Raw genomic sequence first — 57,390 nt, 5'->3', positions numbered from 1 at the left:
CGGTGGTCACGATCAACGTCTCGTCGAGCAGCGAGGCCGGCACCGGTTCCGGCGTCGTCTTCAGCAAGGACGGCTACATCGTCACCAACACCCACGTGGTGACCCTCGACGGCGACAGCTCCAACGGCACCATCACCGTGACGACCTCGGACGGCAAGATCTACCCGGCGAAGCTCGTCGGCACGGACCCGACGGTCGACCTCGCGGTCATCAAGATCGACGCGACGGACATGAAGCCGATCAGCTTCGCGGACTCCTCCGACCTCAACGTCGGCGACACCGCAGTTGCCATCGGTGCGCCGCTCGGCCTGTCGAACACGGTGACGGACGGCATCGTCTCGACCCTGAGCCGCAGCATCCAGGTCACCTCGAGCGCTCCCACCGAGGGCGGCGACTCGAACGAGGGCGGGAACGGCTCGAGCGGCGGTCCCTTCGACTTCTGGGGCAACGGCGGCAACGGCAGCAACTCGTCGACGAACAGCACCGTGTCGCTCCCGGTCATCCAGACCGATGCGTCGATCAACCCCGGCAACTCGGGTGGTGCGCTGCTCGACTCCAAGGGCAAGCTCATCGGCATCAACGTGGCCATCGCCAGCGCGGGCAGCTCGTCCGACTCGTCGTCGAGCCAGTCCGGCAGCATCGGCGTCGGCTTCTCGATCCCGTCGAACCTCGTCAAGCGGGTCGCGAACGAGATCAAGGACAACGGCTCCGCCACGCACGGGCTGCTCGGTGCGACCGTGGGCGACGCCGCCGAGGACGCGAACGCCACGCAGATGGGCGGCCTCATCAAGTCGGTGTCGTCCGGTGGCGCGGCGGCCAAGGCCGGCCTGCAGAAGGGCGACGTCGTCACGAAGATCGGCTCGGCGACGGTGTCCGACGCGACCGACCTCACGGCACAGGTGCGGTACTTCGCCGGCGGCGCGAAGACCACGATCACCTTCATCCGCGGCGGTCAGACGCGCGAGGCGGACGTCACGCTCGGCACCTACAAGGGCTGACGCGACCAGCGACGGACGGGAGGCGCGGTGCCAGCTGGCACCGTCCCTCCCGTCTCGGCCGTCACGACGCTCCGCAGGCTCCGCGTCGCGCCGGTACCGGCCGGGTGGGGCCCACCTCCCGTCCGTCTGCCGGTCGCCCCGACGACCCGCGGCGACTTGATAGGCTCAGGGTCGCTCTTGCGGGGCGGCACCGTCCGCGGTGCGTCCCGTGCACCCAGGTGAGGACCCCGAGGTACCGATGCAGACAGACGGACAGCCCCTGCCGGGCGTCTCGTACGTGATGCCCGTCCTCAACGAGGTCACCGAGGTCCGGGCAGCCGTCCAGAGTCTGCTCGAGCAGGACTACTCCGGTCCGTTCGAGGTCATCCTCGCCCTCGGCCCGTCGATCGACGGCACGAACGAACTCGTCGCCGAGATGAGCGCGGCCGACCCCCGGATCCGCGCGATCGAGAACCCGGCCGGCTCGACGCCCGCCGGGCTGAACGTGGCGATCCGCGCGTCCGTGCACCCCGTCGTGGTCCGTGTCGACGCGCACTCGGTGCTGCCGCAGGACTACACGCGGATCGCCGTGCGCGTGCTGCAGGAGTCGGGCGCGGACAACGTCGGCGGGATCATGCGCGCCGAGGGGCGGACCCCGTTCGAACGCGCCGTGGCGCTCGCGTACGGCAGCCGCGTCGGGCTCGGTGGCACGCCGCACCACGTCGGCGGCCAGGCCGGTCCGGCCGAGACGGCGTACCTCGGCGTGTTCCGGCGTGAGCGACTGTTCGCGGTCGGGCTGTTCGATGAGGGCATCAAGCGCGGCCAGGACTGGGAGCTCAACCGGCGGCTCCGGCAGACCGGTGGCACGGTGTGGTTCACCCCGGAGCTCGTCGTCACGTACCGCCCGCGGCCGAGCCTGAAGCGTCTGGTCCGGCAGTTCGTCGCCACGGGGCTGTGGCGCGGCGAGCTCGCCCGCCGGTTCCCCGCCAACAACGGGCTGCGCTACTTCGTGCCTCCGGCCATGGTCGCCGCGATGGCGCTCGGCATCGTCGCCGGCATCGTCGGGATCATCGGTGCCGCACTCGGCACCGGGGCGGCGTGGGCGCTGCTCGGCTTCGTGGTGCCCGCCGTCTACATCGTCTTCGTCGTGCTGGGGGCCGTCGCGGTCGCCCGGCGGTCGGGGCTGCCGACGCTCCTCTGGCTCGTCGTGGTGCTGCCGTGCATCCACGTCGGGTGGGGACTCGGCTTCATCATCGGCTTCCTGACCCGGACGTCCGAGCTGACCACGCACACGGGACGGTGACCTGACCTCTTGACCGATGACACGACCGGCCGCGGGAACGCCCGCCCCACCTCGATCGCCGAACTCCGTGCCGTCGCCCAACCGGACGAGGTCCGTTCGCGGGCGAACGCCGAGCACTGGACGGCGTCGCTGTACCTGCGGGACGTCTCGCCGTACCTGACGTGGGTGCTGCTGAAGACCCGCGTGACGGCGAACCAGGTGACCGGCCTGATGATCCTCGTCGGGTGGAGCGTCGCGGCCGCCCTGCTCATCCCGGGCATCTGGGGCGCGGCGCTCGCGCTCGTGCTCGGGCAGCTGCAGATGCTCGTCGACTGCTGCGACGGCGAGGTCGCCCGGTGGCGGGGGACCCGCTCGCCCGCCGGCGTGTTCCTCGACAAGGTCGGGCACTACACGACCGAGGGGCTCATCCCCATCGCACTCGGCGTCCGTGCGGCCACGTGGCCGATCCACGGCGCGGACTGGATGTGGACCACGATCGGTTGCGCGCTGGGGCTCGTGATCGTCCTCAACAAGGCGCTCAACGACATGGTGCACGTCGCACGGGCGAACGCCGGGCTCGACAAGCTCGTCGACCGTCGCGACGCCGGCACCGCCCCGTCCGGACGACGGCTCGCCACGCTGCGCCGTGCCGCCCGGTTCCTGCCGTTCCACCGCCTGTACCACTCGGTCGAGCTGAGCATCCTCGCGTTCGTCTTCGCGCTGCTGGCGCTCGTGATCGGTCATCCCCTGGCCGACCGGATCCTGGTGGGCGCGCTCCTGCCGCTGGCGGTGCTGGCGACGTTCGGGCACTTCGTCGCGATCATCTCGTCGAAGCGGGTCCGCGGGTGACCCCGGGCACGCTCCGTCGTCACGCCGTCCCGCACCGCGAGCGGCCCCGTGTCGCCGTGGTGAGCCTGTCGCAGGGGACCCGCCCGGACGACCTGCGTCGTGGACTCGAGAGCGTGCTCGCGCAGCAGGAGGTCGACCTCGACGTGGTGTGCGTCGGCAACGGCTGGGAGCCGACCGGCCTGCCCGAGGGCGTCCGCGCGCTGGCCCTGCCCGAGAACGTGGGCATCCCCGCCGGGCGGAACGCCGGGGCCGAGGTGGTCGACGGCGACTACGTGTTCTTCCTCGACGACGACGCCTCGGTGCCGTCGGAGGCGTTCCTGCGTGACGCGATCGGCCTGTTCGAGCGCGATCCGTCGCTCGGTCTCGTGCAACCCCGGGTCGTCGACCCCACCGGCGCCGCGAACCCGACGCGCTGGATCCCGCGGATCCGCAAGGGCGAGCCCGACCACTCGTCGCCGGTGTTCTCGGTGTGGGAAGGCGCGGTCGTCCTGCCGATGGACGTGTACCGCGCGACCGGCGGCTGGGGCGCGGAGTACTTCTACGCGCACGAGGGCATCGAGCTCGCGTGGCGCGTGTGGGATGCCGGCCGACGGACCTGGTACGCCGGGGACCTCGTCGCGCACCACCCCGCGATCGACCCGGCACGCCACACCGAGTACTACCGGCTGAACGCCCGGAACCGGGTCTGGCTGGCTCGGCGCAACCTGCCGGCGGTGCTCCGACCGCTGTACGTCGGGTCGTGGGCGGCGATCCAGGTCGCGCGCTGGTGGCGACACCCGCAGCGGCTCGCCACCTGGTTCGGTGGCGTCCGTGAAGGCTGGCGGAGCGACTGCGGCCCCGTGCACGTGATGGGCTGGCTCACGATCGGCCGCATGACGCTCGCCGGCCGTCCGCCCGTCGTCTGACCCGCCCGCACCGAACCGTCCCCGGACCCAGGAAGAGAGACCATGCCGATCATCAGTGACGCGCGCACGGCCCTGCGGCTCGCCGACCGCCTGCTCAAGTCGCGACGCAGCCGTCGTGAACTCGCACGCCGACTGCCGTCGGTGGCGGCCCCTGCTCCGGGCACTGTGGAGATCGCCGTCTACTTCGCCGACGGCCCCGTGAACATGTACCAGGTGCGGCAGTGGTACGCCCCCCTCGCCGAACTCGCGGCGACCCACCCGGTCGCGATCATCGCGCGGAGCCCCGGCACCATGCTCACCCTGCTCGACGAGTCCCCGGTGCCCGTGGTCTACGCGCGCCAGGTCGTCGACCTCGAGCAGTTCGTCGAGGAGCAGGCCCCGAAGATCGTCTTCTACGTCAACCAGAACGCCCGCAACTTCCAGATGATGCGGTACGGGCGCATGTGGCACGTCTTCGTGAACCACGGCGAGAGCGACAAGATGTACATGACGACGAACCAGTTCAAGGCGTACGATTACGCCCTCATCGCCGGTGACGCCGCTCGTGGACGGCTGTCGGACGCCCTGTGGGACTACGACCTGGATGCCCGGACGATCTCGATCGGTCGCCCGCAGGCCGACCACTTCGCCGGCGCCGCGCCGTACCCGGCCGACGACCGCACGGTCGTGCTCTACGCGCCGACGTGGGAGGGGGACCGCGCAGCGGCCGCCTACGGGTCGATCGCGAGCCACGGCACCACGATCGCCGAACGGGTGCTCGCGTCGCCGACGCACCGGCTCGTGTACCGGCCGCACCCCCGCAGCGGTGTGCGCGACGCCGCGTACAAGGCGGCGCACGAGCGGATCGTCGCTGCCATCGCGAGCGCCAACGCCGCTGACCCGGGCGCCCACCACGTGTACGACGACGGTGCCGAGCTGGGGTGGCAGCTCGCCGGAGCGGACGTGGCGATCACGGACATCAGCGCGATGATCTACGACCGGCTGGCCGTGGGCAAGCCGCTCATCGTGACCCGGCCGGTCTCGCCCGAGGCGGACGTCGACGAGCGCGGGTACCTGAGCGACGCCAACTGGTTGACGGCGTCCGATGCGCAGGACGTCGTCGCGCGGGTCGACGCCGCGGCGAACGACGCCGCCGAGCTCGCGAAGCTGCAGCACTGGGTCGAGCGGTACTTCGGGGACACGACGCCGGGTGCGGCGACGAAGCGGCTGCACGACGCGGTCGAACGGCTGCTCGCCCGTTGGCAGACCGTCGCGGCGGCGCGCGGCGAGGACTGAGGGACCGACCCGGACCCACCGGTCGGCGGTGGCACGACGAGGACGGTCAGGCAGCACGGGCGTCACCCACGAGGGACATCCGCCAGAGGTACTCGGAGCGGTCCGGTCGACGCCAGCGGACGATCACCACGCCCGTGTCGTCGGTGGTGGCGCCGAACACGGCGATCGAGAGCGACCGACCCGGTTCGAGCCGGTGCACGGCGAGCGGCGGGCAGTAGCCGGTGCCGAGGTGGGTGAGCGTGATGCCGTCGACGGGTTCGTCGCCGGTGTTCAGCAGGTCGTAGCGGCGCGGGGCACGGGAACGGTCGATCGAGAACGGGACGGGGTAGGCCGGTGTCGGGTGGTGCATGCCGTCACCGTAGGGTGAGGGTCTGACGTCCGGCGGCCGGTTCGACTCGGGGGAGCGGTGGCTGTGGAGAGCGGCCCGGGGGACCCTGGTTGTGGACGGGTCTCGGTGGTCAGACGGCGTAGTCGGACGAGTACCGCTGCAGTGCTTCCTCGATCGTGCCGTCGAGCTGCAGGCGACCCTTGTCGAGGTACAGCCCACGCTCGCAGAAGCGGCGGAGGTCCTTGTCGCTGTGCGAGACGAAGAACAGCGTGCGGCCGCCGGCGAGGAGCTCCTCGATCCGCTTGTAGCACTTCTCGCGGAACCCCTTGTCGCCGACCGCCAGGACCTCGTCCACCAGGATCACCGGTTCGTCGAGGCGCGAGATGACCGCGAACGCGATGCGCACCTTCATGCCGCTCGACAGGTGCTTGTACGGGGTGTCGACGAAGTCGCCGATCTCGGCGAACTCGATGATCTCGTCGAAGGCGTCGCGGATCTCCGCCCGGGACATGCCGTGCAGTCCCGCCGTGAGGTAGACGTTGTCGCGGACCGAGAGGTCTCCGACGAAGCCACCGGTGATCTCGATCAGGGGTGCGACCCCGGCGCCGACGTGGATGCGTCCCTCGTCGGGGAGCATGACCTGGGCCACGAGCTTCAGCAGCGTCGACTTGCCCTGACCGTTGCGGCCGACGACCCCGATCGCCTCGCCCGGGCGGACGTCGAACGACACACCCCGGAGCGCCCAGAACTCGTCCGCGCGCTTGCGGCGGTTGCTGCCGGCGAAGAGGTCCTTGAAGCTCCGGCTCGCCCGACGGTTGCGCTTGAACCGGATGCCGGCGTCGCGGACCGAGATCACGGGGGCGACCGTCGCGCTGCGGCTGGTCTGCTCGGTGGCGGTCATCACAGCTCCTTCAGGACACGGTGCTCGCTGCGGCGGAACACGACGAGTCCGATCGCGAGGACGACGACGGTGACGACGACGGAGACCCCGACCTCGAACCAGTTCAGCTGCGACGGGAAGAACGCCGCGCGGTAGATGCCGAAGATGCCGCTGAGCGGGTTGAACGCCGCGAGGTCGTGCAGCTTGTCGGGCAGTGCCGACGTGCCGTAGATGATCGGCGAGGCGTAGAAGAGGAACCGGAGCACGAGCTTCACCGCACGCTCGAGGTCACGGAAGAAGACCACGAGCGGCGCGACGATCAGGCCGAGCCCGTACACGAGCGCGCACTGCAGCACGATCGCGAGCGGGTAGAGCGCGATCTCCCAGTGCCAGTGCGCCCCCGTCGCGATCGCGAACACGGCGAGCACCGGCAGGCTGAGGAGGAACTCGATGCCCTTCGACGCCGTGACCCGGGCGACCCAGATGCTGCGCGGGATCGTCGTCGACCGGATGAGCTTGGTCTCCTTGATGAACGCCCGCGTGGAGTCCGAGACGGCACCGGTGAACCACATCCACGGCAGCAGCGCCGACAGCAGGAACACGATGTACGGCTCTTCGCCGACCGACCCGCGGTGGAACACCTGCGTGAAGACGAACCAGTAGATCGCCGACATCACGAGCGGGTCGAGGATCGACCAGAAGTAGCCGAGCGCCGAGGTCGAGTAGCGGACGCGGAGGTCTCGGATCGTCAGCAGCCAGAGGGCATGACGATAGCGCCGACCGGCGCTCCGGGACGCCGCTGGTGCGGCAGCCGCGGGCGCGGTCGGCGCACTCGCTGTGGTCACGGTTTCCCTTCGGGCGGAACCGCCGAGGGGGTCCTGACGCTGGTTCAGGCGAACAGGTTGTTCGCGCGCTCGAGGTCCTCGGCGAAGTCGATCTCGACCGCGTAGAGGTCGGAGATGTCGATCGGGCTCCAGAGTAGCCCGTCCTCGGCGATGGCAGCCTCGATGCCGCCCTCGAAGTACTCCTGGTCGTCGACGCGACCGAGCTGGCGGATGAGCGCCTGCTTGTCCTTCGAGGACACGTAGTTGATGCCGACGGCTTCGCCGAGGCCACCGACGACCTGCTTCGACAGCTTGTGGATGAAGCCCTCGACGTCGACGGTGTACTTGACCTCTTCGTCGGAGACCTTGTCGGTGTTGACGCTGACGAACGAGCGGTCCTCGTCGATCATGTCGGCCGCACGCACCAGGGCACGAGGGTCGAAGACGACATCGCCGTTCATCCAGAGCACGCCGCCCTTGCCCGTCGCCTTGAGGGCGCGGAGCAGGCTCTTCGAGGTGTTCGTGGAGTCGTAGGACTCGTTGTAGACGAAGTTCGCCTCGGGGAAGGCCTCGACGATGTACTCCGACTTGTAGCCGACGACGATGGTGACGCGTGCGCTCGAACCGAACGCCGCACGGATGTTGTCGAACTGCTGCTGCATGATGGTGCGGCCGTCGCTCAGTTCGGTCAGCGGCTTCGGCAGGCTGCGCCCGAGGCGGCTGCCCATCCCCGCTGCGAGGATGACGATCTGCGTGGTCATGCTGGTCCCTTCTGGTGTCCGCCCGCGCGCCCTGGGGCACGGGCGGGCCTCGTCGAGTGTGCTCCCGGAAGATCCGATCTGCCCGGGAAGACCGCCGTCTCTGCGCGCATTCGCAGGGAGGGATCGTCACGGGGACACCGGCCGGGGCAGGTTTCCAAGTGGTGAACACTTCGTCGTGCCTCGGTGAATGATACGGAACGACCCTCCGCCGGGGTACGGTCTCGGCCGCTTCGTGCTCAATTCGTGACACAGCGCCGGGGATTCGGGACACCGCGCCCGAGGCGTCCCCCGCTGTCCGGTGAGCGTTGGTACGGTGGGGCGGTGGCCGCAGCAGCAGGGGACGATGACGACGTGTACGCCACGTCGGACGCTGCCTGGTTGACCGAGGAAGCGGACGCCGACACCGAGGCCGAAGCGGCCGCCGACGGCGACGACGACACCTCGGACGACGCTACCACCGAGGACGACGACGCCACTGCGGCGGGAGACGCCGCTGACGACGACATGGGGGACGGGGATGCACACGACGCCTCCGCTGAGGACACGATGACCGACGACACGACGGCCACCGAGACGACGGAGACGGAGACAGGGGCGGACCGCGTCGCCGCGCAGGCGGTGGCGCCGACGACCACCGGTCGCCGCCCTGCCAAGGCGCGCGGCGGCAAGGGACGTGCCACCCGCCCGACGCAGACGGCGGGGACGACCGGCACCGTGCCTCCTGGACCGCGCGACGGGGCGGATGAGACGGACGCGACCGATGAGACGGACGCGCCCGCCGCTACGGACGCGACCGACCGCGCGACCCCGACCGACCGCGCGACCCCGACGGACACCGCAACCGGAACGGACACCGCAGCGGACACCGCGGCGCCCGACACCAAGTCCGCGAAGAAGCGCCCGAGCGGCACGAAGCGCCCCGCGCCCACGGCCAAGCAGCCCCAGCAGCCCGTCGTCCTCCGTGCCGACGGCCTCGTGAAGCGCTACGGCCAGACCCTCGCCGTCGACGAGGTCGACCTCGAGATCCGCCAGGGCTCGATCTTCGGCGTCGTCGGCCCGAACGGCGCCGGCAAGACGACCACCCTGTCGATGGTCACCGGACTCCTGCGCCCCGACGCCGGCAGCGTGACCGTGCTCGACCACGACGTGTGGGCCGACCCGACAGCCGCCAAGCGGGACCTCGGCGTGCTGCCGGACCGGCTCCGGCTGTTCGACCGGCTGACCGGCGCGCAGCTGTTGTACTACTCGGCGACCCTCCGCGGGCTCGACGGTGCCACCGCGCGCAAGCGCAGCAGTGACCTGGCCGAGGCGTTCGGTCTCGGCGAGGCGCTCGGCCGTCAGGTCGCCGACTACTCCGTGGGCATGGCGAAGAAGATCGCCCTCGCGGCGACGCTCATCCACTCGCCCCGGGTGCTCGTGCTCGACGAACCGTTCGAGTCCGTCGACCCGGTGAGCGCAGCGACCATCACCGAGATCCTCCGTCGCTACACGCGCGGGGGCGGCACGGTGGTGCTCTCCAGCCACTCCATGGAGCTCGTGCAGCGCACGTGTGACTCCGTCGCCATCATCGTCGGCGGCAAGGTCCTCGCCTCCGGCACGATGGCGCAGGTCCGCGGGCGCAAGAGCCTCGAGGACAAGTTCGTCGAACTCGCGGGCGGCCGCGTCGTGGCAGAGAGCATGGAATGGTTGCACAGCTTCTCCGGCTGAGGGCGGACCTGCTCGCGGGCGAGGTCCGCGGGAGCGCCCGTCGGTCGGTCCTCGTCGTGCTCGGCAGCCTCGCGGGACTCGTCGCCGCGGTGCTCGTGGCGATCGAGGTCGTCGGGCTCCGTGACGCCGCACCCGAGGTCGCACGTTCGGTCGTCGTCCCGGTCGGCACGCTCATCGCCTTCGCGTTCACGGTCGTCCCGCTCGTCGTCGGGCGCGGCGACCAGTTCGATCCGCGGCGCTTCACCGTGTTCGGCATCGGCCGACGTGACCTGGCGGTCGGGCTCGGCGTCGCCGGACTCATCGGGGTCCCGGTCGTCGCGGTCGCCGTCGTGGCCGTCGCGCAGTCGGTCGCGTGGATGCGCGGTGCGGGTGTCGGCGTCCTCGGCGTCGTCGCCGCCCTCCTCGCCATCGCCACGTGCGCGCTGCTCATCCGCGTCGGCAGCGCCATCGGTGCGTCCCTGATCGGTCCGCACCGGTCGCGGGACGCCGGCTGGTTGGTCGCGCTGGTCATCGTCGTGCTGGCGATCCCGGCCGTCTCGCTCCTGCTCCGCGTCGACTGGCTCGACCCGGCCGGCGCCGAGATGCAGCGCGTCGCCGACATCGCCGGGTGGACGCCGTGGGGCGCCGCCTGGGCCGTCCCGGCCGACGTCGCGAGCGGCCGTGTGGGCGAGGGCATCGTCAAGCTCGTCATCGCGGTGGTCGTCGTGGCCCTGCTCGGCCTCGCCTGGTGGGCCGTGGTCGGCCGGGCGCTCGAGACCGTCGACGGCCGTGCGCGGACCCGTCGGTACCGGGGCCTCGGATGGTTCGACACGCTCGGCTCCGCGCCCGTCGGCGCGGTGGCGGCACGGGCACTCACCTACTGGGGACGCGACCCGCGGTACCGCGCGTCCTACCTGATCATCGTGTTCGTCCCGCTCGTCGTCATCCCGCTCGGGGTGGCCGGCGTGCCGTGGCACTGGACCGCCCTGGTGCCGCTGCCGCTGATGGCGCTCATCGCGGGCTTCCTGCCGCACAACGACGTCTCGTACGACAACACCGCGGTGTGGCTGCACGTCGCCTCGGGAGCCCCGGGCTGGAGCGACCGACTCGGTCGCCTCGTGCCGGTGCTCACCGTGGGCATCCCCGCACTCGTCGCCGGCTCGTGGGTCTCCGCGTGGCTGTTCGGCGACTGGACGGCCTTCCCGCTGCTGGTCGGCGTGAGCACGAGTGCGCTCCTGTCCGGCCTCGGGCTGTCGAGCGTCGTGTCCGTCCTGCTGCCGTACCCGACCGTCCGACCGGGCGACCACCCCTTCCAGCAGCCGCAGGCCGCCGGCGTCCTCGCCTCGGTCGCGCAGTCGTCGATGGTGGTCGGGATCCTGGTCTGCTCCGTCCCCGCGGCGTGGCTCGCGGTGCTCGCCTTCGTCGACGGCCCGGAGCCGTGGGGGATCCTGACCCTCGTCGTCGGGGTCCTGGTCGGCGTGGTCGTGCTGGCGGCGGGCGTCGCGATCGGCGGTCGCCTCTTCGACCGCCACGGGCCGGACCTGCTGGCCGCAGCGCAGCGCAACTGAGCCGGGTCGCCTCCCGGGGTGACCACCTGACGGCCTGGAGGCGCGGGTCGACCCCGCCCCGCGCCTCCAGGCCGTCACGGGTCGGCCACGCCCCCCGCGCGTCGCGGACCGTCGCGGCGCGCGCCCGGTCGTCGTACCCTGGACGCATGAGCATGACGGAACCCGGTGGCGGCCTCGACGTGATGGACCGCGAGCTCGAGAAGCTCCTCGAGGAAGAGGCGATCGAGCCCGGCGACCACGAGCGCTTCTCGCACTACGTCAAGAAGGACAAGATCCTGCAGTCGGCCCTGACCGGCAAGCCCGTCAAGGCGCTGTGCGGGAAGAAGTGGATCCCCGGGCGCGACCCCGAGAAGTTCCCGGTCTGCCCCGACTGCAAGGCGATCTACGAGAAGATGAAGGCGGAGTGACGCCGACGCTCAGATGACGAGCGTCGGGATGGCCGGGTCGCCCCGACCGATGCGTGACGCGTCGGCGGGCAGCTCGGCCTTCGCCATCTTGTGGTGCGCGCGGGCAGCTTCGACGCCCTGCACGCCGAGGAACGCCGGGTCCACCACGCCGTTCGTCACCACGGGGACGAGCAGCGGGCGCTCGTCCGGCCCGACCTGACCCGTGGTCAGCACGACCTCGGCGGTGGCGATGCCGTTGCGGAGGCGGCGGCCGGCCTGCTTGCGTCCGCCGACGGTGGCCTTCTCGGCCGACTTCTTCGCGACCGGGACCCAGCCGGCGTCGTTCGCACCGCCGTCGGCTGCGTCGCGCTGGCTCGCCTCGCGGTGGCTCGCGTCGCGGTGGCTCGCGTCGCGGTGTGCGACGAGCTTGAAGACCATGCCCGCGGCCGGGTGGCCCGATCCGGAGACCACCGAGGTCCCGACGCCGTAGGAGTCGACCGGCGCCGCGCGGAGTGCCGCGATCGTGTACTCGTCGAGGTCGTTCGTGACCGTGATCTTCGTGTCGGTCGCCCCGAGCCGGTCGAGCTGTGCGCGGACCGACGCCACGACGGACGGCAGGTCACCGCTGTCGATGCGGACGGCGCCGAGCTTGCCGTCGGTGAGCCGGACCGCGGTGTCGACCGCGGCCTCGATGTCGTAGGTGTCGACGAGCAGCGTCGTGCCGGTCCCGAGGGCGTCGATCTGCGATCGGAAGGCGTCCTCCTCCGAGTCGTGCAGGAGCGTGAACGCGTGCGCCGCGGTGCCCATCGTCGGGATGCCCCAGGTGCGCCCGGCCTCGAGGTTGCTCGTCGCCCCGAAGCCCGCGATGTACGCGGCCCGGGCGGCGGCGACGGCGTTCCACTCACCCGTGCGCCGGGAGCCCATCTCGGCGAGCGGACGACCGTCGGCAGCGGAGACCATGCGTGCGGCGGCGCTCGCGATCGCGCTGTCGGCGTTGAAGATGCTCAGCGCGAGGGTCTCGAGCACGACGGCCTCGGCGAAGGTGCCCTCGATCTGGAGGACGGGGGAGTTCGGGAAGAAGACCTCGCCCTCGCGGTAGGCGCGGATGTCCCCGGTGAACCGGTAGTCGGCGAGGTACGAGGCCGTCCCGGCATCGATGACGCCGCGGTCGCGCAGGAACGCGATCTCCTCGTCGCCGAACCGGAAGTCCGTCAGCGCGGTCAGGAACCGGCCGAGGCCCGCGGCGACACCGTAGCGGCGTCCGTCCGGCAGCCGGCGGGCGAAGACCTCGAACACGCACCGGCGGTCGGCCGTGCCGTCCTTGAGGGCCGCGTCGACCATGGTGAGTTCGTACTGGTCCGTGAGGAGCGCGCTGGTCACCTCTCCGACACTAGTGTCGCCCGGACCCGGAGGTACGGATCCGCCGGCCGGCGCGCGCGAGCGGGCGGTACGTGCCGGGTCGGCGCGCGCGAGCGGGCGGTACGTGCCGGGTCGGCGCGGCGGGCGGTGCGTGTTCCGCCCGCTCGCGGGTGGGGGTGGCCGCCTGGAGGCGCGGGGCGGCCTGGCGGGGTCGGCTCGCGCCTCCCGGGCGGGACGTGGACGCGAGCGGGCGGATTCCGTCGTGTGCGCGCGGCGAGGGGTGCGTATTTCGCCCGCCCGCGGGGCGGGCGGACCCGCGCGGTCGCGAGCGGGCGGTACGTGCTGCGTCGGTGCGGCGAGCGGTGCGTGTTTCGCCCGCTCGCGGGTTAGGTGGCCGCCTGGAGGCGCGGGGCGGCCTGGCGGGGTCGGCTCGCGCCTCCTGGGCGGGACGTGGACGCGAGCGGGCGGTACCTGCCGTGTCGGCGCGGCGAGCGGTGCGTGTTCGCCCGCTCGCGGGGCGGGCGGGCCCGCACGCTCGGTACGCTGGTGTCGTGACGGATGCACCGATCGGAGTCTTCGACAGCGGGGTCGGCGGACTCACGGTGGCCCGCGCCATCATCGACCAGCTGCCACGCGAGAGCATCCGGTACGTGGGCGACACCGTGCACTCGCCGTACGGCCCGAAGCCCATCGCGGACGTCCGTCGCTACGCGCTCGAGGTGATGGACGACCTCGTCGAACAGGGTGTGAAGGCCCTCGTGATCGCGTGCAACACCGCTTCGTCGGCGGTGCTCCGGGACGCCCGCGAACGGTACGAGCAGGCGTACGGCATCCCCGTCGTCGAGGTCATCCAGCCCGCTGCACGCGCCGCCGTCAAGCAGACCCGCACCGGACGCATCGGCGTGATCGGCACGGTCGGCACCATCGCGTCGCGCTCGTACGAGGACGCCTTCGCGGTCGCGTCGGACATCAGTCTGAGCCTCGCGGCATGCCCGCGCTTCGTCGAGTTCGTCGAGGCGGGGGACACCTCCTCCCCAGCGCTTCGCGAGGTCGCTGCGGGCTACCTCGCACCGATCCGCGCAGCCGACGTCGACACGCTCGTCCTCGGGTGCACCCACTACCCCCTCATGTCCGCCGCGATCCAGTACGTGATGGGTCCGGACGTGACGCTCGTCTCCAGCGCCGAGGAGACCGCCAACGACGTGTACCGACGACTCGTCGAGCACGGGCTCGAACGCACTGCCACCGAGCCGCCGACCTACTCGTTCGAGGCGACCGGCGACGACAAGAACGGCTTCATCCGACTCGCCCGACGCTTCCTCGGCCCCGAGGTCTCCAGCGTCGGCCACCTCCAGACCGGGGCCATCACGCTGCCCCGCATCGAAAGGACCCCATGAGCGACACGCTCCGCATCGACGGCCGCACCACGACCGAGCACCGTCCCGTCACGATCGAGCGGGGGTGGAGCACGCAGGCCGAGGGCAGCGCGCTCATCTCGTTCGGCAACACCAAGGTGCTCTGCACCGCGTCCTTCACGAACGGCGTCCCGCGGTGGCTCGCCGGCAAGGGCACCGGCTGGGTCACCGCCGAGTACTCGATGCTGCCCCGCTCGACGAACGAGCGCATGCAGCGTGAGTCGATCAAGGGCAAGGTCGGCGGGCGCACGCACGAGATCTCCCGCCTGATCGGCCGGTCGCTCCGCGCGGTCGTCGACACGAAGGGTCTCGGCGAGAACACGCTCGTCATCGACTGCGACGTGCTCCAGGCCGACGGCGGCACCCGCACGGCGTCGATCACCGGCGCGTACGTCGCGATGGTGGACGCGATCGAGTGGGGGCGCGACCGCGGGTTCGTGGCGAAGAAGGCGACCCCGCTGCTCGACAGCGTGCAGGCCATCTCCGTCGGGATCGTCAAGGGCGAGCCGATGCTCGACCTCGCGTACACCGAGGACTCCGCCGCCGACACCGACATGAACATCGTCACGACCGGCTCGGGCAAGTTCATCGAGGTGCAGGGGACCGCCGAGCACGCACCCTTCGACCGCGACGAGCTCAACGTGCTGCTGGACCTCGGGCTCGCGGGCAACCAGTCCCTCGCGGCGATCCAGAAGTCAGTGCTGGGGCTCGCGTGACCTCCCGCACGGTGGTCCTGGCGACGCACAACAAGGGCAAGGTCGTCGAGCTGCGCGAGATCCTCGGGTCGGCGCTGGGCGACGGCGTCGAGCTCGTCGGGTACGACGGCCCGGAGCCCGTCGAGGACGGGGACACCTACGCCGCGAACGCCCTCATCAAGGCCCGGGCGGCGGTCGCGCACACGGGGCTCCCGGCGCTCGCCGACGACTCGGGCATCGCGGTGGACGCGTTGGACGGTGCTCCCGGCATCCACTCGGCGCGGTACGCCGGCACACGGGTCGACGCGGACAACATCGCGCTGCTGCTGCGGAACCTCGACGGGGTCGTCGAGCGCACGGCGGCGTTCGTGTGCGCCGCGGCGTTCGTCACGCCAGACGGCACCGAGCACGTGGTCGAGGCGGTCTGGAACGGCGAGGTCACGACCGAGCCCATCGGCGACGGTGGGCACGGGTACGACCCGGTCTTCCGGCCGGACGACGCCGATCGGACGTCGGCGGAGCTGACGCGCGAGGAGAAGAACGCGCTGTCGCACCGGAGCAAGGCGTTCCGTGGGATCGCGCCGGTGGTGCGGGAGTACTTCGGCGTCTGACGCGGGGCTGAGCGTCTGCACGCGGCTGCGCGTCCGCACAACCAAAGACAACCCGAGCCACGTCGCGACGTGGCTCGGGTTGTCTTTGGTTGTGCGAGGGCCCGGCGCAGCCGCGGCCCCGCGGCGAGCGGGCGGAACGGGCCGCGCGGGGGCGTCGAGGGCGACGTATTTCGCCCGCTCGGCGACGCGAGCGGCGGCTGGCCGCCGCGGGCGCGCGGCGAGTGGGCGAAATGGGCCGCGCGGGGGCGCCGAGCGGGGCGTACTTCGCCCGCTCGGCGGAGCGGGCGGCGGCTGGGCGGTGCTGGCCGCCGCGGTTGTGCGGCGAGCGGGCGGAATGTGCGGCGCGGGGGCGCCGAGCGGTGCGTACTTCGCCCGCTCGGCGGCGCGAGCGGACCGGGCGGCGGCCCGGCCCGGGCCGGCACGGCCCGCGACGGACAGGAGGCGCGGCGCCAGCCGGCACCGCGCCTCCTGTCCGGCAGGACGGACCGTCAGCGCTGCGGCTCGGTCCCCGCCTCGGCCGCGGCTTCGTCGCGCTTCGCCTTGCGCGCGTTCCGGAAGTACGTCAGCGCCATCGGCACGACCGTCACGACGACGGCCGCGAGCAGGATGATGTCGATGTACTCGCGGACGATGTGCGCGACGAACGGGATGTGCCCGATGAAGTACCCGAGGAACGTCACCCCGACGCCCCACACGACGGCGCCGATCGCGTTGTACAGCGAGTACTTCTTGTAGTTCATCCGGCCGACACCGGCGGCGATCGGCAGGAACGTCCGCACGACGGGGACGAACCGGGCCAGGATCACCGCGAGGGGCCCGAACCGGTGGAAGAACGCGTTCGTGCGGTCGACGTTCGCCTTGGAGAACAGCCCGCTCTCCTTGCGCTCGAAGATGGGCGGGCCGGCCTTCTTGCCGATGTAGTAGCCGAGCTCGCCGCCGAGGAACGCGGACGCGGCGATCATCAGCGCGGCGATCCAGACGGGGATGCCGCCGATCTCGCCGCCGCGGTCGAACGCGAAGAGGCCGGTGATCACGAGCAGGCTGTCGCCCGGGAAGATGAAGCCGACGAGCAGCCCGGTCTCGGCGAAGATGATGGCGCACACCACGAACACGGCGATGGCCCCGAAGTTGTCGAGGATGTACTGCGGATCCAGCCAGGGGATCAGGGCGAGTGCGACGGAGTGCATGGTTCTTCCGGTCGTGGAGGCGGGGACACGGGGAGGCGTCCCGCAGGACGAGGGTACCGTCCGCCGATGACGGCAACGTCCCTCGGTGGTATGAGATGCGTGAGGACGCAAACTCTGGTGCGGAAGGAGGGACTCGAACCCTCACGCCAGGGGCACAGGAACCTAAATCCTGCGTGTCTACCGATTCCACCACTCCCGCGAGCAGCGGCAGTCTACCGAGCGCCGCCCGCGCGCCGGACGTGATCCGCGCCTCCTGGGCCGCCCCGACCGGCCGTTCGGCGGACGGTCAGCGCAGCTTCCGCGGGAGGTACCGCGGCACGTACCGCAAGAGGATGCCCGCGCCGACCAGGCCGAGCACCCCCATCACCCCGCTCGCGACCGCGATCGACGCGACGGCGGTCACGCCGGAGATGAGGAGCGGTGCAGCGGCTTGCCCGAAGTCGCCGGTGAACCTCCAGGCGCCCAGGAACGGCGCCGGGTGGTCCCGCGGCGCGAGGTCCGCGCCGAGCGTCATGAGGATGCCCGACCCGACCCCGTTCGCGAGCGACATCCCCATCGCGATCGCGACGAACCAGCCCACCCGGGCGTCGAAGTGCCCGGACCACGCGAGCAGGAAGTAGCTGATGCTGAGCCCGACCATGCAGGGGAGTGCGCTCGCCAGGCGGCCCCACCGGTCCATGATCTGCCCGCTCGTGTAGAAGAGCGCGAAGTCGACCGCACCGGCGATGCCGATGACGAGCGCCGCGGTCGAGTCGTCGAGCCCGACGCTGACCGCCCAGAGCGGCAGGATGACCTGGCGGCCGGCGCGGAGCGCGCCGATCAGGCCGGCACCGCTGCCGAGCCGGAGGAGCACGGCCCGGTTCGCGCGGATGGTGCGGAAGAGGCCGTGCGCTTCCTCTTGCACGAACTGCGCACCGGTGTCGGTGGGCGGCTCCGTCGTGGTCGCGCCCGTCGCGTTCGTCGCGTCGTCCGTCGTGAGCCGGGAGGCGCGGCTCGGCCTGCGGAAGCCGCGTGCGCCCGTCGCGGGGTCGCGCAGGACGAGGAGCGTCACCGCCGCCAGGAGGCAGCAGACGATGTGGATCCAGAACGCGCTCTGCGTGGTGCCCGTCAGGTGCACGACACCGGCGGCGATGAACGGACCGACGAAGTAGCCGAAGCGGAACACGCCGCCGAGGCTCGACAGCGCCCGTGCCCGGATGTGCAGGGGGATCGCGGTCGTCATGTAGGCGTGCCGGGCGAGCGCGAAGACGGCGGTGGAGACACCGACGAGGAACACCCCGAGCGCGAGGACCCAGGCGTTCGGGGCGGCCGTGCACACCAGGAGCCCGACGACCGAGACGACCGCCGCGCCGATCATCGCGTTGCGCTCTCCGATGCGGGCGACCACCACCCCGGACGGCACGTCCCCGATGAGCTCGCCAACGAGGATGAGCGCCGCGACGAAGCCCGCGAACGCCAGGCTCGCGCCGAGGGAGCTCGCCGCGATCGGGATGATCGGGATGATGGCGCCCTCGCCGATCGCGAAGAGCGCTGCGGGCAGGAACCCGGACAGCAGGACCGACCGGAAGTCGAAGGCAGGGGTCTCGGAGGTCATCGCTCGGACAACGGTACGCCCGCGGTACCGCTTCGTCGGCGGGTTACCCTGGAGCCATGCGAGTTCTGGCGGCGATGAGCGGTGGTGTCGACTCGGCGGTGGCCGCAGCCCGGGCGGTCGACGCCGGGCACGACGTGGTCGGTGTGCACCTGGCGCTGAGCCGCATGCCCGGGACCCTGCGCACCGGCAGCCGCGGCTGCTGCACGATCGAGGACTCGATGGACGCCCAGCGCGCCGCGTCCGCGCTCGGCATCCCCTACTACGTGTGGGACTTCTCGGCCCGGTTCAAGGAGGACGTCGTCGACGACTTCGTGGCCGAGTACCAGGCCGGCCGCACGCCGAACCCCTGCATGCGCTGCAACGAGCGGATCAAGTTCGCGGCGCTGCTCGAGAAGGCGCTCGCCCTCGGGTTCGACGCCGTCTGCACCGGGCACTACGCCTCGATCGTCACCGGTCCGGACGGGTCGCGCGAGCTGCACCGCTCGGCGGCGTGGGCGAAGGACCAGTCGTACGTCCTCGGCGTCCTGACCGCCGAGCAGCTCCAGCACGCGATGTTCCCGCTCGGAGCGACGCCCTCGAAGGACGAGGTCCGGGCCGAGGCAGCAGCGCGAGGCCTCACCGTGGCGCAGAAGCCCGACTCCTACGACATCTGCTTCATCCCGGACGGCGACACCCGGGGCTGGCTGGCGGACCGCGTCGGCACGGCCCCCGGCGAGGTCGTCGAGCGGGACGGCACGGTCGTCGGTGCGCACGACGGGGCGACCGGGTACACGGTCGGACAGCGGCGCGGACTGCACCTCGGTCGACCGGCCCCGGACGGCAAGCCGCGGTTCGTGCTCGAGATCCGCCCGAAGGAGAACACCGTCGTCGTCGGCCCGAAGGAGGCGCTCGACGTGACGTCGATGTCCGGGTCGCGCTTCACCTGGGCCGGCACCGCGCCCGCCGACCCGTCCACGCCGTTCGCGTGCGACGTGCAGATCCGGGCGCACGCCGACCCGGTGCCCGCGACCGCACGGGTCACCGACGGCCAGCTGGTCATCGACGTCGACGAGCCGCTCTCGGGCGTCGCGCCGGGGCAGACCGCGGTCGTGTACGTCGGCACCCGGGTGCTCGGGCAGTGCACGATCGACGCGACGGTGTCGGCGGTACCCGCCTCCGTCTGACCGCGCGGCGCTCCCGGGTTGCCCGTCGGCTGCGCGTCCGGTCGGTGGTTGCCGGTAGAACTGAGGGCATGAGCGACACGACGCCCGCGGACTCGACGTTCGAGACGATCGACCCCGCCGCACTCGACGCGGCGCAGGCGCAGCGTGAGGTCGACCGGCTCCGGGCGCTGATCACCGAGCTGCGCAGCGCCTACTACTTCGGCGAGAACGGATCGACGGTCACCGACGCGGACTACGACGTCATGGCCCGACGTCTCGACGCCATCGAGCAGCGCTTCCCCGAGCTCGTCACCGAGGACAGCCCGACGCAGACCGTCGGCGCGCAGGTTCAGACGATCCAGTTCGCGCCGGTCGAGCACGCCGAGCGGATGCTCAGCCTCGACAACGTCTTCAGCCCGGACGAACTCGTCGACTGGGCGGTCAAGGTGCAGCGCGATGCCGGTGCCGAGCGCGTCCGGTTCCTCACCGAGCTGAAGATCGACGGGCTCGCGATCAACCTCCGCTACGAGAACGGTCGGCTCGTGTCGGCGGCGACGCGCGGTGACGGCGTCGTCGGCGAGGACGTCACCGGCAACGTCCGCACGATGGGCACGATCCCGGACCGCCTGTCCGGTTCCGGGCACCCGCCCCTCGTCGAGGTCCGTGGCGAGATCTTCTTCCCGGTCGAGCAGTTCGACGAACTGAACGCCAAGCAGCGCGACGCGGGGGAGCGGGTCTTCGCGAACCCGCGCAACGCGGCAGCCGGATCCCTCCGCCAGAAGGAAGAGGGCAAGTCCGAGGCGAAGCGCGAGCTCATGGTGGACCGGCTCCGTCGGCTGCGCATGCTCGTGCACGGCATCGGTGCGTGGCCCGTCCGCGAACTCGAACGGGACACCGACGTCCGCGCGCAGTCCGAGGTGTACGAGCTCCTGCAGACGTGGGGCCTGCCGACGAGTTCGCACTACCGGGTCTTCGACTCCATCGACGAGGTGCTGGCCTTCGTCAAGGACTACGGCGAGCGACGGGCCTCGGTCGAGCACCAGATCGACGGCATCGTGATCAAGGTCGACGACCTCGCCCTGCACGAGGAACTCGGGTCGACGTCGCGCGCCCCGCGATGGGCGATCGCGTACAAGTACCCGCCGGAAGAGGTCCACACGACGCTCCTCGACGTGGTCGTCAGCGTTGGTCGGACCGGTCGCGCCACGCCCTTCGCGGTGATGGCCCCGGCCGAGGTCGCCGGGTCGGTCGTGCGCCAGGCGACCCTGCACAACCAGCAGGTCGTCAAGGCGAAGGGCGTCCTCATCGGGGACACCGTCGTGCTCCGGAAGGCCGGCGACGTCATCCCCGAGGTGCTCGGTCCGGTCGTCGAACTCCGCGACGGCACCGAGCGCGAGTTCGTCATGCCGACGAACTGCCCCGAGTGCGGCACGCCCCTCGCCCCCGCGAAGGAAGGCGACATCGACCTCCGCTGCCCGAACGCGAAGAGCTGCCCGGCGCAGGTGCGCGGCCGGGTCGAGCACATCGCCTCCCGTGGCTCGCTCGACATCGAGGGGCTGGGCGAGGTCGCTGCCGCGGCCCTGACGCAGCCGCTCCACCCCGAGCAGCCCCCGCTCGAGACCGAGGCCGGCCTATTCGACCTGACGATGGAGGACATCGTCCCGATCGAGGTCATCGTCCGTGACGCCGAGACCGGCATGGAGAAGACCACCGACGACGGTGCGCCGAAGCGGGTGACGCCGTTCAGTCGGGCGCGCAAGAAGACCGACCCGCCGTTCGACCCCGACGCACGGGGAGCGGATTACACGGGCGAACCGAGCCGGTACCCGTCGAAGAACGCGTTCGAGATGCTCGCGAACATCGACGCCGCGAAGACGAAGCCGCTCTGGCGGATCATGGTCGGCCTGAGCATCCGGCACGTCGGGCCGGTGGCAGCCCGCGCGCTCGCGAACCACTTCGGGTCGCTCGACGCGATCCGGGCCGCCTCGCGCGAGGAACTCGCCGCGGTGGACGGTGTCGGCGGGATCATCGCCGACGCCCTGCTCGACTGGTTCGAGGTCGACTGGCACCGCGACATCATCGACCGCTGGACGGCGGCGGGCGTGCAGTTCACCACTCCCGGGCACCCCGGACCGGGCGCCGCGGACGAGGAAGGCGGCGTGCTCAGCGGGCTGACCGTCGTGGCGACCGGCTCCCTCGAGGGGTACAGCCGCGAGGGCGCGCAGGAGGCGATCATCGCCGCGGGCGGCAAGGCGGCCTCGAGCGTGAGCAAGAAGACGGACTTCGTCGCGGCCGGTCCCGGTGCCGGTTCGAAGCTCACGAAGGCCGAACAGCTCGGGGTCCGGATCATCGACGCCGAGCAGTTCCGCCTGCTGGTGACCGAGGGGCCGTCGGCGCTCGGCGACGCTGCCGGGGACGAGCCCGAGGGCTGAGTCCGACTCAGGAGCACGTCCGGCCTCGGTCTGCGAGGTACGGCGCGCCTGAGTGTGCACCCAGTTCGGGGGACAAGTTGCAGCGCGCACATCGTCGGGAAGGCTATTCTCCTTACACTCGCTAGAGCATCACCCGTCGTCTGCAGGGGGACGACGGGACGGCCTTCCCGGGGGAGACCCGATTGCTGCTCATCGCCGCGGCTCTGCTCACCGCCTCGATGCACTCGCTCGGAGTGGTCGAGGCCCCAGTCGCGCCCGCCACCCACTCCGCGGCCGTCGCGCATGCTTCCGCACAGGTCCCTGAGGGGACCTCAGGAGCCGCACCGGTCCTGACCGGGGTACACCTGACCGCGTCAGTGTCCGTGTCCGGGCCGTCGTCCGCGTCGGGTGGGGTCACCGTCGAGCACGGGCGGGCGTTCCTCACCGACCTGTCGTCGCTCAGCGGCGCGGACCTCCTCCGTGCCGGTCAGGACCGTCACGTGCTCGCGACCGCCGAGGACGACCCGCCGACCGCCGCCGAGGTCACCGCCTGGTGGTCCGGACTCTCGGACGACGAGCGCGACACGCTGACGACCCTCGCGCCGTCCGTCGTCGGGAACCTCGAGGGCGTGCCCTACGCGGTCCGCGACCGTGCGAACCGGGCGGTCCTCGCCACGGGTCTCGCCGACCACTCGGCCGCGGCCGCCGTGACCGCGATGCTCGGCCAGGTCCGCGACGCGCTCGTGCACGAGGTCGGTGCACCGGACCGGTACCTCATCACGCTCGACACGCGGGGAGCCGGGCGCGCGGCCATCGCCGTCGGGGACCTGGACACCGCCGCCGACGTCACGGTCGTCGTCCCCGGCATGTTCTTCACCGTGACCGGCCAGATGGCCGACTTCACGAACACCGCGAACGACCTCTACACCGAGCAGGCGACCGTGGCGGGTCTGGCGGCGCCCGGCTCGGGGAACGGCGTCGCCGTCGTGGCGTGGATGGGCTACCGCACGCCGGACCTGTCGAACATCATGTCGCTCGGCATGGCCAAGACGGGCGGGGAGCGCCTCGCCCGGACGGTCGGCGGGCTCCGGGAGATCCGCGACGGCGACGAGCCGCGCGTGAACATCGTCGCTCACTCGTACGGGTCGACCGCGGCGCTCATGGCGCTGGCCTCCGGGGAGATGAGCGCGGACACCCTGACGGTCCTGGGCTCCCCGGGGAGCGACGTGCGCACCTCGGCCGACCTGGCCGTCAGCGCCGGGCAGGTGTTCGTCGGCGACGCGCACAGCGACCCGATCGCCGGCTCCGGGTACTTCGGCACCGATCCCGGCTCCGCGGGGTTCGGCTCGACCGTGCTCGACCTGACCGGCGGCGTCGACGTGCAGGAGGCCGGCGAGGTGTTCCGCCGACCGGTCGGGCACAACGACTACCTCAAGCCGGGGACGGCGTCGCTGCACGACGTCGCGCTCATCGCCGTCGGCCGCGGGGACCTCGTCCGCGAGCAGGTCCGGCGCGGTGAGCGCGGTGGCGACGGGCTGCCGCAGGCGTCGCCGGACATGTACCTCGTCCGACCGCAGGACCTCCAGCCCCGCGACTGATCCTGGGTGGCTACCTGAGCAGCGGTGCAGCCTGGACTCGTTCCACGGCAGAACCAGTCCAGATCGTGACCGTACGGTGCCCTGCATGCGTGTGGTGCGATGGCCTGGTGCTCTCCTGACGTTCGTCGCGATGTCGGCGCTGGCCGGCATGCTCGTCGCCGTGGCCGTCACGCCGGGGGTCGCCGTCGCGGGCGAGAGCACGTCCGGGGCGGTGTCCTTCTTCGAGGACCTGCCGAGCTACCTCGACATCCAGACGCCGCAGCAGGTCTCCTCCGTCTATGCGGAGAAGGGCGGACAGCAGGTCAAGATCGCCTCGTTCTACGCCGAGAACCGCACGACCGTGGCGTCCGGGGCGATGGCGAAGACGCTCAAGCAGGCGGCGATCGACACCGAGGACCCCCGCTTCTACGACGAGGGCGGCATCGACGTCGTCGGCACGCTCCGTGGTGCGGCGGCGACGGTCGTCGGCGGTGACGTGCAGGGCGGGTCGAGCATCACCCAGCAGTACGTGAAGAACGTCCTCGTGCAGCAGTGCGAGGAGCTCACGGGCAAGGACGCCGCGGACACCGAGAAGAAGGTCGCCGCGTGCTACGAGGACGCCGCCGGGGTGACCCCGCAGCGCAAGCTCCAGGAGATGCGGTACGCGATCGCCGTGAACAAGAAGTACTCGAAGGACCAGATCCTCACCGGGTACCTGAACCTCGTCGGGCTCGGCGGCCGCGTGTACGGCGCCGAGGCCGGTGCCGAGTACTACTTCGGCGTGCACGCGAAGGACCTCTCGCTCGTCCAGTCGGCCACCCTCGTCGCGATCCTCAACAACCCGTCGAACCTTCGCATCGACCAGCCGTCGAACGCCGACAACGGCGCGAAGAACGGCTACGCCGCCACCAAGGAACGCCGCGACTACGTGCTGCAGCGCATGTACGTTCACCACGACATCACGAAGGCGCAGCTCGAGCAGGCGAAGGCGACACCGGTCACGCCGAAGATCACCGCCACCGCCAACGGCTGCTCGTCGGCCGCGACCGGGTACGACGCCGGCTACTTCTGCGACTACGTGCGCGACCAGGTGCTGCAGGACCCGGCGTTCGGCAAGACGGCCGCCGAGCGCATCGCGACGCTCGACACCAAGGGCCTCGAGATACACACCTCGCTCGACCTCGACCTGCAGTCCCAGGCGCAGACCGCGCTGTCGACCTACGTCCCGTCGACGATGGCCGGCGTCGACGTCGGCGGATCGAACGTCACCGTGGAGCCGGGAACCGGCCGGATCCTCTCGATGGTGCAGAACACGCAGTACACCCAGGGCGACACCTCGACGGCCGGGTCGACCGCGGTGAACTACAGCGCCGACAGCGGGTACGGCAACTCGGGCGGGTTCCAGACCGGCTCGACGTACAAGGTGTTCACGCTCGCAGAGTGGCTCGCCACCGGGCACACGCTCTCGCAGTCCGTGTCGACGACCGAGCACACGTTCCAGAACTCGGAGTTCACGAACACCTGCCAGAACGTCAGCGGCGGGACCTGGCCGGTGTCGAACGCCGAGAACGTGCCGTCGTCGATGACCGTGCAGGCCGCGACGTCGGAGTCGATCAACACCGCCTACGCCGCGATGGGCAAGCAGCTCGACCTGTGCAAGATCGCGCAGCTCGCCCAGTCGATGGGCATCCACCCGGCGGCCGGCGGCTCGCTCGGACAGACCCCGTCGTCGATCCTCGGCGTGAACAACCTGTCCCCGATCGACCTCGCCGAGGCCTACGCGGGCTTCGCGAACGGCGGCGTCGTCTGCACGCCGACCGCCATCGACTCCGTCACCGAGTCGGACGGTACGAAGATCACCCCGACGCCGTCGTCCTGCACGCAGGGTGTCGCTGCCGACGTGGCCGGGACGGTCGACTACGCGTTGCAGGGCGTCCTCACCGGGTCCGGCACGGCCGCGAGCGCCAACCCCGGCGACAGCACCCCGAAGTTCGCGAAGACCGGCACCACCGACGGTGACGTGCAGAACTGGCTCGTCGCGTCGAGCACGAAGTACACGAACGCGACCTGGATCGGCAACGTCCAGGGCAACGTGAGCCTGGCGAACTGGCCGTTCCTGCAGGGGACCACCGGGTACAGCGCGAAGTTCGGCGTCGGCAAGTCGATGATGTCGTACCTCGACCAGACCGTCGGCGGTGGCACGCTGCCGGCTGCGGACCCGGCGATGATCGGTCAGACCAGCCACACGTCGTCGAGCGGATCGTCGGGCGCGTCCCAGGGTGACGCGGCAGCGACGCAGCAGCAGGACCAGCAGCAGGGTCAGCAGACGGGAGCGCAGCAGCCGGCACAGCAGTCTCCACAGAAGCCGCAGGGGAAGCAGAAGGGCCACTGAGGCACCAATAGACTGGTGCGCAATCCACGAACCGATCGACGGAGCACCATGCCTGACATCACGAGCGAGCAGGTCGCCCACCTGGCGAACCTCGCACGTATCGCACTCACGCCCGAAGAGATCGAGAAGCTCACGGGGGAGCTGTCGCACATCGTCGACAGCGTCGCCAAGGTCACCGAGGTCGCCACCCCGGACGTCCCGGCGACCAGCCACCCCGTGCCGCTCGGCAACGTCACCCGACCCGACGTGGTCGGTCCGACCCTCACGCAGGAGCAGGCGCTCTCGGGCGCACCCGACTCCGACGGCGAACGGTTCCGCGTGACGGCCATCCTGGGAGAAGAGCAGTGACCGACATCACGAAGCTGAGCGCCGCGGCGCTCGCCGACGCCCTCGTGGCGCGCGACGTCTCGAGCGTCGAGGCCACCCAGGCGCACCTCGACCGCATCCAGGCCGTGGACGGCGACGTCCACGCCTTCCTGCACGTCAACCAGAACGCGATCGCCGCGGCGAAGTCGATCGACTCCCGCCGTGCCGCCGGTGACGACCTCGGTCCGCTCGCCGGCGTGCCGATCGCGATCAAGGACGTCCTGTGCACACAGGATATGCCCACGACGTCCGGCTCGAAGATCCTCGAAGGCTGGGTGCCGCCGTACGACGCCACCCCGGTCGCGAAGCTCCGTGCCGCCGGCCTCGTGCCGCTCGGCAAGACGAACATGGACGAGTTCGCCATGGGCTCGACGACCGAGTTCTCGGCGTACGGCCCGACGCACAACCCGTGGGACCTCGACCGCATCCCCGGTGGCTCCGGCGGCGGTTCGGCCGCCGCGGTCGCCGCGCACGAGGCACCGCTCGCCCTCGGCTCGGACACCGGCGGCTCGATCCGTCAGCCGGGTGCCGTCACCGGAACCGTCGGCGTGAAGCCGACCTACGGCGGGGTGAGCCGCTACGGCGCGATCGCCCTGGCCTCCAGCCTCGACCAGGTCGGCCCGGTGTCGCGCACCGTCCTCGACGCCGCGCTGCTGCACGACGTCATCGGCGGGCACGACCCGCGTGACTCCACGAGCATCCCCGACGCCTGGCCGTCCATGGCGGCCGCTGCGCGCGAGGGCCTGCAGGCGGACACGCTGCGCGGCCTGCGCGTCGGCGTGGTGAAGGAGCTCGCCGGTGGCGAGGGCTTCCAGGCGGGCGTCACCCAGCGCTTCCACGAGACCGTCGCCCTGCTCGAGTCGGCCGGTGCCGTCGTCGTCGAGATCGACGCCCCGTCGTTCGCCTACGCGATCAGCGCGTACTACCTGATCCTCCCGGCCGAGGCGTCGTCGAACCTCGCGAAGTTCGACTCCGTGCGCTTCGGGCTCCGCGTGACGCCCGAGAACGGCGCCACCGTCGAGGACGTCATGGCCGCCACGCGCGAGGCCGGTTTCGGTCCCGAGGTGAAGCGCCGCATCATCCTCGGCACGTACGCGCTGAGCGCCGGCTACTACGACGCCTACTACGGGTCGGCGCAGAAGGTCCGCACCCTCGTGCAGCGTGACTTCCAGGCCGCGTTCGAGCAGGTCGACCTGCTGGTCAGCCCGTCGGCCCCGACGACCGCGTTCCCGATCGGTGAGCGCATCGACGACCCGCTGGCGATGTACCTCAACGACCTGACGACGATCCCGGCGAACCTCGCCGGCGTCCCGGGCATGAGCATCCCGAACGGCCTCGCTCCCGAGGACTCGCTGCCCACGGGCGTGCAGCTCATGGCACCGCAGCGCGAGGACGCCCGGCTCTACCGGTACGGCGCCGCCCTCGAACGCCTGCTCGAGCAGCAGTGGGGCCGCCCGCTCATCGACAGCATCCCGGACCTCGACCAGAGTCAGCAGTCCGCTGCGCAGGAAGGTGTGATCTGATGGCGCAGAAGGACGCGCTGATGGACTTCGACGAGGCACTCCGGCTGTACGAGCCGGTCCTCGGCTTCGAGGTCCACGTCGAGCTCGCGACGAAGACCAAGATGTTCTCGGACGCGCCGAACTTCTTCGGCGGCGAGCCGAACACGAACGTGACGCCGGTCGACCTCGGGCTCCCCGGGTCGCTGCCGGTCGTCAACGCGCAGGCCGTGCGGTACTCGATCCAGCTCGGGCTCGCGCTCGGCTGCTCGATCGCCGAGTCCTCGCGGTTCGCCCGGAAGAACTACTACTACCCGGACAACCCGAAGAACTACCAGATCTCGCAGTACGACGAGCCGATCGCGTACGAGGGCGAGGTCGAGGTCGAGCTCGCCGACGGCACCATCTTCACCGTGCCGATCGAGCGCGCCCACATGGAAGAGGACGCCGGCAAGCTGACGCACGTCGGCGGTGCCACGGGCCGCATCCAGGGTGCCGAGTACTCGCTCGTCGACTACAACCGCGCCGGGGTCCCGCTCGTCGAGATCGTCACGAAGCCGATCTTCGGTGCCGAGGAGCGCGCACCCGAGCTCGGCGCGGCGTACGTGCAGGTCATCCGTGACCTCGTCCGGGCGCTCGGCGTCTCCGAGGCCCGCATGGAACGCGGTAACCTCCGCTGCGACGCGAACATCTCGCTGCGTCCCCGCGGGCAGGAGAAGCTCGGCACGCGCACGGAGACGAAGAACGTCAACTCGTTCCGGGCCGTCGAGCGGGCCATCCGCTACGAGATCCAGCGTCAGGCCGCGATCCTCGCCGCCGGTGGGTCGATCACGCAGGAGACCCGGCACTGGCACGAGGACACCGGTCGCACCTCGGCCGGCCGTCCGAAGTCCGACGCCGACGACTACCGCTACTTCCCGGAGCCCGACCTGCTCCCGGTCGTGCCGGACCCGGCCGTGATCGAGGAGCTCCGCGCCTCCCTGCCCGAGGCCCCGGTGGCACGTCGCCGTCGGCTCAAGGGCGACTGGGGCTTCACCGACCTCGAGTTCCAGGACGTCGTGAACGGCGGGCTGCTCGACGAGCTCGAGGGGACCGTCGCCGCCGGTGCCGCACCGCAGGCCGCCCGCAAGTGGTGGACGGGTGAGATCAGCCGTGTCGCGAACACGCGGGACGCCGCCCCCGGTGACCTCGTCTCGCCGCAGCACGTCGCCGAGCTCATCGCCCTCGTCGAGTCCGGTGACCTGACCGACCGCCTGGCACGCCAGGTCCTCGAAGGCGTCATCGCTGGCGAAGGGTCGCCGTCGCAGGTCGTCGAGTCGCGTGGGCTCAAGGTCGTGTCGGACGACTCGGCGCTCACCGCCGCGGTCGACCAGGCGCTCGCCGCACAGCCCGACGTCCTCGCCAAGATCAAGGACGGCAAGGTCCAGGCCGCCGGCGCCATCATCGGCGCCGTCATGAAGGCCATGCAGGGCCAGGCGGACGCCGCCCGCGTCCGCGAGCTGGTGCTGGAGCGCGCGCAGCAGTCGTAGACGAGTTCAGGGCACGGACGGAAGGCGCGGTGCCGGCTGGCACCGCGCCTCCCGTCGATCCTGGGGACGCGTCAGCGACCCGGTGACAGGATGAGTCGTGTCCGCAACGATCCGCGCCATCGGTACCGCCGTCCCCGAGACGACACTCGAGCAGGCTGCGGTGCGCGACCTCTTCGCGTCGCAGCCCGAGCTGGGCCGGCTCGGCAGGCGGCTCGTCCCCGCCGCGTTCGACGCCTCCGCCGTGGAGCACCGGCACACGGTGCTCGAGGAACTCGACAGCACGCGGCCGTCCGGCGTCTTCCGCGACGACCAGGGCGTGCTGCGGTCCCCGTCGACCGGCACCCGGAACGACCGGTACCGTGAGCTCGCCCCGGCCCTGTTCGTGGCGGCCGCCCGCGACGCCGTGGATCGCTCGGACGTGACACCCGAGTCGATCACCCACGTGGTGACCGTCTCGTGCACCGGGTTCACCCAGCCCGGCCCCGACCTCGACGTCGTCACCGAACTCGGCATCCCGCGCACGGTCTTCCGTCAGCACATCGGGTTCATGGGGTGCTGCGCGGCGTTCCCGGCGCTCCGCATCGCTGCGGCGTTCGCCGAGTCCGTGCCGTCCGCCGTGGTGCTCGTCGTCTGCGCCGAGCTCTGCACGCTGCACGTCCGGGCGAGCGACGACCCGGACCAGATCGTCGCCAACAGCGTCTTCGGGGACGGTGCGGCGGCGGCCGTGGTCACCGCCGACGGCGCCGGACTCCGCCTGGACGACTTCGCGACGACGGTCGTGCCCGAGGGTGCGTCCGAGATGGCGTGGAACATCGGCGACGAGGGCTTCGAGATGGTGCTCAGCACGGCCGTCCCGAAGCTCGTCGGTGCCACGGTCGCCGAGGCCGTCGCACCGCTGCTGTCCGCCGTGGGCTCCGCCGCCGTCGACGTTCCGACCTGGGCCGTGCACCCGGGCGGTCGCGCGATCCTCGACCGGACGCAGGTCGCCCTCGGGCTGCCGGACGCCGCCCTCGCGGCGAGCCGCGGCGTCCTCCGCGACCACGGGAACGTCTCGAGTGCCACCGTGCTCTTCGTGCTCCGCCAGGTGCTCGACGACGGCATCGACGACGGTGCCCCCGTCATCGCGCTCGCGTTCGGACCGGGCCTGACGGTCGAGGCCGCCCGACTCACCGCCGTCGGCAGCACGCGACCGTCGATCCCGGCCCGCGAGCAGGACGAACCGGTCGAGGCGGCGACGGCAGCAGCCCGCGACCATGCGGTCGAGACGGCGACCACGGGCGTCTCGTGAGCCGCACCGAGGGGATCGATCCGCGCCTCCCGGCCGTCGACCTGACCACGCGCGCACTGGACCTCCACGAACTCATGGACGACCCGGACTGCGACCCGCGCGCGCTCGCTCGGACGTTCCGGCGCTTCGCCGTGGTGAACGCACTCGTGAGCGGCTGGCGCTCCGCGTGGCGGACGCACGTCGCGCCGGCGCTCCCCGCGAACGGGCGGGGACGCGTGCTCGACCTCGGGTGCGGCGGCGGCGACCTCGCGCGGGCGCTCGTCCGGTGGGCCGCTGCCGACGGGTTCGACGTCGAGGTCGTCGGGGCCGACCCGGACGCGCGGGCGATCGACGCGGCGACCCGGTCCACCCCGCGCGGTGTCACCTTCCGGCAGCAGTCGAGCGCCGAGCTCATCGCCGCGGGGGAGCGGTTCGACGTCGTCGTGTCGAACCACGTGCTGCACCACCTCGGCGACGAGGAACGGCGCGGGTTCCTCGCGGACTCCGAACAGCTGGCGACGAGCCGCAGCCTGCACTCGGACATCCGGCGGTCGCGCTCGGCCTACCGGGCGTACGCGGTCGGTTCGACGCTGGTCGCGGCCGGCACCTTCGTGCGGGTCGACGGGTTGCGCTCGATCCGGCGGAGCTTCACGCTGCCGGAACTCCAGGACGTCCTGCCCTCCGGGTGGCGGGCGGAGCGGGCGGCACCGCACCGGGTCCTCGCGATCCGCGACGCCTGACGTCCCCGGAGGGCGCTAGCGTCGCTGCATGGCCACGCCCCACCTGCACCGCGTCGCGGTCCTCGTGCTCGACGGGGCCAAGCCGCTCGACGTCGGGATCCCGGCGCAGGTCTTCTCGAACCGCCCGAGCATGCCGTACGAGGTCCGGGTGTGCGGCCCCCGCGTGGGTCGCATCGCCGGGGGAGACGGCCTCGCGTACGCGGTCGACCACGGGCTGGACGCCCTCGGGTGGGCCGAGACGGTCTTCGTGCCCGGGTACCGGTTCCCCGCGGACACGCCACCCCCGGCCGACGTGGTGGCGGCGCTCGGGCAGGCGCACGAGCGGGGCGTCCGGATCGCGGCGATCTCCACCGGGGCGTTCGCCCTGGCCGCCGCGGGACTGCTCGACGGCCGCCGTGCGACCACGCACTGGCACTACACGCGGGTGCTCCGCGACCGGTACCCCGAGGTCGACGTGGACGAGGACGTGCTGTTCGTCGACGCCGGGTCGGTCCTGACGAGTGCGGGCGCGGCGAGCGGGATCGACCTGTGCCTGCACATCGTCCGGCAGGACCACGGGGTCGGGCTGTCGAACCACGTCGCACGGCGCCTCGTGAGTGCCCCGTACCGGAGCGGCGGGCAGGCGCAGTACGTCCCGCGGAGCATGCCCGAGCCACTCGGGGACGTCTTCGCCGAGACGCGGGAGTGGGCGCTCCGACACCTCGCCGACCCGCTGACGCTCGAGGTCCTCGCCCGGAACGCGACGGTCTCGCCTCGGACGTTCTCGCGGCGCTTCGTCGAGGACACCGGGTACACGCCGATGCAGTGGGTGCTCCGCGCTCGGGTCGACCTCGCACGGGAGCTGCTCGAGCGCTCGGACCTCGCCGTCGACCAGGTCGCCGAGCGGGCGGGGCTCGGGTCGGACGCCAACCTGCGGACGCACTTCCGTCGGATCCTCGGGACCTCGCCGACCGAGTACCGGCGGACCTTCCAGGACTGACCGCGTCGCCGCAGTGGTGGCGACATCCTTTCGAACGCTGGCTTCCCAGCCACTGGAGCCGCGCCTCCCGGGCCGTGAGCATGGACCGCGGAACGAAAGGAAGTCCACATGACCCGCATCGCGATCAACGGCTTCGGCCGCATCGGCCGCAACACCCTCCGCGCGCTCCTCGCACGGGGAGGCGACGACCTCGAGGTCGTCGCCGTCAACGACCTCACCGCACCCGAGACGCTCGCCCACCTGTTCCGGTACGACTCCGCGCTCGGCCCGTTCGCCGGGACCGTCGAGGTCGACGGGGACACCCTCGTCATCGACGGACAGCGCATCCGCGTCCTCGCGTCGCGCGAGCCGGCGGAGCTCCCGTGGGGCGACCTCGGCGTCGAGGTCGTGCTCGAGTCGACCGGCCGGTTCACCGTGCGCGACGCAGCGGCGGGACACCTCACCGCGGGAGCCCGCCGCGTCCTCATCAGCGCGCCCGCCACCGGCGCGGACGCCACCATCGCGTACGGCGTGAACTCCGACGTGTACGACCCGGCGGTGCACACCGTCGTCTCGAACGCCTCGTGCACGACGAACGCGCTCGCGCCGCTGGCGTCGGTGCTCGACGACCTCGCGGGCATCGAGCACGGGTTCATGACGACCGTGCACGCCTACACGCAGGAGCAGAACCTGCAGGACGGTCCGCACCGCGACCTGCGTCGGGCGCGTGCCGCCGGGGTGAACATCGTGCCGACGTCGACCGGAGCGGCCAAGGCCATCGGGCTCGTGCTGCCGCGGCTCGACGGCAAGCTGTCGGGTGACGCGATCCGGGTGCCGGTGCCGGTGGGGTCGATCGTCGAGCTGAACACCGTGGTGTCGCGGGACGTCACCGTCGAGGAGGTCAACGAGGCCTACCGTGCCGCCGCCGCCGGGCCGCTCGCGGGGGTGCTGGCGTTCACGGCGGACCCGCTCGTGTCGACGGACATCACGGGGCGGCCGGAGTCGAGCGTGTTCGACTCGCTGCTCACCCGTGTCGACGAGGGGCGGCACGTGAAGGTGGTCGCCTGGTACGACAACGAGTGGGGGTTCTCGAACCGGGTGGTCGACATGCTGGGGCTGCTGGCGCGCGCGTAGCGCGGCGCGGCGCGCGCGCGCGGCGCGGCGGTCTCGCCGAGTCTCGGCGCGGCGGACAGTTTCGCGGCCCGGCGGCCCGCATCTCGTCCGCCCGGCCGAGTCTCGGGGCGCGCGACCACGGGGTGGGCGCGAGCACGGTCGGACGGGAGGCGCGGTGCGGGCTGGTACCGCGCCTCCCGTCCGGCCGTGGGTGCGTTCCAGGGGCGGTGTGGGTCGTGCCGCGGAAGCGACAGCGCACAGGGTGCGCGCGATGGTGCTGCCGCTGGAGCGACAGTGTGCCGCGATCGTCGTGCGGCACACTGCCGCTTTCGCGGGCGCGGGCGCGGCGGCCGCGCAGGCGCGCGGCGCGGCGCGCGGGCGCCCGCTCGCGCGCCGCGGCGCGTCAGCGGATCAGCGCCGTGGTGCTCGCGAAGGCGCGGGAGCGCACGGCCTGCCGGTAGCGGTCGAGCGCGGCGTCGTCGGCCCCGACGGACTCCAGCGCCGCCAACCCCGCCCCGAGCACGGGAGGATCGGTCACCCACGTCGGCACCGCTCCGGGCACCCGGGCAGCGAGGCCGTCGACGACGCCCTCGACGAGCAGGGGATCCCGTGCCGCGAGCACCCCGCCGCCGAGGACCACGGGCACCGGGCTCGCAGCCGAGCCACCCAGACCGAGACGCTCGAGCGCGACCGCAGCGAGCAGGACGATCTCCTCGGCCTGCCGCGCGACGACGCCGACGGCCACGGCGTCGCCCATGCCGGCGACCTCGAACAGCACCGGGCACAGCCGGTTGAACACCCGCTGGTCGAGGCGGCCGAAGTGGATGGCCTCGGTCACCTCGCGGACGCTGCGGAGACCCAGTGCCGCCGGGACGGCCGTGACCAGGGCCGTCGCCGGTCCGCGACCGTCGTCGGCACGGGCTGCGTGCCACAGCGCACGGTTGCCGAGGTACGCGCCGCCGCCCCAGTCGCCGGAGACGTCCCCGATGGCGGGGAACCGTGCGGTGGTGCCGTCGGCCCGGACCGCGAGCGCGTTGATGCCCGTGCCGCAGACGACCGCGGCGGCGTCCGGCGACAGGGTCCCCGCCCGCAGCAGTGCGAACAGGTCGTTGTCGAGGACGTGCGGCGCGCCGCCGTCGGCCTCCCAGTGCGCGAGCGCCCCGGTCGCCGCGACGAGTTCGTCGTGCAGGTCGAGCCCGGCCAGGTACACGTGCGTCGTCCGGATCCGACGGTCGCCGAGGTCGCCGACGACCCGCGCCCGGACGTCGTCGAGGATCGGCCCGGCGACGTCCCACCCGCGGGTCTGCGGGTTCGAGCCGGGGCCCCGTGCGTGCCCGACGATCGAACCGTCGAGTGCGATCGCGACGACGTCCGTCTTGCTGCCGCCACCGTCGACGGCCAGGACGACGTCGCTCGGCGCCGGCGGGACGGGTGCGGGCGGACGGGTCGCTCGGGCGGTGCCGACGCCGCCCCCGGACGCTCCGGCTCCGTTCAGCCCGCCCACGTCAGCTGCTCCGATCGCGTCCACGGCAGGTGCTCCGCGTTCGCGGCCAGGAGCAGGTCGGTGAGCCGTTCGGCCTTGTCGACCTGCCCGACGAGCGGGTGCGCCCACATCGCGCGGAGCACGCGGTCGCGGCCTCCGTGCACGGCGGCGGCGAGGGCGAGGCGTTCGTACCCGGCGACGTGCGACACGAGTCCGACCATGTCGGCGTCGAGCGGCGCGACGGGCAACGGTGTGATCGCCGCGCGGGTGACCCGGGCCGGGACCTCGATCACGTGGTCGTCGGGGAGGAACGGGAACGTGCCGTCGTTGCGCACGTTGAGGACCTGCACATCACCGCGGTCGCCGAGGATCGAGGAGAGCACGTCGATCGCCGCCTCGGAGTAGTAGGCGCCGCCCCGCTGCTCGAGCTCGGCGGGCTTCGTCACGACGGACTCGTCCGCGTACTTCGCGAGCAGGGCCCGCTCGGTCTCCATGACGGCCTCGGCACGGGTGGGCGCGTGCAGCTGTTCCTCGAGCACGACGTCGTGGCTGTAGAAGTAGCGCAGGTAGTACGAGGGCACGGCGTGCTGCAGCCGGATGAGGTCGGCCGGCATGTGCACGCTCTCCGCCATCCGGTCGAGGGCACCGGTGTCGGCACGGAGCAGGTCGGACAGGACGTCGCGCTCGCCGGAGCCGTCCGTCACGTGGACGCCGCGCTCCCACGTCAGGTGGTTCAGACCGACGTGGTCGAGCCGGACGGCCGACGGAGCGACGTCGAACTCCTTCGCGAAGCGCCGCTGGAACCCGATCGCCACGTTGCAGAGCCCGACGGCCCGGTGCCCCGCTTCGAGCAGTGCACGGGTGACGATGCCCACCGGGTTCGTGAAGTCGACGATCCACGCGTCCGGCTTGGCGTACCGCTTGACGAGCGACGCGTACTCGAGCACGACCGGCACGGTGCGGAGCGCCTTCGCGAACCCGCCGGGCCCGGTGGTCTCCTGCCCGATGCAGCAGGCCTCGTGCGGCCAGGTCTCGTCCTGGTGCCGGGCGGCCTGCCCGCCGATCCGGAGCTGGAACATGACGGCGTCGGCGTCCGAGACCCCGGCGACGACGTCGTCCGTGACGTGGATCGTGCCCGGGTGGCCGGCGTGGGCGAACATCCGCTTCGCGACACCGCCGACGAGTTCGCGCCGGACGGGATCGGGGTCGACGAGCCACAGCTCGTCGATGGGCAGCTGGTCGCGGAGCCGGGCGAAGCCGTCCACGAGTTCGGGGGTGTAGGTGGATCCGCCACCGATGACTGCGAGTTTCACTGTGGTGCTATCCCTTCACGCCGGTGAGCGCGATGCCCTCGACGAATGCCTTCTGTGCGAAGAAGAAGATGATGACGACGGGCACCATGACGACGACGGTCATCGCCATCGTCATCGACCAGTCGGTGCCGTGTTGGCCGCGGAACGTGGCCAACCCGTACGCCACCGGCCAGGCGGCCTGGTTCTCGGAGGCGTACAGGAGCGGGCCGTAGTAGTCGTTCCACGAGTGGAAGAACATGAAGATCGCCGCCGACGCGATGCCCGGGCGGGCCATGGGGACGACCACGCGCCACAGCACGCCCCACTCGCTGCATCCGTCCATGCGAGCGGCGTCCCCGTACTCCTTCGGGATCGTCATGAAGAACTGACGGAGCAGGAAGATGCTGAACGCGTCGCCGAGCAGGTTCGGCAGGATGAGCGGCCAGAGCGTGCCGGTGAGGTGCAGCTCGGACCACATCACGTAGACCGGCACCGCGGTGACCTGCGGGGGCAGGAGCATCGCGACGATGATCACGGTGAAGATCAGGTTCGCGCCACGGAACTTGATCTGGGCGAGCGCGTACGCCGCCGGGACCGAGCTGACGAGCATGAACGCGGTGGCGAGCACGGCGTACATCGACGAGTTGCCGAACCACTGCACGAGCGGCAGTTCGGTGAACACCCGGCCGTAGTTCGAGAAGTCGAACGGGCGCGGCACGATCGACGCGGTGAGTGCCTGGTTGCTCGACATCAGCGACGTCAGGATGACGAACACGATCGGCGCGATGGTCAGGACGCCGAGCGCGACGAGTGCGGCGTGCTCGGCGATCCAGACCAGCAGGCTGCGGCGCGGACCGCGGGCGGAGCCGGACGCCGCACCGCGGGGAGCCCGGGCGAGCGGGGACTGGGACACGGCGGTCATCAGGACTCCTCTGGTCGGAAGACGGAGATGCGGCGCATCGTGAGGACGAGCACCACGGCGGTGACCACGAACAGCACCACGGCCATCGCGGACGCGTAGCCGAACTGGAAGTTCGCGAACCCGTGCTGGTAGAGCAGCTCGGTGTAGGTGAGCAGCGAGGTGCCCGGGTAGCCGAGCTGCGCCGCGGTGCCTCCGCCGATCGTGGCCTTGCCGCTGGCGACGCCCGACGCGACGGCGGCCTCGGTGAAGTACTGCAGGGCCGCGATCACCCCCGTGACGGCGGCGAACCCGATGACCGGCGCGATCGTCGGCAGCGTGATGTGCCGCACCTGCTGGACGCCGTTCGCCCCGTCGAGCGACGCGGCCTCGTACAGGTCGCGCGGCACGTCGAGGAGCGACGCCAGGAAGATGATCATGATGTCGCCCATCACCCAGACGCCCATGATCACGAGCGAGGGCTTCGACCACGCGGGGTCGTTGAACCACAGCGGGCCGTCGATGCCGAACACCCGCAGGACCTGGTTCACGGGGCCGGTGCCGGGGTTGAACAGGAAGACGAACGCGACGACGCTCGCGACGGGAGGCACCAGGGCGGGCAGGTAGAACAGCGTCCGCCAGAACCCGGTCGCCGTCTTCGCGCGGCTGAGCAGTCCCGCCACGAGCAGCCCGCAGACGATCCGGACCGGCACGAGGATGACCACGAACCACAGCGTGTTCACGACCGCGGGGCCGATCTGCGGGTCCTGGGTGAAGAGGAACCGGTAGTTCAGCAGCCCGACGAACTCGGGTTCCTGCAGCTGGTTGTAGCGCGTGAACGAGTAGAAGATCGACGCGACGAGCGGGTACGCGAAGAAGATCACGAGGCCCGCCAGGGCCGGGGCGAGCATCGTCAGCGCGACCAGGCGACGGCGGGACTCGGCGGAGCGGCGCCGACGTGGCCGGCTCCCGGGGGCCGTCGAACGCGACCCGGCGCTGGCCGGCGGCCGGGAGGCGCGGGTGGGCCGCGCCTCCAGGCTGCCGGTCTCAGGGGTGGTGACGTCGGTCATGGTCACGGACCAGCCAGCTGGTTGGCGTTGTCGATGTCCGAGTCGAGCTTCTTGAGCTTCGCGTCGAGGTCGCCGCCGTTCTGCTGGTACGCCTGCCAGAACTTCGTGAAGGTGCCGATGTAGGCGGCGCCGTCCGCGGTGCCCGGCGAGGTCATCGTGTCCTTGTCGCCCGCGACGTCGACGAAGGTCTTGTAGTTCTCGTCGACCTCGAGCTTCGGCGACTCGAGGGCCGAGGTAAGCGTCGGGATGTTCTTCAGCCCGTTGCCCATCGTGACCTGCGCGTCGGTGTTCGTCGAGAGGTACTTCAGCAGCGCCCAGGCCAGCTCGGGGTGCTTGGACCCCTTCGCGATGCCCGCCACGTTCCCCGCGATGTAGGTCGATCCGTAGTTGCCGAGGCCGTCCATCACCGGGGTCGGCGCGGTGCCGTAGTCGAGGTCCGGCTTCTGGTCCTTGATGAAGGCGGTGCGGTACTCGCCGTCGATCTGCATCGCGACCTGACCGGTCTGGAACGCGTTGTCGGCGGCGAACTCCTGGCCGAGCCCCGAGGTGAAGGCCTTGAGCTTGTCGTAGCCGATCTCGTCGACGAAGCCCTTCTGCCAGGTGATGAGCTTCTTCCAGGCGTCGGACGTGCCGATCACGCTGTTGCCCTTCGCGTCGAGCCACGAGCCGTCGACCATCGGGGCCCAGTGCTCGGGGGAGTTCTCGTAGAAGTCGATGAGCGGGTTGAACCCGAGCTGCTTGATCGACCCGTCGGCGTTGTACGTGGTGAGCTTCAGCGCGTCGGCCTTGAGCTCGTCGAGCGTCTTCGGCGGGGTCGTGATGCCCGCCTTCGCGAGCAGCGGCTTGTTGTACATCAGCGCACTGACGTCGGCGAGGGCCGGCAGGGTGCAGCGCGTGCCCTTGTACTGCGTGTACGACTGCACGGCCTTCGGGATGTCCGACAGGTCGACATCGTCACGCTTGATGTACGGCGACAGGTCGCGGAAGGCGCCCGAGGAGCAGAAGCTGCCCACGATGGCGGTCGAGTACGACAGGCCCACGTCGATGTTCTGGCCGGACGAGATCGCCTTCTGCAGCTTCTCGTCGTCCTGGCCGGCGTGGATGTCGACCGTGACGCCGGGGTTCTCCTTCTCGAACCCGGCGACGGCGCTCTTCACGACGCCGGCTTCGCGACCGGTGAAGAAGTGCCACAGGGACACGGCGCCCTTGAGGTCCTTCGGTGCGCTCTTCTCGATCGAGTCGGCGCTGCTGCCGGAGCTGCAGCCCGCGACGACGAGGGCGCCCACGGCGGCGACGGCCGTGGCGGTGACGATGCGGCGGAACGTCCGGCGGTGCGGGACGTTCGGTTGGGGGAGGGACACTGCGGTACTCGCTCTCTGGTCTCGCTCCGACGCGGTGCGGTCGCGGTGCCGCACGCCGGACGGATCCGGGCGTGCGACGTCGTTTCCGGGCGCGCCGAAGAGCCCTGGGACAGGGCCGGGTGATGGTGCCTCGAGTGGTGCGGGTGGGGTGGTGCTGGTCAGGGGCGCTCGGCCGGGTCCGGTGCGGGCACATCGTCGCTGATGCGCTCGAGCCGATCCGCGAGCGCGGTGCGGACGACGTCGATGAGGACGTGCCGCGCACCGTGCAGGACGGGGGTGTCGGGGACGCCGGGGGCCACGACGGCGGTGGACCAGCGCGTGCGGGTCCGGAGCCAGGCGGTCACGGCGGCGGCCAGGGCGGGGCCGCCCGCGATCCCGGTCGGGCCGTGCAGCACGACCGTCTCGGGATCGGCGACGGCGAGGGCGGGGAGCACGTTGTGCCCGACACGCTCGCCGAGGGCGGTGGTGAACGGGTGCTGCTCGGGGAGCCCGGGCAGCTGCGGGAGCACCTGGCGCCAGTCGGCAGCGGTGCCGTCCGGTGCCGTGATCCCGTGTTCGGCGGCGAGGGCGATGATCGCGGACTCGGAGATGAGGTCAGCGACGATCGTGGCCGTCGGGTCGATGGAGCGTGCGTCTGCGGGCACGCCGAGGTAGCCGATCTCGCCGGCGGCACCGGACGCGCCGGTGTGCAGGTGGCCGCCGAGGTCGAGCGCCATGCCGAGGCCCTCGGCCATCCAGAACAGGGCGAACGACCCGGGGGTCCGTCCGGCGCCCATGTTCCGTTCGGCGATCGCCGCGAGGTTGGCGTCGTTCTCGATGACGACGCGGACCCCGAGTGCGGCGGAGAGCGTCGCGGCGACCCGGTCACGGGGCCAGCCGGGCAGGCCGTCGGTGAAGATGAGGGTGTCGGTCGCGTGGTCGACACTCGCCTGGACCCCGACGCCGACCGCGGTGACGAGGTCCGGGTCGACGCCCGCGGCCGCCGCGGCCCGGGAGATCGCGGCGGCGACGATGTCGGCACCGGGCGCGCGCATCTCGGCCGGGGACATCGTGTGGGTCGCGACCGGGAAGGTCCGGCCCGCGGCGTCCACCACGGTGCTCCGGACGTCGACGAGCTGGACGTCGACCGCCACGCCGAGGTCGCGGTCGGTGATCGCTTCGTAGACCACCGCGCTCGGGCCCCGGCGACCGGCCTGCGATGCGGTGCCGGCTTCGCGGATGAGGGCCGCCGCCTCGAGCCGCCGGATGATCTCGGCCGCGGTCGGCTTGCTGAGCCCGGTGCGCTGGGCGATCTCGTTGCGGGTGAGCGGCCCGTCGTCGAGCAGGAGCTCGAGCGCGGCCCGGTCGTTGAGGACACGCAGGAGGCCGGGCTGGCCGGGGGTGCGTCCTCGAGTGGTCATGTCGAGGACTGTAACGGACAACCTTCTTTACTGAAAGGTTTGTTTACCGATTCGAAACACGCGTTCCGCTCCGCGAAACGTGCGGAGCGGAACGCGCGGCGCCGAACGGGCGGCGCGGGACGTGCGGTGCGGGACGTCGACGTCGCGGACGGGCCCTACGGGCGCAGGAGCACCTTGATCGCGCGACGCTCGTCCATCGCGCGGTACGCCTCCGCCGCCTCGTCGAGCGGGAGCTCAAGGTCGAAGACGCGGCCCGGCTCGATCGCACCCGAGAGCACGTCCGGCAGCAACTCGGGGATGTACGTGCGCGCCGGGGCCATGCCGCCCGCGATGGTGATGTTCGTGTCGAAGAGGTACCGCGTGCCGATCGTCGGCACCCCGTGCGGGACCCCGACGAAGCCGAGGTTGCCACCCGGGCGGACCGAGTGCAGTGCCTGGTCCATGCTCTCCTCGGTGCCGACGGCCTCGACCGCGCAGTCGGCCAGGTCGCCGCCGAGCAACTCGCGGATCGCCGCGACGCCCTCCTCGCCACGCGCCTCGACGACGTCCGTCGCGCCGAACTCGCGCGCGAGCGCCTGTCGGTCCGCGTGCCGGCTCATCGCGATGATCCGCTCGGCACCGAGCCGCTTCGACGCGAGGACGGCGGACAGCCCGACCGCGCCGTCGCCCACCACGACGACCGTCTTGCCCGGGCCCACGGCTGCCGACACCGCGGCGTGGTGCCCGGTGGAGAAGACGTCCGACAGGGTGAGGAGCGAGGGGACGAGCGCCGGGTCGACCGGGCCCGGCACCGCGACGAGCGTCGCGGAGGCGTCCGGGATGCGGACGTACTCGGCCTGGGCGCCGCCGACGGGGTCGCCGTACGCGTCCTTCCCGCCGAAGCCGGACAGGTGGTCGCAGCCGGTCGTCATGCCGTGGCGGCAGGCCTGGCACGTGCCGTCGTTCATGGTGAAGGGGGAGATGACGAAGTCGCCGACGTGCAGGTCCGTGACGGCGTCGCCCACCGCGACGACCTCGCCGACGAGCTCGTGGCCGATCGGACGCGGCTGCTTCGTCGGCGTGACGCCCCGGTACGGCCAGAGGTCCGACCCGCACACGCACGCCGCGACGACCTTGACCACGACGTCCTTCGGCGTGATGAGGTCGGGCTGGTCGCGGTCCTCGACACGGATGTCGTTCGGGGCGTGGATGATCGCAGCGCGCAAGGGTGTGCCTTCCGTCGAGATGGTGGGGTGTGCGGCCGGTTGACGTCGTCCGGGCCCGGGACGACAGTACCCTCGTGCGGGTGGACGACGACCGGTACGGCAGTGACGTGCTCTCGGGCGACTGGCGCTCGCGCGGGGTGCAGAAGGTGCGGCAGGTGCCGCTCGAGCGAGACATGGTCCTCGAGGACCCGACGACCGGCTGGGCCGGCGCCGTGGTGCGGCTCGAGGCCGGCAACGTGGAGCTCGAGGACTGGAAGGGACGCACCCGGTCGTTCCCCTTCAGCGGGCAGTTCCTGCTCGAGGGCGAGCTCGTCACGCTGGGCCGCCCGCAGGCGCCGGTGGGGCGGCGCTCTCCGGCTGGCGGTGCGGGTGCCGGTCCGGCGGACGGCGCGGGTCCCGGGAGGCGCGGCTCGGCCCCGGCGGTCCGGCACGCGTCCGACGGTGGTCGCCTCCGCACCGCGTCCGGATCGTTCGCCGTGGAGTCGCAGCGCGCCCGGGTGGCACTGCCCTCCCGGATCATGGTGGAGGGCAAGCACGACGCCGAACTCGTCGAGAAGGTCTGGGGAGCCGACCTCCGGGTCGAGGGCGTCGTCGTCGAGGAGCTCTCCGGCGTCGACAACCTGGCCGACGTGCTCGACGACTTCCGGCCCTCGCGCGACCGTCGTGTCGGCGTGCTCGTGGACCACCTCGTGCCGGGCTCGAAGGAGTCCCGCTTCGCCGACGCCGTGATGCGGGGGAAGTGGGGCGCGCACGTGCTCGTCGTCGGGCACCCGTTCGTCGACGTCTGGCAGTCGGTGAAGCCCGCCCGCGTCGGACTCCAGGCGTGGCCGACGATCCCGCGCTCGATCGAGTGGAAGAAGGGTATCTGCCAGGCGCTCGGGTGGCCCGCCGCCGAGCAGGCCGACATCGCCCGGGCGTGGCAGCGGATCCTCGGGCAGGTGCGCACCTTCGCCGACCTCGAGCCGCAGTTGCTCGGTCGTGTCGAGGAGCTCATCGACTTCGTGACCGAGCCGACGGACTGACGACCCGGCCGTTTCGTCGACTTCCGCGGGATGCCGGGGGTGATCCGCGCCTCCAGGCCTACGCTTGGAGCATGGACGGCATCGACGGACGCGTGCGCAGCGCTGTCGAGGTCTGGCTGCGCTGGCTGCCCCGCTGGCAGATCGGCACCGCGCGGCCCCGGACACGCATCTGCCGCAAGTGCACCGGCTCACCGATCGCCACCGCCGCGGGCTTCGGACCGGACGTGCCGCACGCCGTCCAGCACGCGTTGATCGGCCGCATCTCGACGATCATCGAGGACGCCGTCGACGACTACACCGCCAAGAACCTGCCCCTGCTGCAGCGCGAACTCGAGCGGGCCGCGGCACGCAAGCGTCACGCCGGGTACCAGCCGACCGAGGGCCTGCAGCCGGAGTTCCAGGGCCTCGACGTCGACCCGGAGCCGTCACCGGGGGAGCCGTTCCTCTTCACGCTCGGCGAGCTGACCGGGACGGGCGCGCACGAGCAGGCGCCACGCGAACCCCTGTCGGACGAGGCGAAGTCGGCGCTCCGTCACGAGATCGCCCTCTCCGACGAGTGCGCCCGTTCCACCGGCACGGCGGTCTGCCTGGCGCTCATCGACCACCGGCCGCGGATCGCCGAGGCGGTCGAACGCCTCGTCGAGCCGCAGATCGAGGCCCTGGTGTCGGACATGTTCCGCGGGTTCGACGGGCCGGAGGCACCGCGCGCCGGGCTGTTCTGACCGGTGTGCGGTCGGGGCGGGCCGGGTCGGGCTGCGTGCGGTCGGGTGCGGTGCTCGCCGTGCCGTGCGAGCCTGACCACTCCGTGCGTCGCTGTTTCACCGCACCGAGCCGCGGCCGGCGCACGGCCCGATCAACCTCGCACGGTGTCCCTTGCGCCCGCCTCGCACCGGCCGCCGCAGGCCGCACCAGCTGATCGACCGCGCACCGTGCGCGCCGGATGAACAGGCCACCGGACGACCACCCTCGCACGGTGCTGAGTCCGGCGGTCAGCGTCGGAGCAGCGTGCGCCCGGGGATGACGGTGCCGCGTAACGATCGGTGCTCGACGGGCCGAGCGGGATCGTCGATGCGGCCGATGACGAGGTCGATCGCCTCCCGGCCGATCCGTTCGATCGGCTGCTCGAGCGTCGTGAACCCGATCCAGTCGTTCGCGAGCGGGTACACCCCGTCGAAGCCGGTGACCGACACGTCCGCCGGAACCCGCACGCCCCGCTTGGAGAGAGCGTCGCACACGTCGAGCATGAGCCGGTCGGTGGGGCACATCACCGCCGATGCCCCGGACTCGGCCACGGCGTCGACGACGTCGGCGGCGAGGGCGTCGGCCGTGCGGACGAAGCTCGCGTCGATGTCGATCACGCGCACTCCACGGGAGCGGAGTCGCTCGACCATCGCGCTCGAGCGCGCGTGCTGGGTGATCGCGTTGTCGAGGGGGACTGTCAGGACGACGACCGTGGTGTGGCCGGCGTTCGCGACAGTGTCGGCGATGGTCGCTCCGCCGTCGGTCTCGTCGCAGTAGACGCTGGAGAGAGCCGGGTGCAGTTCCGGACGTCCGGCGACGACGGTTGCGATGCGCGGTGCGAACTCGGCGATGTCCGCCGCTGGCATGAGGCCGCTGCAGACCACGAGTCCGTCGACCCGCATCGAGACGAGCGCCGCGAGCGCGGACTTCTCGTCCTCGACACGACCAACGCCGGTCGTGGTGACGACGCGGTACCCGAGTTCCGACGCGCGACGCTCCATGACAGCGTGCAGCGCGGTGTAGACCATCGACGAGGCATCTCGCACGAGCATGCCGATGGTGTGCGTTCGGCCGCTCACGAGTCCCCGAGCCATCGCGTTCGCCACGTAGCCGAGTTCGGCGGCAGCTCGTTCCACCCGTTCCCGCGTCTCGTCGGAGAACCGACCGGTGCCCGAGAGCACGCGGCTCACGGCTGACTTCGAGACGCCGGCGCGGGCGGCGACGTCGAGGATGGTCGGCTGTGACCCGCGGGTGCCGTTCACGCGTCGGACGCTGCGGCTTCCTGCGGCCCGTTGCCGTCTGCGGTGTCACCGCCGCGGCCTGCGGGCCTGCCTTCGGCGCGTGTGCGTCGGTGGACGAGACGGATGGCGCCCTGAGCGATCGCACGCCAGCCGACCAGGAACAGTCCGAGGACGATCGTGGCGACGATGACGAAGGAGATCGGCAGGGGGTTGCCGTCCACGTCGCCCTGGCCGGTCGCGACACGGATCGCCATGCCGACGAAAACCGTGAGGATCCAGGCGACGACGCCGGTCGGCCAGAACCGGAGCGGACGAGACCACGCACCGCTCGTGACGTAGGCGATCGCCCACCCCGCGAGGAACGGGTACGCGGTCGTCCATACCCCCAGAGCCGTGCTGCCCTCGCCGTGGGACGACCGACCGACGAGCGCGAAGACGACGATGAGGACGACGTCGACGACGACTGCGAGCCAACCCCAGGTGCGTGTGTTCACCCCATCATTCTCGCAGTCTCGCGCCCGGGGCTGCTCGTCCACATCGTCGGGGCAGGAAAGACCATCCACAGTTGTCATCGACGGGGTCCGGCTCGGGGATGCGACTGTCGAGCATCGGCGCATGACGATCGATCTGAAACTCGCACCGGCCCCCGAAGTCATCACCCACCGAACCTCCGCACGACGCCCCGATGAGTCCGAGGTCATCCGTCGCCGAGCCGCCGCAGGAGAACTCACCCGCGTCGCACGCGGCCTCTACGCGGAGACGTCGGCGTGGGCCGGATTGAACGCCACCGGCCGCCACCACGTGCGGGTGCGCGCGTTCGCCGACCGGGTCCGGCCCGGCGACCTGGTGTCGCACGTGTCGGCGGCGGTCGTGTTCGGCGTGCCGCTCCTCACGCCCCCGCCGGTGAGGATCCACGTGACCTCCCGCGGGGCTGACCGCCGCACCACGAACGCGACGTTCGTGGTGCACGCGGACCTCGACCCCGAGCGGAACCGGACCGTCGTCGCGACTCCCGACGGACTGCTGCTCTGTGCACTCGACCGGCTGGCGACCGACCTCGCGCTCACCCTCCCGTTCGCCGATGCGGTCGTCGCGCTCGACGCCGTCCTCCGGCGCGGGGTCGACCGCGGATCGGTGCGGTCGGCGGCCAAGCGACGAGGGCAGAAGGGACGGCGGCGTGCCCTGCGCGCGATCGAGTTCGCGGACGGCGCGTCGGACTCTCCGGGGGAGTCGTTCGCTCGCGCGCGGTTCGACCAGTTCGGGACGCCCACGCCCGTGCTCCAACACTGCTTCCGTGCGGCGGGAGAGCCGGACATCGTCGTGGACTTCTGGTTCCCCGACGCCGGTGTCGTGATCGAGTTCGACGGGGCGGTGAAGTACGAGAAGAGCGAGTACCTCCGTGGACGGACCCCCGCGCAGGCGCTGGTCGCCGAGAAGATCCGGGAGGACCGGCTCCGGTCGTTCCCCGAGGTTCGCTTCGTGCTCAGGCTGACGTGGTCCGACCTGCAGAACGAGTGGGTCCTGCGCGCGAAGCTCCGCAGAGCGGGCGTGCGGATGTCGCGCTGACGCTGATCGACCTCGCACCGTGTGGGTTCGTGGGACCGAGGGGGAACCCGCACGGTGCGCCGGCCGACGTCTGAGTGCGGCGTGGTCGCTCCGTGCGAGGTCGTCGGCTGCGGGTGTCGCCGCGGCACCGTGCGGGGCGATTCGGTCGAGTTGGACGTGGCCACTCGGTGCGAGGTTATAGGCGGACACGGGGTGGGCAACCTCGCACGGGTCGGTGGAGTCGGCACCGTGCGCGCCGCGCGGAGTTCATCCGCGGGCGATCCCAACGGCACCCGCCGTTCACCCCGCGGCGTCACACTGGTCGCACATGCGGGAACGTTCCCGCAAACACTCGCACTCACTCCGCAAGCCACCCCACACCCAGCACCCCACACCCCACACCCCACACCCCACACCCCAGGGAGACCACCGCCGTGAAGACCCGAGCCCTCGCCGGCCTCGCGATCGCCGCCGTCGCGACCGTCGCACTGTCCGGCTGCGTGCAGAGCGCCAACGCTTCGAACGCCGCCGACTCCAGCAGCGGCACGACCGCCCTCACCGTGTTCATCAGCGGCGACACCAACGTCCAGGACCTCTGGGAGAAGTCACTCATCCCCGCCTTCGAGGAGCAGCACCCCACGATCTCCGTGCGCACGAGCATCGACCTGCACGGCGAGCACGACGCGCAGACCCAGGCGAACCTCGCCACCGCGGTCAAGGCGGGCAAGGACGTCGCGTACGACCTCGTCGACGCCGGGTTCGTCTCGACCGCCGGCAAGGCCGGACTACTCACGAAGGTCAGCGACAGCAGCATCCCGAACCTCAAGGACGTCCCCGAGGCGACGAAGCAGCAGGGCGGCACGAGCGCGATCCCGTACCGTGCTTCCAGCGTCCTGCTCGCCTACGACTCGAACAAGGTCTCCGACCCGCCGAAGACCCTCGACGACCTGCTCTCCTGGATCCGGGACAACCCCGGGCAGTTCGCGTACAACTCCCCGTCGTCCGGCGGCTCGGGCGGCTCGTTCGTCGCGACCGTCCTCGCGAAGTACCTGACCGCGTCCGAGCAGAAGACGATGCAGACCACGTACGACAAGTCGCTCGAGTCGAAGTGGGACGAGGGCTTCCGGACCCTGAAGGACCTCGGGCCCTCCACGTACCAGAAGGGCGTGTACCCGAACGGGAACGACCAGGTCGTGCAGCTGCTCGGCAGCGGGCAGATCTCGATGGCGCCCGTCTGGAGCGACCAGTTCATCACCTCGCAGAAGACCGGCGTGATCCCGAAGACCGTCAAGGCCGTCCAGATCGCCGACCCCTCGTTCACCGGCAGCGCGAGCTTCCTCGGCATCCCGAAGACCGAGCCCGCCGCCAAGAAGCGCGCCGCCGAGGAGCTGGCCGACTTCGTCCTCAGCTCGAAGGGACAGCAGCTCGTCGCGAGCGCGGTCTCCGGGTACCCGGTCGTCCCGCTCGACTCGCTGCCGAAGTCGGTCTCCGAGCAGTTCGCCGACGCGGACCCCTCGAACCTCCGCCTCGGCTTCCAGAGCGACTTCGCCGCCGACATGAACGCGGCGTGGGACGCGAAGGTCCCGCAGTGACGGACACCGTCCAGCACTGCCCGGCGGTCGACCGGGAGGCCCGCGGCGACTCCGCCCCGGGCCTCCCGGCCGCCCCGTCCCGCGGCCACGGCACGCCGGACACCGCGCATCGGCCCACCACCCAGGAACGCCTGGACCGCCGTCGGCGGTGGCAGGGCCTCGCACTCGTCGCCGCCCCGGTCCTCGTCGTCGTGCTGTTCGTCGGCGTCCCGGTCGTCAACGCCGCGCTGTTCAGCCTCGGCTTCACCGGCGGCCTGAACCAGGCGCTCGCGGACATCGGCGGCGACACGGTGCACGGGTTCTCGCTCGCGGTCTACGGCACGCTGCTGGGCAATCCCACGTTCCTCCGGGACCTCGCGGCGACGCTCGGCGTCACGGCGCTCTCCACCGGGGTGACCGTGTCACTCGCCGTGGTCGTCGCCGTGATCCTGCGGCTCCGCGGCGGGTTCCTCGGCAAGACACTCAGCGTGCTCGCCGTCGTCCCGATCTTCGTGCCCGTCGTCATCGCGAGCTGGTCGATCCTGACGTTCACCGACGCCCAGGGCTTCCTCCGCAGCCTCGGCGCCCAGTTCGGCGTGGACGTCCCCGTCTGGGGGTACACCTTGGTCGCCGTCGTGTTCGGCAGCGTGTGGACGAGCCTGCCGTTCGCGGTCCTCATGGTCGCCGGCGCGCTGCAGGGCACCCCGGACGCGCTCATCGAGGCCGCCCGGGACGCCGGTGCGAGCACGTGGCGTGTGGTCTGGCAGGTGCTCCTGCCGATGGCGAGGACGCCCCTCGTCATCGCCACGACGTTCACCGTGATCGGGGTGCTCGGGGCCTTCACGGTGCCGTACTTCACCGGACCGAACGCGCCGACGATGCTCGGCGTCGACATCTCGAAGTACTTCCAGGCGTACAACCGTCCGCAGCAGTCGACCGCGATGGCCTTCGTCGTCTTCGCCTTCGCCGCCGCCGCCAGCGTGTTCTACCTCCGCTCCACCGTCCGGTCGAACGCGAGCGAGCTCGAGAAGCAGAAGGGTCGGTCGTGATCCGTCGTCTCACCGGCACCGCTCTCGTATGGGCCGCCGCCGTCGTCCTCGCCGTGTTCATCGCCGGTCCACTGCTCTGGCTCGCCGTCCGGGCGTTCGCGACGACGTGGACCTACCCGAACCTGTTGCCGGATGGGTGGACCCTCGAGTGGTGGGGGCGGGTGTTCGACGACCCGAACCTCGGTGTCGCCGTCCAGAACTCCCTCGTGCTCGCCCCGCTCACGGTCGCGATCGCCGCGGTCATCTGCCTGCCGGCGGCGTGGGCGATCAGCCGCATCGAGTTCCCCGGGCGGCGGCTCGTGCTCGTCGGCCTCTTCGCGACGAACGCCTTCCCCAAGATGGGGCTCTTCGTGACGATGTCCGCGATGTTCACCGCGCTGAACCTCATGAACACGGTCACCGGGATACTCATCGTGCACGTCCTCGGCTGCGTCGTGTTCATGACCTGGCTCCCGGCGGCGGCGTTCTCCGCCGTACCGCGTTCCCTCGAGGAAGCGGCGCGCGACGTGGGTGCGAGCCGCTGGCGGACGTTCTGGAGCGTCACGTTCCCGATCGCGTGGCCGGGCATCCTCGTCGCCGTGGTGATGAGCTTCCTCGCCTCGTTCGACGAGGCGCAGGGCACCTACCTCGTCGGAGCCCCGACCTACATGACGATGCCCACCGCGATGTACTCGCTCGTGCTGAACTCCCCACGCCAGGTCTCGGCGGTGTTCGCGATCGCGCTGAGCATCCCCTCGGTCGTCCTCATGACGCTCGCGCGGAAGCACATCATGGGCGGCCGACTCGCGGACGGGTTCCAGATCCGATGACCCGCCCGGACCGACCGACCCGATCCACCCGACCGACCAGACCGACCGGTCCCGGCCCGACCGCGCGTCCGTCCCGGACCGATCCCAGCTCGAAAGGCGACCCGATGACGGACGCAACGATCCTCGCGGAACGCGAACCGCGCCTCCCGGCACGCACCGACCCGGCCGTGCGTCCGGACGCGACGCCCGACGGCGGACTGACCGTCCGTGGACTCCGCAAGACGCTCGGCGGCTGCGACGTCGTCGCCGGCATCGACCTCGATGTGGCGAAGGGCGAGCTCGTCTCGCTGCTCGGCCCGTCCGGCTGCGGCAAGACGACGACCCTCCGCATGGTCGCCGGGTTCCTGCCCGCCGACGGGGGCGTGGTCACGATGGGGGACCGCGACGTGACGACGCTCGGCCCGGAGCGGCGGCCGAGCGCGATGGTCTTCCAGAACTACGCACTCTGGCCGCACATGACCGTGACGCAGAACGTCGCGTTCCCGCTGCGCACCCGACGCGTGCCGAGACAGCAGGCCACGGAGCGGGTCCGCGAGGCGCTCGAGCTCGTCGGGCTCACGCACCACGCCGGATCGAAGCCGACGGCGATCTCCGGCGGCGAGCAGCAGCGCGTCGCCCTCGCCCGAGCGATCGTGCAGGAGCCGGACGTCCTGCTGCTCGACGAGCCGCTCTCCAACCTCGACGCAAAGCTCCGGGTGAGCGTCCGCGACGAGATCCGACGCATCCAGCAGCGCCTCGGCATCACGACCGTGATCGTGACGCACGACCAGGACGAGGCCCTCAGCGTCTCGGACCGGATCGCGGTCATGCACGACGGACGGATCGAGCAGATCGCCGCGCCCGCCGAGCTGTACGCACGTCCGGCCACCGGCTTCGTCGCGTCGTTCATCGGGTCGACGAGCGTCGTCGCCGGACGGTTCCTAGCCGCGACGTCGGTGGTGCCCAGGGCCGACGACGCCGTGCTCGTCCGGCCGGAGCAGGTCACGCTCACCGACGGGTCACCGGTCCGCGCGACGGTGGTGCGCGTGCTCATGCGCGGCCATTTCGCCGAGGTGGTGCTCGCCGCCGACGGTGCCGAGCTCCGGGCGTTCGTGACCGGTGTCGCGCCGGCGGTCGGCACTGAGACCGGTGTCCGGATCGGTGACGTGCTCGTGTACCGCGACGGCGTCCTGGTGGAGGCAGCCCGATGACCGCGGACGCACCCGCGACCGCGGACGCACCCGCGACCGAGAGCGGCCCGATGGCCACGGTCGCGCCGGCCGCCGCGGGTACCGGCACGATCCCCGGCGCCGGGCGCGTCGTACGTCGGCCCCGCCTCGTCGCCCACCGGGGTGCGCCGCGCGTCCGGCGCGAGAACACCCTGCCGGCCATCGCCGTCGCCGAGGCCCTCGGCGCCCACACCATCGAGGTCGACGTCCGCCGCACCGCCGACGGCGTCGCCGTGCTGCTCCACGACGAGACCCTCGGCCGGATGTGGGGCGACGCCCGGCGCGTGTCCGAGGTGGACTGGTGCGACGTCGCCCGGCTCGGCAACGGCCTCGACCGGATCCCACGGCTCGACGCCGCACTCGAACGGCTCGACGGCTGCCGGACCTCGTTGCTCGTCGACCTGACCGACCCGGAGGACGCCCTCGTCGCCGCGCGGACCGTCGCGGCGCACCGGGGGAGCACCGGCGTCGCGTGGTGTGGTGCGCCCGAGGCGATGGCGGCGGTCCGCGAGGTCCTCCCGGACGCCGACGTCTGGCTCGCGTGGGAGTCGCTCGAGGCGCCGACCGCGGAGGACCTCGCGCCGCTCGCGCCCTCGACGCTGAACCTCGACGTCGCGTTCCTCACGCCGCGCACCGTCCGGGCCGCGCACGACCTCGGCCTCGTCGTGTCGGTGTGGACCGTGGACGACCCCGAGCCGGCCGTGTGGGCAGCGATGGCGGGCGTCGACTCGATCACCACGAACGACGTCGCCGCGGTCCGAGCGGCACTCGCAGCGGCGGAACGGGACGGCTGGCCCGAGCGCGACCGCGAGCCGACGGAGACCGAGGTCGCCTCGCGCGCGCAGGCACTGGCGCACCGGATCGCCCACGAGGTGATCGCCTTCACCCGTGAGCACCCCGTCGGCGAGGTCACCACGAAGGCGCACCCGGCCGACCTCGTCACCGACGTCGACCGGCTCCTCGAACAGCACGTCCGTTCCCGGGTCCGGACGGTGTTCCCGACCCACGGGTTCACCGGCGAGGAGTACGGCGCGGCACCCGGTGACCGGCACCGCTGGTACCTCGACCCGGTGGACGGCACGACGAACCTCGCGAACGGCGTGCCGTGGACCTCGATGTCGCTCTGTCTCACCCGCGGCGGTCGTCCGCTCGTCGGCGTCGTCGCCGATCCGTGGCGCGGTGAGGTGCTCGAGGCCCGGGGCGGCCGCGGAGCCACCCTCCGTGACCGGACGCTGCGCCTCGACGACGCCCCGCGGGCACTCGCCGGAGCCGTCGTCGGCACCGAGCTCGACGGGCACCGGCCGTGGCCCGGGTTCGGCGCGTTCCTCGACGCCCTCGCGGCCCGCTCGTGCACGCTGCGGGTGCAGGGGTCCGGGACGCTGACGATCGCGCAGGTCGCGGCCGGGCGGGGGATCGGCGGGTGCGTGTCGGCGTTCGACCCGATTGACCACGGTGCTGCGGTGCTGCTCGTGCACGAGGCCGGCGGCGTCGTGCTGACCCGGGAGGGCCCCGTCGACGGGTTCCCGCCGGCGGGGGAGCCGTTCCTGGTGGCGCACCCGGGTGCGGCTGACGAACTGCACGCCGTGTGGACCGCAGCGCTCGCCGCCGTCTGAGCGTCACCCCTGTGGGTCTGGAGGCGCGGTGCGGGCCCGACCCGCGCCTCCCGGCCCACAGGTGGGCGCGTGACGAACCGCCGGCTCTCGGGTGACTCTGTGCGGGCGTTCAGTCAGTGGTCGCCGGCGCTCCCTAGGGTGGCAGTCCACGGCACCGCCCCAAGGCGGGCCGCACTGCTCCGCCGCCGGCGGGGCGCACCCGAAGGAGCATCGACCATGGGATTCCTCGACCGCCTGCTCGGACGTCCGGAGCGCGACCAGAACGGCGCCGCGCAGCAGAACCAGTGGGGACAGCCGCAGCAACCGCAGCAGCAGGGGTACCGCTACGGCCAGCAGTCCTACCACCAGCCCGCGCCCACGGGAGCGCCGGCGGCCGGCGGACAGTACGGCACGCCGCAGTGGGGCGGCGGCGGCCCGACCGGTGGGCAGCAGGCGTCCACCGACGACGAGCGTGCGGTCGAGCGCTACCGCTACCTGCTCCGCACGGCCCCGCCGGAGCGCATCGAGGAGGTCCACGCCGAGGCCTTCGCGAAGCTCACGGACGAGCAGCGCCGGATGGTCTACGACGAGTTCACCCGGTCCGCGCCGGCCGGCGAGGCCCCGCGCGGCGACGACCCGCGCTCCCTGGCCCAGGCCGCGACGCGCTCGGAGATCCGGCAGCCCGGGTTCATGGAGCGCTCGCTCGGCGGTGTCGGGAACGGTCGCGGCGGGATGTTCGGCGGTGCCGGGCAGCGCTCCGGTCCCTCGTTCGGCAGCATGATCGGCGCCTCGATCCTCGGGACGGTCGCCGGCTACGTGATCGGTTCGGCCATCATGAGCGCCTTCCTGCCGGACCCCGGATCGTTCGACGGCGGTACCGATGCTGCGGGTGACGGTGGTTCGGAGGACACTGGTGCCGACTCCGGTGACGGAGGCGCGTCCGACAGCGGCGCGCCCGACGGCGGCGGGTTCGAGAGTGCGGGCTGGGGCGACAGCGGATCCGACTTCGGCGGTGGCTTCAGCGACTTCGGTGGTGACTTCGACGTGTAGCGCGTCACGGTCGGTACCGACCACCTGATATGTTCCATGCTCGACAAGGGAGCGACATGGCCATCATCGAAGCCTCCGGGCTGACCAAGACGTACCGATCGAAGTCCGGTCCCGTGCACGCACTGGCCGGGCTCGACCTGGTGGTGCCGCAGGGCACCGTCAAGGCGCTGCTGGGGCCGAACGGTGCCGGCAAGACCACCACGGTGAAGGTGCTGACCACGCTCATCACGCCGGACAGCGGCACGGCGACGATCGACGGCATCGACGTCATTGCCGACCCGCAGGCAACCCGGCGTTCCATCGGGGTCTCCGGCCAGTACGCCGCGGTCGACGAGAACCTGACCGGGTTCGAGAACCTCGAGATGATCGGGCGGCTCTACCACCTCGGTCGTCGGACGGCGCGGGAACGGGCTCGCGAGCTCATCGACGTCTTCGACCTGGCCGAGGCCGGGGACCGTCCGGTGAAGGGCTTCTCCGGCGGCATGCGGCGGCGGATCGACCTCGCCGGCGCGCTTGTGATGAACCCCCGCGTGCTGTTCCTCGACGAGCCGACCACCGGGCTCGACCCGCGCAGCCGGCTCGCGCTCTGGGGCGTCATCGAGGGGCTCGTGGCCGAGGGCACGACGGTGCTCCTCACCACGCAGTACCTCGAAGAGGCCGACCAGTTGGCTGACGACATCGCGGTGATCGACGGCGGGACGGTCATCGCCGAGGGCACCTCCGACCACCTCAAGGCCCAGGTCGGCGGCCACCGGGTCGTCGTCACGCTGGTCGACCAGGCCGATGCGGACGCCGCCACGACCGTCCTGCGTCGCTACGGCGTCGGTGAGGTCGAGGCCTCCGGCGACGGCCGGACCCACGCCATCGCGGTCGAGGCCGGACCCTCGGCACTCCAGCGGGTGCTCGCCGACCTCGGTGACGCCGGCATCGAGCTGCACGACGCCGGCATGCGACGCCCCACCCTCGACGACGTGTTCCTCCGGCTCACCGGCCACGCGGCGACGGACGACGATGCGGTCGACCCGGCTGCCACGAAGCAGAAGGAGGCGGCACGATGACCGCCACCACACCCGCCACGGCACTCGGCCGGCAGCTGCCCGTCCTCGTCACCTCGCCCGCGGCGGTCTGGTTCGAGGACGGCTGGACGGTCACCAAGCGGAACCTCATCAAGATCAAGCGGTCGCCGGACATGCTCGTGTTCGCGGTGCTGCAGCCGATCATGTTCGTCCTGCTCTTCAGCCAGGTCTACGGCGGCGCGATCCAGGTGCAGGGGACCGACTACACGCAGTTCCTGATGGCGGGGATCTTCGCCCAGACGGTCGTGTTCGGCGCGACGTTCTCCGGCTCGGCGATGGCGCAGGACCTCAAGGAAGGGCTGATCGACCGGTTCCGCACGCTCCCGATGTCGGCGTCAGCGGTGCTCGTCGGCCGGACGAACTCCGACCTGGTGTTGAACGGCATCTCGATGGCGATCATGATGCTCACCGGGCTCGCGGTCGGGTGGCGGGTGAACTCGTCGCCGCTGGAGTTCCTCGCCGGCATCGCGCTGCTGCTGCTCTTCAGCTACGCGTTCAGCTGGGTGATGGCGCTGCTCGGCATGAGCGTCAAGACGCCCGAGGTGATCAACAACGCCTCGTTCATGATCCTGTTCCCGCTGACGTTCATCTCCAACGCCTTCGTCCCGAGCGACACGCTGCCGCTCGTGCTGCGGGTCTTCGCGGAGTGGAACCCGGTGTCGTCGCTCGTGCAGGCCGCCCGCGAGCTGTTCGGCAACGTCGGCTCGGCGCCGGTGCCGGACATCTGGACGATGCAGCACCCGATCGTGACGGTGCTGATCGGGATCGCGGTGATGCTGGTGGTGTTCGTGCCGTGGTCGGTGAACAAGTACACGCGGATCAGCTCGAAATAGAGCTCAGAGGAGCTTCCGCTGGAGCGCCCACGCCGTGAGCTCGTGCCGGTTCGACAGCTGCAGCTTCCGCAGGACCTTCGACACGTGCGTCTCCACGGTCTTCACCGAGATGAACAGGTCCGCGGCGACCTCCTTGTAGGCGTACCCGCGGGCGATGAGCCGCATCACCTCCTGCTCGCGCGCCGACAGGCGGTCGAGTTCCGTGTCGACCTGCGCGGTCTCGCCGCTCACCGCGCCGAACGCGTCGAGCACGAAACCGGCCAGCCGCGGCGAGAACACCGCGTCCCCCTCGGCCACGCGGTCGATCGCCTCGGCGACGTCGGCCTCCGACGAGCTCTTGGTGATGTACCCGCGCGCTCCCGCCCGGATCACCCGCACCACGTCGTCCGCCGCGTCCGAGACGCTCAGCGCGAGGAACCGGGTGTCCGGGTGGCCCGGGGCGGCGCGTGCGATCACCTCGGCGCCACCACCGCCCGCACCGCCGGGCAGGTGGACGTCGAGCAGGACGACGTGCGGTCGGGTCGCGGCGACGAGGTCGACGGCCTCGTCGACGGTCGCGGCCTCACCGACGACCAGGAGGCGCGGCGGCAGCCCGGCGCGCACGCCGGCCCGGAAGATGGAGTGGTCGTCCACGATGGCGACGGTGAGCGGTGCGGCCTGCGGCTGCGCGATGGGGTCCTCGGTCACGGGTGCTCCTCGGTCGGCAGGTCGGGGGCGGTCAGGGGGAGGACCAGACGGACCTCGGTGCCGGTGCGTCCCGGCCCCGGCGCGATCGTCGCGGTGCCACCGATGCGCTGCATCCGGCCGACGATCGACTCGCGGACGCCGTAGCGGCCCTCCGGGACGGCCGCGGGGTCGAAGCCCGGCCCGCGGTCGCCGATGGTGACCTCCACGCGGTCGTGGGCGGTCTCGGCGTACACCCGGACGGTCCCGCCGGCGTGCCGAGCGGCGTTGAGCATCGCCTCGCGGGCGGCCGCGACGATGCCCTCGGGCAGGTCGGCCCGCGCCGGACCGATCGCGATCACCTCGACCTGCGCCGGGTACTCGGTCTCGATCTCGACCGCGGTCGCCCGGAGCTGGGCCCCGAGGTCGGCGGTCGGCTCGGCCTGCTCGGCGAACAGCCACGACCGGAGTTCGCGCTCCTGGGCTCGCGCGAGTCGTGCGGCGTCGGAGCCCGGCTCGGCCCGCTGCTGGATGAGCGCCAGGGTCTGCAGGACGGAATCGTGCAGGTGCGCCGCGATCTCGGCCCGCTCGACGTCCCGCACGCGGGCGGCGCGCTCCTCGGCGAGGTCGCGGACGAGCCGGACCACCCAGGGCGCGACCACGACGGCGACGCCGAGCAGCACCGCGGTCGCGGCGGTGAGGACC

The 57,390-nt window shown here is 71.7% G+C and carries 51 protein-coding genes and 1 tRNA gene (2 of these 52 running past the window's edge); 33 read left to right on the top strand and 19 right to left on the bottom strand.

Annotated elements, in window-relative coordinates:
* The 5 genes from ACEN8D_RS06675 to ACEN8D_RS06655 form a co-directional block, all read left to right on the top strand.
* A protein-coding gene (locus tag ACEN8D_RS06675) for a S1C family serine protease (RefSeq protein WP_413461836.1) crosses the window boundary here: on the top strand, positions 1-998 show its end. 1,096 nt of this gene lie to the left of the window's left edge; 998 of the gene's 2,094 nt are visible here — the last part of the coding sequence; its start codon lies off the left edge, out of view; its stop codon occupies positions 996-998.
* Between the two features lie 238 nt (positions 999-1,236).
* On the top strand, positions 1,237-2,280 hold the full coding sequence (locus ACEN8D_RS06670; RefSeq protein WP_309888247.1) for a glycosyltransferase family 2 protein: 1,044 nt from the start codon (positions 1,237-1,239) through the stop codon (positions 2,278-2,280).
* A gap of 9 nt (positions 2,281-2,289) precedes the next feature.
* Positions 2,290-3,108 (top strand): CDP-alcohol phosphatidyltransferase family protein, encoded by an 819-nt coding sequence (locus tag ACEN8D_RS06665; protein ID WP_071294999.1) that lies wholly within the window; start codon positions 2,290-2,292, stop codon positions 3,106-3,108.
* A complete protein-coding gene (locus ACEN8D_RS06660; RefSeq protein WP_413398730.1) occupies positions 3,105-4,013 on the top strand; it encodes a glycosyltransferase family 2 protein in 909 nt (302 codons plus the stop codon). The genes ACEN8D_RS06665 and ACEN8D_RS06660 overlap by 4 nt, the downstream gene beginning before the upstream one ends.
* Before the next feature lie 42 nt (positions 4,014-4,055).
* A complete protein-coding gene (locus tag ACEN8D_RS06655) occupies positions 4,056-5,288 on the top strand; it encodes a CDP-glycerol glycerophosphotransferase family protein (protein ID WP_413398729.1) in 1,233 nt (410 codons plus the stop codon).
* A gap of 46 nt (positions 5,289-5,334) precedes the next feature.
* Here ACEN8D_RS06655 and ACEN8D_RS06650 read toward each other — a convergent pair whose 3' ends face one another.
* The 4 genes from ACEN8D_RS06650 to ACEN8D_RS06635 all read right to left on the bottom strand — a co-directional run bounded on the left by ACEN8D_RS06650 (position 5,335) and on the right by ACEN8D_RS06635 (position 8,081).
* Positions 5,335-5,637 carry a hypothetical protein gene (locus tag ACEN8D_RS06650; protein ID WP_071302029.1) on the bottom strand — a complete coding sequence of 101 codons (303 nt, stop codon included), beginning with the start codon at positions 5,635-5,637 and terminating at the stop codon, positions 5,335-5,337.
* A 109-nt stretch (positions 5,638-5,746) separates the two neighbouring features.
* Positions 5,747-6,517 carry an ABC transporter ATP-binding protein gene (locus ACEN8D_RS06645; protein ID WP_070416671.1) on the bottom strand — a complete coding sequence of 257 codons (771 nt, stop codon included), beginning with the start codon at positions 6,515-6,517 and terminating at the stop codon, positions 5,747-5,749.
* Positions 6,517-7,341: an ABC transporter permease gene (locus ACEN8D_RS06640; protein WP_070416670.1), complete on the bottom strand. Its 825-nt coding sequence runs from the start codon at positions 7,339-7,341 to the stop codon at positions 6,517-6,519. The genes ACEN8D_RS06645 and ACEN8D_RS06640 overlap by 1 nt, the downstream gene beginning before the upstream one ends.
* Positions 7,342-7,385: 44 nt before the next feature.
* Complete coding sequence (locus ACEN8D_RS06635) at positions 7,386-8,081, bottom strand: phosphocholine cytidylyltransferase family protein (RefSeq protein WP_309778930.1); 696 nt, start codon at positions 8,079-8,081, stop codon at positions 7,386-7,388.
* 321 nt (positions 8,082-8,402) lie between these two features.
* Between ACEN8D_RS06635 and ACEN8D_RS06630 the strand changes: the two genes are divergently transcribed.
* The 3 genes from ACEN8D_RS06630 (at position 8,403) to ACEN8D_RS06620 (ending at position 11,742) form a co-directional block, all read left to right on the top strand.
* Positions 8,403-9,788: an ABC transporter ATP-binding protein gene (locus ACEN8D_RS06630; protein ID WP_413398728.1), complete on the top strand. Its 1,386-nt coding sequence runs from the start codon at positions 8,403-8,405 to the stop codon at positions 9,786-9,788.
* Positions 9,764-11,335: an ABC transporter permease gene (locus tag ACEN8D_RS06625; RefSeq protein WP_413461594.1), complete on the top strand. Its 1,572-nt coding sequence runs from the start codon at positions 9,764-9,766 to the stop codon at positions 11,333-11,335. Before ACEN8D_RS06630 ends, ACEN8D_RS06625 begins: the two co-directional genes overlap by 25 nt.
* 146 nt (positions 11,336-11,481) lie before the next feature.
* Positions 11,482-11,742 (top strand): DUF3039 domain-containing protein, encoded by a 261-nt coding sequence (locus tag ACEN8D_RS06620; RefSeq protein ID WP_092384164.1) that lies wholly within the window; start codon positions 11,482-11,484, stop codon positions 11,740-11,742.
* A gap of 9 nt (positions 11,743-11,751) precedes the next feature.
* On the opposite strand, the gene ACEN8D_RS06615 is transcribed toward ACEN8D_RS06620, so the two are convergent.
* A complete protein-coding gene (locus ACEN8D_RS06615; protein WP_413400206.1) occupies positions 11,752-13,101 on the bottom strand; it encodes a nicotinate phosphoribosyltransferase in 1,350 nt (449 codons plus the stop codon).
* A gap of 530 nt (positions 13,102-13,631) precedes the next feature.
* Between ACEN8D_RS06615 and murI the strand changes: the two genes are divergently transcribed.
* From murI to rdgB, 3 genes are read left to right on the top strand one after another with little or no spacing between them, the layout of a single operon-like run.
* A complete protein-coding gene (murI, locus tag ACEN8D_RS06610) occupies positions 13,632-14,477 on the top strand; it encodes a glutamate racemase (RefSeq protein WP_070419170.1) in 846 nt (281 codons plus the stop codon).
* Positions 14,474-15,211 (top strand): ribonuclease PH, encoded by a 738-nt coding sequence (gene rph, locus ACEN8D_RS06605; RefSeq protein WP_413399999.1) that lies wholly within the window; start codon positions 14,474-14,476, stop codon positions 15,209-15,211. Before murI ends, rph begins: the two co-directional genes overlap by 4 nt.
* Positions 15,208-15,801: an RdgB/HAM1 family non-canonical purine NTP pyrophosphatase gene (gene rdgB / locus ACEN8D_RS06600; RefSeq protein ID WP_071302032.1), complete on the top strand. Its 594-nt coding sequence runs from the start codon at positions 15,208-15,210 to the stop codon at positions 15,799-15,801. The genes rph and rdgB overlap by 4 nt, the downstream gene beginning before the upstream one ends.
* A gap of 488 nt (positions 15,802-16,289) precedes the next feature.
* Here rdgB and ACEN8D_RS06595 read toward each other — a convergent pair whose 3' ends face one another.
* From ACEN8D_RS06595 to ACEN8D_RS06585, 3 genes are all read right to left on the bottom strand, one after another.
* A complete protein-coding gene (locus ACEN8D_RS06595; protein WP_070416665.1) occupies positions 16,290-16,988 on the bottom strand; it encodes a DedA family protein in 699 nt (232 codons plus the stop codon).
* 115 nt (positions 16,989-17,103) lie between these two features.
* Positions 17,104-17,187, bottom strand: a tRNA-Leu gene (locus tag ACEN8D_RS06590).
* Positions 17,188-17,274: 87 nt separating this feature from the next.
* Positions 17,275-18,582, bottom strand: coding sequence for an MFS transporter (locus tag ACEN8D_RS06585; RefSeq protein WP_413398330.1), 1,308 nt, complete (start codon positions 18,580-18,582; stop codon positions 17,275-17,277).
* A 56-nt stretch (positions 18,583-18,638) separates the two neighbouring features.
* Here ACEN8D_RS06585 and mnmA point away from each other — a divergent pair, with 56 nt between their 5' ends.
* The 11 genes from mnmA to gap all read left to right on the top strand — a co-directional run bounded on the left by mnmA (position 18,639) and on the right by gap (position 33,597).
* On the top strand, positions 18,639-19,745 hold the full coding sequence (gene mnmA / locus ACEN8D_RS06580; protein WP_413398331.1) for a tRNA 2-thiouridine(34) synthase MnmA: 1,107 nt from the start codon (positions 18,639-18,641) through the stop codon (positions 19,743-19,745).
* A gap of 68 nt (positions 19,746-19,813) precedes the next feature.
* The gene (gene ligA, locus ACEN8D_RS06575) at positions 19,814-22,156 is read left to right on the top strand and encodes an NAD-dependent DNA ligase LigA (RefSeq protein ID WP_413398332.1); all 2,343 of its coding nucleotides are present in this window, start codon (positions 19,814-19,816) and stop codon (positions 22,154-22,156) included.
* A gap of 362 nt (positions 22,157-22,518) precedes the next feature.
* Positions 22,519-23,733 (top strand): alpha/beta hydrolase, encoded by a 1,215-nt coding sequence (locus ACEN8D_RS06570; protein ID WP_309888265.1) that lies wholly within the window; start codon positions 22,519-22,521, stop codon positions 23,731-23,733.
* An 85-nt stretch (positions 23,734-23,818) separates the two neighbouring features.
* Complete coding sequence (locus tag ACEN8D_RS06565) at positions 23,819-26,104, top strand: transglycosylase domain-containing protein (RefSeq protein WP_413398333.1); 2,286 nt, start codon at positions 23,819-23,821, stop codon at positions 26,102-26,104.
* 48 nt (positions 26,105-26,152) lie between these two features.
* On the top strand, positions 26,153-26,452 hold the full coding sequence (gene gatC / locus ACEN8D_RS06560) for an Asp-tRNA(Asn)/Glu-tRNA(Gln) amidotransferase subunit GatC (protein WP_070416660.1): 300 nt from the start codon (positions 26,153-26,155) through the stop codon (positions 26,450-26,452).
* Complete coding sequence (gene gatA, locus ACEN8D_RS06555) at positions 26,449-27,993, top strand: Asp-tRNA(Asn)/Glu-tRNA(Gln) amidotransferase subunit GatA (RefSeq protein WP_070416659.1); 1,545 nt, start codon at positions 26,449-26,451, stop codon at positions 27,991-27,993. The genes gatC and gatA overlap by 4 nt, the downstream gene beginning before the upstream one ends.
* Entirely contained in the window at positions 27,993-29,498 is a 1,506-nt protein-coding gene (gene gatB, locus ACEN8D_RS06550; protein WP_071295008.1) for an Asp-tRNA(Asn)/Glu-tRNA(Gln) amidotransferase subunit GatB, read from the top strand. The genes gatA and gatB overlap by 1 nt, the downstream gene beginning before the upstream one ends.
* 97 nt (positions 29,499-29,595) lie before the next feature.
* Positions 29,596-30,786: a type III polyketide synthase gene (locus ACEN8D_RS06545; RefSeq protein ID WP_413398334.1), complete on the top strand. Its 1,191-nt coding sequence runs from the start codon at positions 29,596-29,598 to the stop codon at positions 30,784-30,786.
* Positions 30,783-31,505, top strand: a complete 723-nt coding sequence (locus tag ACEN8D_RS06540; protein ID WP_083295014.1) for a methyltransferase domain-containing protein — start codon at positions 30,783-30,785, stop codon at positions 31,503-31,505. The genes ACEN8D_RS06545 and ACEN8D_RS06540 overlap by 4 nt, the downstream gene beginning before the upstream one ends.
* 28 nt (positions 31,506-31,533) lie before the next feature.
* Complete coding sequence (locus ACEN8D_RS06535; RefSeq protein ID WP_413398335.1) at positions 31,534-32,484, top strand: GlxA family transcriptional regulator; 951 nt, start codon at positions 31,534-31,536, stop codon at positions 32,482-32,484.
* Between the two features lie 108 nt (positions 32,485-32,592).
* Positions 32,593-33,597, top strand: a complete 1,005-nt coding sequence (gene gap / locus ACEN8D_RS06530; protein WP_413461820.1) for a type I glyceraldehyde-3-phosphate dehydrogenase — start codon at positions 32,593-32,595, stop codon at positions 33,595-33,597.
* A 382-nt stretch (positions 33,598-33,979) separates the two neighbouring features.
* Here the strand turns inward: gap and ACEN8D_RS06525 are convergent, their stop codons facing one another.
* From ACEN8D_RS06525 to ACEN8D_RS06495, 7 genes are all read right to left on the bottom strand, one after another.
* Positions 33,980-35,080, bottom strand: a complete 1,101-nt coding sequence (locus ACEN8D_RS06525; protein ID WP_495601207.1) for an N-acetylglucosamine kinase — start codon at positions 35,078-35,080, stop codon at positions 33,980-33,982.
* Positions 35,068-36,372: a 6-phospho-beta-glucosidase gene (locus ACEN8D_RS06520; RefSeq protein WP_413399863.1), complete on the bottom strand. Its 1,305-nt coding sequence runs from the start codon at positions 36,370-36,372 to the stop codon at positions 35,068-35,070. The genes ACEN8D_RS06525 and ACEN8D_RS06520 overlap by 13 nt, the downstream gene beginning before the upstream one ends.
* A 7-nt stretch (positions 36,373-36,379) precedes the next feature.
* The gene (locus ACEN8D_RS06515) at positions 36,380-37,273 is read right to left on the bottom strand and encodes a carbohydrate ABC transporter permease (RefSeq protein ID WP_071295012.1); all 894 of its coding nucleotides are present in this window, start codon (positions 37,271-37,273) and stop codon (positions 36,380-36,382) included.
* The gene (locus tag ACEN8D_RS06510; RefSeq protein ID WP_495601206.1) at positions 37,273-38,319 is read right to left on the bottom strand and encodes a carbohydrate ABC transporter permease; all 1,047 of its coding nucleotides are present in this window, start codon (positions 38,317-38,319) and stop codon (positions 37,273-37,275) included. The genes ACEN8D_RS06515 and ACEN8D_RS06510 overlap by 1 nt, the downstream gene beginning before the upstream one ends.
* Positions 38,320-38,321: 2 nt before the next feature.
* Entirely contained in the window at positions 38,322-39,680 is a 1,359-nt protein-coding gene (locus tag ACEN8D_RS06505) for an extracellular solute-binding protein (RefSeq protein ID WP_413399663.1), read from the bottom strand.
* Between the two features lie 158 nt (positions 39,681-39,838).
* Positions 39,839-41,080 carry an ROK family transcriptional regulator gene (locus tag ACEN8D_RS06500; RefSeq protein WP_309778946.1) on the bottom strand — a complete coding sequence of 414 codons (1,242 nt, stop codon included), beginning with the start codon at positions 41,078-41,080 and terminating at the stop codon, positions 39,839-39,841.
* A gap of 155 nt (positions 41,081-41,235) precedes the next feature.
* A complete protein-coding gene (locus ACEN8D_RS06495) occupies positions 41,236-42,285 on the bottom strand; it encodes a zinc-binding dehydrogenase (protein ID WP_413399662.1) in 1,050 nt (349 codons plus the stop codon).
* Between the two features lie 80 nt (positions 42,286-42,365).
* On the opposite strand from ACEN8D_RS06495, the gene ACEN8D_RS06490 reads away from it, so the two are divergent.
* Positions 42,366-43,307 (top strand): DUF3097 domain-containing protein, encoded by a 942-nt coding sequence (locus tag ACEN8D_RS06490; protein WP_413461646.1) that lies wholly within the window; start codon positions 42,366-42,368, stop codon positions 43,305-43,307.
* Positions 43,308-43,378: 71 nt separating this feature from the next.
* Complete coding sequence (locus ACEN8D_RS06485) at positions 43,379-44,029, top strand: spermidine/putrescine ABC transporter substrate-binding protein (RefSeq protein WP_070416650.1); 651 nt, start codon at positions 43,379-43,381, stop codon at positions 44,027-44,029.
* Positions 44,030-44,296: 267 nt separating this feature from the next.
* On the opposite strand, the gene ACEN8D_RS06480 is transcribed toward ACEN8D_RS06485, so the two are convergent.
* Together ACEN8D_RS06480 and ACEN8D_RS06475 are read right to left on the bottom strand one after the other, a co-directional pair.
* Complete coding sequence (locus ACEN8D_RS06480) at positions 44,297-45,310, bottom strand: LacI family DNA-binding transcriptional regulator (RefSeq protein ID WP_309778949.1); 1,014 nt, start codon at positions 45,308-45,310, stop codon at positions 44,297-44,299.
* Complete coding sequence (locus ACEN8D_RS06475; RefSeq protein WP_413399656.1) at positions 45,307-45,783, bottom strand: DUF3054 domain-containing protein; 477 nt, start codon at positions 45,781-45,783, stop codon at positions 45,307-45,309. The genes ACEN8D_RS06480 and ACEN8D_RS06475 overlap by 4 nt, the downstream gene beginning before the upstream one ends.
* A gap of 121 nt (positions 45,784-45,904) precedes the next feature.
* Between ACEN8D_RS06475 and ACEN8D_RS06470 the strand changes: the two genes are divergently transcribed.
* The 9 genes from ACEN8D_RS06470 (at position 45,905) to ACEN8D_RS06430 (ending at position 56,022) form a co-directional block, all read left to right on the top strand.
* Positions 45,905-46,855, top strand: a complete 951-nt coding sequence (locus ACEN8D_RS06470; RefSeq protein WP_413461647.1) for a hypothetical protein — start codon at positions 45,905-45,907, stop codon at positions 46,853-46,855.
* A gap of 413 nt (positions 46,856-47,268) precedes the next feature.
* Positions 47,269-48,426 (top strand): extracellular solute-binding protein, encoded by a 1,158-nt coding sequence (locus tag ACEN8D_RS06465; protein WP_309778952.1) that lies wholly within the window; start codon positions 47,269-47,271, stop codon positions 48,424-48,426.
* Positions 48,423-49,454 carry an ABC transporter permease gene (locus ACEN8D_RS06460; protein WP_413461816.1) on the top strand — a complete coding sequence of 344 codons (1,032 nt, stop codon included), beginning with the start codon at positions 48,423-48,425 and terminating at the stop codon, positions 49,452-49,454. The genes ACEN8D_RS06465 and ACEN8D_RS06460 overlap by 4 nt, the downstream gene beginning before the upstream one ends.
* Complete coding sequence (locus ACEN8D_RS06455; protein WP_413399877.1) at positions 49,451-50,263, top strand: ABC transporter permease; 813 nt, start codon at positions 49,451-49,453, stop codon at positions 50,261-50,263. Before ACEN8D_RS06460 ends, ACEN8D_RS06455 begins: the two co-directional genes overlap by 4 nt.
* A 104-nt stretch (positions 50,264-50,367) precedes the next feature.
* Positions 50,368-51,453 (top strand): ABC transporter ATP-binding protein, encoded by a 1,086-nt coding sequence (locus ACEN8D_RS06450; RefSeq protein WP_413399876.1) that lies wholly within the window; start codon positions 50,368-50,370, stop codon positions 51,451-51,453.
* Entirely contained in the window at positions 51,450-53,084 is a 1,635-nt protein-coding gene (locus ACEN8D_RS06445; protein ID WP_495601205.1) for an inositol monophosphatase family protein, read from the top strand. Before ACEN8D_RS06450 ends, ACEN8D_RS06445 begins: the two co-directional genes overlap by 4 nt.
* A gap of 216 nt (positions 53,085-53,300) precedes the next feature.
* Complete coding sequence (locus ACEN8D_RS06440) at positions 53,301-54,113, top strand: hypothetical protein (RefSeq protein ID WP_413399529.1); 813 nt, start codon at positions 53,301-53,303, stop codon at positions 54,111-54,113.
* Between the two features lie 56 nt (positions 54,114-54,169).
* Positions 54,170-55,171 carry an ATP-binding cassette domain-containing protein gene (locus ACEN8D_RS06435; protein WP_309778958.1) on the top strand — a complete coding sequence of 334 codons (1,002 nt, stop codon included), beginning with the start codon at positions 54,170-54,172 and terminating at the stop codon, positions 55,169-55,171.
* Positions 55,168-56,022 (top strand): ABC transporter permease, encoded by an 855-nt coding sequence (locus ACEN8D_RS06430; protein ID WP_413399528.1) that lies wholly within the window; start codon positions 55,168-55,170, stop codon positions 56,020-56,022. The genes ACEN8D_RS06435 and ACEN8D_RS06430 overlap by 4 nt, the downstream gene beginning before the upstream one ends.
* Before the next feature lie 3 nt (positions 56,023-56,025).
* Here the strand turns inward: ACEN8D_RS06430 and ACEN8D_RS06425 are convergent, their stop codons facing one another.
* On the bottom strand, positions 56,026-56,709 hold the full coding sequence (locus ACEN8D_RS06425) for a LuxR C-terminal-related transcriptional regulator (protein ID WP_413399527.1): 684 nt from the start codon (positions 56,707-56,709) through the stop codon (positions 56,026-56,028).
* Positions 56,706-57,390: the 3' portion of an ATP-binding protein gene (locus tag ACEN8D_RS06420; protein ID WP_495601204.1), read on the bottom strand. Its footprint extends 545 nt past the window's final position; 685 of the gene's 1,230 nt are visible here — the last part of the coding sequence; the start codon falls outside the window, past its right edge; the stop codon is at positions 56,706-56,708. Before ACEN8D_RS06420 ends, ACEN8D_RS06425 begins: the two co-directional genes overlap by 4 nt.

The sequence above is a fragment of the Curtobacterium sp. Curtsp22 genome (genome assembly GCF_059492135.1).
Note: the sequence above shows the minus strand (reverse complement) of the source record. Positions and strands in the feature narration are given on the sequence as shown.

What these genes read in the sequence shown, in the direction of transcription:
- ACEN8D_RS06670 (WP_309888247.1), top strand. Translation starts at nt 1,237, where the DNA reads ATGCAGACAGACGGACAGCCCCTGCCGGGCGTCTCGTACGTGATGCCC.
- ACEN8D_RS06655 (WP_413398729.1), top strand. Translation starts at nt 4,056, where the DNA reads ATGCCGATCATCAGTGACGCGCGCACGGCCCTGCGGCTCGCCGACCGC.
- ACEN8D_RS06650 (WP_071302029.1), bottom strand. Translation starts at nt 5,637, where the DNA reads ATGCACCACCCGACACCGGCCTACCCCGTCCCGTTCTCGATCGACCGT.
- ACEN8D_RS06645 (WP_070416671.1), bottom strand. Translation starts at nt 6,517, where the DNA reads ATGACCGCCACCGAGCAGACCAGCCGCAGCGCGACGGTCGCCCCCGTG.
- ACEN8D_RS06635 (WP_309778930.1), bottom strand. Translation starts at nt 8,081, where the DNA reads ATGACCACGCAGATCGTCATCCTCGCAGCGGGGATGGGCAGCCGCCTC.
- ACEN8D_RS06625 (WP_413461594.1), top strand. Translation starts at nt 9,764, where the DNA reads ATGGTTGCACAGCTTCTCCGGCTGAGGGCGGACCTGCTCGCGGGCGAG.
- ACEN8D_RS06620 (WP_092384164.1), top strand. Translation starts at nt 11,482, where the DNA reads ATGAGCATGACGGAACCCGGTGGCGGCCTCGACGTGATGGACCGCGAG.
- rph (WP_413399999.1), top strand. Translation starts at nt 14,474, where the DNA reads ATGAGCGACACGCTCCGCATCGACGGCCGCACCACGACCGAGCACCGT.
- ACEN8D_RS06595 (WP_070416665.1), bottom strand. Translation starts at nt 16,988, where the DNA reads ATGCACTCCGTCGCACTCGCCCTGATCCCCTGGCTGGATCCGCAGTAC.
- ACEN8D_RS06585 (WP_413398330.1), bottom strand. Translation starts at nt 18,582, where the DNA reads ATGACCTCCGAGACCCCTGCCTTCGACTTCCGGTCGGTCCTGCTGTCC.
- mnmA (WP_413398331.1), top strand. Translation starts at nt 18,639, where the DNA reads ATGCGAGTTCTGGCGGCGATGAGCGGTGGTGTCGACTCGGCGGTGGCC.
- ligA (WP_413398332.1), top strand. Translation starts at nt 19,814, where the DNA reads ATGAGCGACACGACGCCCGCGGACTCGACGTTCGAGACGATCGACCCC.
- ACEN8D_RS06565 (WP_413398333.1), top strand. Translation starts at nt 23,819, where the DNA reads ATGCGTGTGGTGCGATGGCCTGGTGCTCTCCTGACGTTCGTCGCGATG.
- gatC (WP_070416660.1), top strand. Translation starts at nt 26,153, where the DNA reads ATGCCTGACATCACGAGCGAGCAGGTCGCCCACCTGGCGAACCTCGCA.
- gatB (WP_071295008.1), top strand. Translation starts at nt 27,993, where the DNA reads ATGGCGCAGAAGGACGCGCTGATGGACTTCGACGAGGCACTCCGGCTG.
- ACEN8D_RS06535 (WP_413398335.1), top strand. Translation starts at nt 31,534, where the DNA reads ATGGCCACGCCCCACCTGCACCGCGTCGCGGTCCTCGTGCTCGACGGG.
- gap (WP_413461820.1), top strand. Translation starts at nt 32,593, where the DNA reads ATGACCCGCATCGCGATCAACGGCTTCGGCCGCATCGGCCGCAACACC.
- ACEN8D_RS06515 (WP_071295012.1), bottom strand. Translation starts at nt 37,273, where the DNA reads ATGACCGCCGTGTCCCAGTCCCCGCTCGCCCGGGCTCCCCGCGGTGCG.
- ACEN8D_RS06510 (WP_495601206.1), bottom strand. Translation starts at nt 38,319, where the DNA reads ATGACCGACGTCACCACCCCTGAGACCGGCAGCCTGGAGGCGCGGCCC.
- ACEN8D_RS06500 (WP_309778946.1), bottom strand. Translation starts at nt 41,080, where the DNA reads ATGACCACTCGAGGACGCACCCCCGGCCAGCCCGGCCTCCTGCGTGTC.
- ACEN8D_RS06485 (WP_070416650.1), top strand. Translation starts at nt 43,379, where the DNA reads ATGGACGGCATCGACGGACGCGTGCGCAGCGCTGTCGAGGTCTGGCTG.
- ACEN8D_RS06470 (WP_413461647.1), top strand. Translation starts at nt 45,905, where the DNA reads ATGACGATCGATCTGAAACTCGCACCGGCCCCCGAAGTCATCACCCAC.
- ACEN8D_RS06450 (WP_413399876.1), top strand. Translation starts at nt 50,368, where the DNA reads ATGACGGACGCAACGATCCTCGCGGAACGCGAACCGCGCCTCCCGGCA.
- ACEN8D_RS06445 (WP_495601205.1), top strand. Translation starts at nt 51,450, where the DNA reads ATGACCGCGGACGCACCCGCGACCGCGGACGCACCCGCGACCGAGAGC.
- ACEN8D_RS06440 (WP_413399529.1), top strand. Translation starts at nt 53,301, where the DNA reads ATGGGATTCCTCGACCGCCTGCTCGGACGTCCGGAGCGCGACCAGAAC.
- ACEN8D_RS06435 (WP_309778958.1), top strand. Translation starts at nt 54,170, where the DNA reads ATGGCCATCATCGAAGCCTCCGGGCTGACCAAGACGTACCGATCGAAG.
- ACEN8D_RS06430 (WP_413399528.1), top strand. Translation starts at nt 55,168, where the DNA reads ATGACCGCCACCACACCCGCCACGGCACTCGGCCGGCAGCTGCCCGTC.